This window comes from Listeria grandensis, from assembly GCF_014322885.1.
Lineage (GTDB): Bacteria > Bacillota > Bacilli > Lactobacillales > Listeriaceae > Listeria_A > Listeria_A grandensis.
This window is the reverse complement of sequence record NZ_JAASUG010000004.1, coordinates 173015-230685: the sequence shown is the minus strand read 5'-3', so window position 1 is coordinate 230685 and position 57671 is coordinate 173015. Positions and strand designations below refer to the sequence as shown.

Annotated in this window: 49 protein-coding genes and 1 other annotated feature (2 of these 50 running past the window's edge); of the genes, 42 read left to right on the top strand and 7 right to left on the bottom strand. The window is 42.3% G+C overall.

All coding sequences use genetic code 11. The features are described 5' to 3' along the window. From HCJ54_RS07635 to HCJ54_RS07610, 6 genes are all read left to right on the top strand, one after another. On the top strand, positions 1–1940 hold the 3' portion of the coding sequence (locus HCJ54_RS07635; RefSeq protein ID WP_187137208.1) for a putative mucin/carbohydrate-binding domain-containing protein. The gene continues 559 nt to the left of window position 1, outside the view; 1940 of the gene's 2499 nt are visible here — the last part of the coding sequence; its start codon lies beyond the left edge, outside the window; the stop codon is at positions 1938–1940. Positions 1941–2309: 369 nt separating this feature from the next. Next, positions 2310–4820 carry a putative mucin/carbohydrate-binding domain-containing protein gene (locus HCJ54_RS07630; RefSeq protein ID WP_187137207.1) on the top strand — a complete coding sequence of 837 codons (2511 nt, stop codon included), beginning with the start codon at positions 2310–2312 and terminating at the stop codon, positions 4818–4820. Between the two features lie 223 nt (positions 4821–5043). Further along, positions 5044–6129 carry a bifunctional 3-deoxy-7-phosphoheptulonate synthase/chorismate mutase gene (locus tag HCJ54_RS07625; protein WP_187137206.1) on the top strand — a complete coding sequence of 362 codons (1086 nt, stop codon included), beginning with the start codon at positions 5044–5046 and terminating at the stop codon, positions 6127–6129. A gap of 303 nt (positions 6130–6432) precedes the next feature. After that, positions 6433–7431, top strand: a complete 999-nt coding sequence (gene ccpA, locus HCJ54_RS07620) for a catabolite control protein A (protein WP_187137205.1) — start codon at positions 6433–6435, stop codon at positions 7429–7431. A gap of 104 nt (positions 7432–7535) precedes the next feature. Continuing rightward, positions 7536–7743, top strand: a binding site (T-box leader). A 50-nt stretch (positions 7744–7793) separates the two neighbouring features. Then, on the top strand, positions 7794–9053 hold the full coding sequence (gene tyrS / locus HCJ54_RS07615) for a tyrosine--tRNA ligase (RefSeq protein ID WP_187137204.1): 1260 nt from the start codon (positions 7794–7796) through the stop codon (positions 9051–9053). Beyond that, complete coding sequence (locus HCJ54_RS07610; protein WP_187137203.1) at positions 9046–9507, top strand: GNAT family N-acetyltransferase; 462 nt, start codon at positions 9046–9048, stop codon at positions 9505–9507. Before tyrS ends, HCJ54_RS07610 begins: the two co-directional genes overlap by 8 nt. A gap of 110 nt (positions 9508–9617) precedes the next feature. Here HCJ54_RS07610 and rpsD read toward each other — a convergent pair whose 3' ends face one another. Both rpsD and HCJ54_RS07600 read right to left on the bottom strand, forming a co-directional pair. Further along, positions 9618–10220, bottom strand: a complete 603-nt coding sequence (rpsD, locus tag HCJ54_RS07605; RefSeq protein WP_036066680.1) for a 30S ribosomal protein S4 — start codon at positions 10218–10220, stop codon at positions 9618–9620. A 218-nt stretch (positions 10221–10438) separates the two neighbouring features. After that, a complete protein-coding gene (locus HCJ54_RS07600) occupies positions 10439–10927 on the bottom strand; it encodes a GAF domain-containing protein (RefSeq protein ID WP_185525161.1) in 489 nt (162 codons plus the stop codon). Between the two features lie 170 nt (positions 10928–11097). Here HCJ54_RS07600 and HCJ54_RS07595 point away from each other — a divergent pair, with 170 nt between their 5' ends. The 13 genes from HCJ54_RS07595 to HCJ54_RS07535 all read left to right on the top strand — a co-directional run bounded on the left by HCJ54_RS07595 (position 11098) and on the right by HCJ54_RS07535 (position 25275). After that, a complete protein-coding gene (locus HCJ54_RS07595) occupies positions 11098–12819 on the top strand; it encodes a septation ring formation regulator EzrA (protein ID WP_187137202.1) in 1722 nt (573 codons plus the stop codon). A 141-nt stretch (positions 12820–12960) separates the two neighbouring features. Next, a complete protein-coding gene (locus HCJ54_RS07590) occupies positions 12961–14097 on the top strand; it encodes a cysteine desulfurase family protein (RefSeq protein WP_187137201.1) in 1137 nt (378 codons plus the stop codon). Then, positions 14097–15308, top strand: coding sequence for a tRNA uracil 4-sulfurtransferase ThiI (thiI, locus tag HCJ54_RS07585; protein WP_187137274.1), 1212 nt, complete (start codon positions 14097–14099; stop codon positions 15306–15308). The genes HCJ54_RS07590 and thiI overlap by 1 nt, the downstream gene beginning before the upstream one ends. A gap of 209 nt (positions 15309–15517) precedes the next feature. Further along, entirely contained in the window at positions 15518–17479 is a 1962-nt protein-coding gene (locus HCJ54_RS07580) for an Ig-like domain-containing protein (protein ID WP_187137200.1), read from the top strand. Between the two features lie 337 nt (positions 17480–17816). Further along, positions 17817–18845: an N-acetyl-gamma-glutamyl-phosphate reductase gene (gene argC / locus HCJ54_RS07575; RefSeq protein ID WP_187137199.1), complete on the top strand. Its 1029-nt coding sequence runs from the start codon at positions 17817–17819 to the stop codon at positions 18843–18845. A gap of 45 nt (positions 18846–18890) precedes the next feature. Further along, positions 18891–20084: a bifunctional ornithine acetyltransferase/N-acetylglutamate synthase gene (gene argJ / locus HCJ54_RS07570; RefSeq protein WP_187137273.1), complete on the top strand. Its 1194-nt coding sequence runs from the start codon at positions 18891–18893 to the stop codon at positions 20082–20084. 20 nt (positions 20085–20104) lie between these two features. Then, complete coding sequence (gene argB / locus HCJ54_RS07565; RefSeq protein WP_187137198.1) at positions 20105–20857, top strand: acetylglutamate kinase; 753 nt, start codon at positions 20105–20107, stop codon at positions 20855–20857. Then, a complete protein-coding gene (locus HCJ54_RS07560; protein WP_187137197.1) occupies positions 20854–22002 on the top strand; it encodes an acetylornithine transaminase in 1149 nt (382 codons plus the stop codon). Before argB ends, HCJ54_RS07560 begins: the two co-directional genes overlap by 4 nt. Then, positions 22002–22940, top strand: a complete 939-nt coding sequence (gene argF, locus HCJ54_RS07555; RefSeq protein ID WP_187137196.1) for an ornithine carbamoyltransferase — start codon at positions 22002–22004, stop codon at positions 22938–22940. Before HCJ54_RS07560 ends, argF begins: the two co-directional genes overlap by 1 nt. A gap of 120 nt (positions 22941–23060) precedes the next feature. Then, positions 23061–23783 (top strand): DUF1003 domain-containing protein, encoded by a 723-nt coding sequence (locus HCJ54_RS07550; RefSeq protein ID WP_187137195.1) that lies wholly within the window; start codon positions 23061–23063, stop codon positions 23781–23783. A 75-nt stretch (positions 23784–23858) separates the two neighbouring features. Then, positions 23859–24056, top strand: coding sequence for a hypothetical protein (locus HCJ54_RS07545; protein WP_187137194.1), 198 nt, complete (start codon positions 23859–23861; stop codon positions 24054–24056). A gap of 231 nt (positions 24057–24287) precedes the next feature. Then, the gene (locus HCJ54_RS07540) at positions 24288–24704 is read left to right on the top strand and encodes a hypothetical protein (protein ID WP_187137193.1); all 417 of its coding nucleotides are present in this window, start codon (positions 24288–24290) and stop codon (positions 24702–24704) included. 142 nt (positions 24705–24846) lie between these two features. Beyond that, positions 24847–25275: a dUTP diphosphatase gene (locus HCJ54_RS07535; protein WP_036066696.1), complete on the top strand. Its 429-nt coding sequence runs from the start codon at positions 24847–24849 to the stop codon at positions 25273–25275. Between the two features lie 96 nt (positions 25276–25371). On the opposite strand, the gene HCJ54_RS07530 is transcribed toward HCJ54_RS07535, so the two are convergent. After that, on the bottom strand, positions 25372–26172 hold the full coding sequence (locus HCJ54_RS07530; protein ID WP_187137192.1) for an NAD kinase: 801 nt from the start codon (positions 26170–26172) through the stop codon (positions 25372–25374). Positions 26173–26334: 162 nt separating this feature from the next. Here HCJ54_RS07530 and sppA point away from each other — a divergent pair, with 162 nt between their 5' ends. From sppA to HCJ54_RS07505, 5 genes are all read left to right on the top strand, one after another. Then, a complete protein-coding gene (gene sppA / locus HCJ54_RS07525; protein ID WP_187137191.1) occupies positions 26335–27357 on the top strand; it encodes a signal peptide peptidase SppA in 1023 nt (340 codons plus the stop codon). Between the two features lie 13 nt (positions 27358–27370). Then, complete coding sequence (locus tag HCJ54_RS07520; protein ID WP_036066701.1) at positions 27371–27889, top strand: RDD family protein; 519 nt, start codon at positions 27371–27373, stop codon at positions 27887–27889. Positions 27890–28019: 130 nt separating this feature from the next. Further along, on the top strand, positions 28020–28520 hold the full coding sequence (gene tpx / locus HCJ54_RS07515; protein WP_185525169.1) for a thiol peroxidase: 501 nt from the start codon (positions 28020–28022) through the stop codon (positions 28518–28520). 233 nt (positions 28521–28753) lie between these two features. Continuing rightward, positions 28754–29746 carry a class I SAM-dependent methyltransferase gene (locus HCJ54_RS07510; protein WP_342354448.1) on the top strand — a complete coding sequence of 331 codons (993 nt, stop codon included), beginning with the start codon at positions 28754–28756 and terminating at the stop codon, positions 29744–29746. 24 nt (positions 29747–29770) lie between these two features. Beyond that, a complete protein-coding gene (locus HCJ54_RS07505; RefSeq protein WP_185525170.1) occupies positions 29771–30964 on the top strand; it encodes an acetate kinase in 1194 nt (397 codons plus the stop codon). Positions 30965–31030: 66 nt separating this feature from the next. Here the strand turns inward: HCJ54_RS07505 and HCJ54_RS07500 are convergent, their stop codons facing one another. Beyond that, complete coding sequence (locus tag HCJ54_RS07500; protein WP_036066705.1) at positions 31031–31489, bottom strand: universal stress protein; 459 nt, start codon at positions 31487–31489, stop codon at positions 31031–31033. Positions 31490–31842: 353 nt separating this feature from the next. On the opposite strand from HCJ54_RS07500, the gene ald reads away from it, so the two are divergent. Beyond that, a complete protein-coding gene (ald, locus tag HCJ54_RS07495) occupies positions 31843–32958 on the top strand; it encodes an alanine dehydrogenase (protein ID WP_185409210.1) in 1116 nt (371 codons plus the stop codon). Between the two features lie 39 nt (positions 32959–32997). Here the strand turns inward: ald and HCJ54_RS07490 are convergent, their stop codons facing one another. Then, positions 32998–33354, bottom strand: a complete 357-nt coding sequence (locus tag HCJ54_RS07490) for an iron-sulfur cluster biosynthesis family protein (RefSeq protein WP_187137190.1) — start codon at positions 33352–33354, stop codon at positions 32998–33000. A gap of 132 nt (positions 33355–33486) precedes the next feature. Continuing rightward, positions 33487–34584, bottom strand: a complete 1098-nt coding sequence (locus HCJ54_RS07485; RefSeq protein ID WP_187137189.1) for a M24 family metallopeptidase — start codon at positions 34582–34584, stop codon at positions 33487–33489. Positions 34585–34714: 130 nt separating this feature from the next. Here HCJ54_RS07485 and HCJ54_RS07480 point away from each other — a divergent pair, with 130 nt between their 5' ends. From HCJ54_RS07480 to HCJ54_RS07460, 5 genes are all read left to right on the top strand, one after another. Then, the gene (locus HCJ54_RS07480; protein ID WP_185409207.1) at positions 34715–35398 is read left to right on the top strand and encodes a metal-dependent hydrolase; all 684 of its coding nucleotides are present in this window, start codon (positions 34715–34717) and stop codon (positions 35396–35398) included. 18 nt (positions 35399–35416) lie between these two features. Continuing rightward, complete coding sequence (ytoI, locus tag HCJ54_RS07475; RefSeq protein ID WP_187137188.1) at positions 35417–36733, top strand: CBS-HotDog domain-containing transcription factor YtoI; 1317 nt, start codon at positions 35417–35419, stop codon at positions 36731–36733. Between the two features lie 18 nt (positions 36734–36751). After that, positions 36752–37681, top strand: a complete 930-nt coding sequence (locus tag HCJ54_RS07470; RefSeq protein WP_187137187.1) for a DHH family phosphoesterase — start codon at positions 36752–36754, stop codon at positions 37679–37681. Positions 37682–37704: 23 nt separating this feature from the next. Next, complete coding sequence (locus tag HCJ54_RS07465) at positions 37705–37911, top strand: hypothetical protein (protein ID WP_187137186.1); 207 nt, start codon at positions 37705–37707, stop codon at positions 37909–37911. 89 nt (positions 37912–38000) lie between these two features. Continuing rightward, positions 38001–38372 carry a hypothetical protein gene (locus HCJ54_RS07460; RefSeq protein ID WP_187137185.1) on the top strand — a complete coding sequence of 124 codons (372 nt, stop codon included), beginning with the start codon at positions 38001–38003 and terminating at the stop codon, positions 38370–38372. 75 nt (positions 38373–38447) lie between these two features. Here the strand turns inward: HCJ54_RS07460 and HCJ54_RS07455 are convergent, their stop codons facing one another. Then, a complete protein-coding gene (locus tag HCJ54_RS07455) occupies positions 38448–39281 on the bottom strand; it encodes a helix-turn-helix domain-containing protein (protein ID WP_187137184.1) in 834 nt (277 codons plus the stop codon). Positions 39282–39513: 232 nt separating this feature from the next. Here HCJ54_RS07455 and HCJ54_RS07450 point away from each other — a divergent pair, with 232 nt between their 5' ends. The 12 genes from HCJ54_RS07450 to polA form a co-directional block, all read left to right on the top strand. Further along, a complete protein-coding gene (locus tag HCJ54_RS07450; protein WP_187137271.1) occupies positions 39514–41262 on the top strand; it encodes an ABC transporter transmembrane domain-containing protein in 1749 nt (582 codons plus the stop codon). Continuing rightward, positions 41249–43030, top strand: a complete 1782-nt coding sequence (locus HCJ54_RS07445; RefSeq protein WP_187137183.1) for an ABC transporter ATP-binding protein — start codon at positions 41249–41251, stop codon at positions 43028–43030. Before HCJ54_RS07450 ends, HCJ54_RS07445 begins: the two co-directional genes overlap by 14 nt. A gap of 84 nt (positions 43031–43114) precedes the next feature. Continuing rightward, positions 43115–46438 carry a DNA polymerase III subunit alpha gene (gene dnaE, locus HCJ54_RS07440; protein ID WP_187137182.1) on the top strand — a complete coding sequence of 1108 codons (3324 nt, stop codon included), beginning with the start codon at positions 43115–43117 and terminating at the stop codon, positions 46436–46438. Positions 46439–46649: 211 nt separating this feature from the next. Continuing rightward, positions 46650–47525, top strand: a complete 876-nt coding sequence (gene accD, locus HCJ54_RS07435; protein ID WP_187137181.1) for an acetyl-CoA carboxylase, carboxyltransferase subunit beta — start codon at positions 46650–46652, stop codon at positions 47523–47525. After that, positions 47515–48471 carry an acetyl-CoA carboxylase carboxyltransferase subunit alpha gene (locus tag HCJ54_RS07430; protein WP_185409199.1) on the top strand — a complete coding sequence of 319 codons (957 nt, stop codon included), beginning with the start codon at positions 47515–47517 and terminating at the stop codon, positions 48469–48471. Before accD ends, HCJ54_RS07430 begins: the two co-directional genes overlap by 11 nt. Before the next feature lie 298 nt (positions 48472–48769). Further along, the gene (gene pfkA, locus HCJ54_RS07425) at positions 48770–49729 is read left to right on the top strand and encodes a 6-phosphofructokinase (RefSeq protein ID WP_036066729.1); all 960 of its coding nucleotides are present in this window, start codon (positions 48770–48772) and stop codon (positions 49727–49729) included. Between the two features lie 238 nt (positions 49730–49967). After that, positions 49968–51725: a pyruvate kinase gene (gene pyk / locus HCJ54_RS07420; RefSeq protein ID WP_185409198.1), complete on the top strand. Its 1758-nt coding sequence runs from the start codon at positions 49968–49970 to the stop codon at positions 51723–51725. A 647-nt stretch (positions 51726–52372) separates the two neighbouring features. After that, positions 52373–52753 carry an FxsA family protein gene (locus HCJ54_RS07415; RefSeq protein ID WP_185409197.1) on the top strand — a complete coding sequence of 127 codons (381 nt, stop codon included), beginning with the start codon at positions 52373–52375 and terminating at the stop codon, positions 52751–52753. Between the two features lie 123 nt (positions 52754–52876). Beyond that, positions 52877–53338 (top strand): DUF441 domain-containing protein, encoded by a 462-nt coding sequence (locus HCJ54_RS07410; RefSeq protein WP_036066815.1) that lies wholly within the window; start codon positions 52877–52879, stop codon positions 53336–53338. Between the two features lie 64 nt (positions 53339–53402). Continuing rightward, on the top strand, positions 53403–54524 hold the full coding sequence (gene citZ, locus HCJ54_RS07405; protein WP_036066731.1) for a citrate synthase: 1122 nt from the start codon (positions 53403–53405) through the stop codon (positions 54522–54524). A gap of 22 nt (positions 54525–54546) precedes the next feature. Then, positions 54547–55815 carry an NADP-dependent isocitrate dehydrogenase gene (gene icd, locus HCJ54_RS07400; protein ID WP_185525180.1) on the top strand — a complete coding sequence of 423 codons (1269 nt, stop codon included), beginning with the start codon at positions 54547–54549 and terminating at the stop codon, positions 55813–55815. A 150-nt stretch (positions 55816–55965) separates the two neighbouring features. Further along, on the top strand, positions 55966–57671 hold the 5' portion of the coding sequence (gene polA, locus HCJ54_RS07395; RefSeq protein ID WP_187137180.1) for a DNA polymerase I. It continues 922 nt past the right edge of the window; only the first 1706 of its 2628 coding nucleotides appear in the window; it begins with the start codon at positions 55966–55968; its stop codon lies beyond the right edge, outside the window.

Genomic DNA, 57671 nt, shown 5'->3' with positions numbered 1-57671 from the left:
ACTTTAAATCGATAGATGCACTTTGTAATTATTACACAAGCATCTTTGAAACATATAATAAACTGGATGGGCTATCCTTTACGCCAGAGAATCCTACCGATAAAAATATTCCCAACAAGTACTTCATCAAGGCAAATGCACATGGTGGAGGCGCGGCTTATTATGGCGGAAGTCACACAGCTCAAACTGGTGATACTCTAGCAGCGTTTTACCTATCTACAGGGTGGGGCGGTTTACATGAAATTGGGCATGGTTACCAAGGTGCCTTTATGTCGGATCCTTCCTTTGGTGTAGGCGAAGTATGGAACAATATCTACGCTGCAACTTTTGAAAGAAATTATTTCGGTGCAGATCTTGCTACAAAGGGAACACTGTATGGAAATGGTAGCAAAGAAGCGCGAGAAAAACTGTTAAATGATGAGTGGAAAGTAAAAGGAATACCGATGAACAGTTGGAATGGAGCAAGTAAAGAGAGAATCTTACTTACGTTCCAAGCAAAGGCTGGAGACAAAGCGTTCACAACCTTCAACCAAGAATATCGCAAAATTGCAAACGAACCAGGATTTGTACCAGCTAATCATTATTTGCTAGATTTAATTTCCAAATATTACGGACAAGCAAGTGGTTTTGACTTTACGCCAGTAATTGAATCAGCGAGCGGAGTGATGTCGAAAGAGCAAAAAGAAGAAAATCGTCTAAATGGTTATCAAGCAGTTGCGCCACTTGTAGACGTTGTACCAGCATCTAAGGTGAAAGAAATTCAAGCTAAATTAGGATTAGAGTCGTACCTGTCATTAGTCGACACAACACAATTGCAAGTTAGTGGCTTGTCTGGAACAGCGAAAATCCACCTAAATATTGATGATATCACACAATTAAAAGATCAGTATTTAACAATTAAAAACGGCAAAGAAGAAGTGAAAAAAGTATTGATAACTGATCAAGATGTAGCGCTTGGAACTTTACCAAATGGTATCTACACAATCGATGCTCCAACAGGTAATACCGTAAAATACTCACTTGATACGCATTACTTAAATGTAAAAGAAGCAACAAATGAATGCACTATCAATTACACACCGAAAAAAGAAAGTTCTTTAGCAAGCCAGACAATCCGCTTTTTAGGAATAGCTGACTGGCAATTCTCTGCGGCTAAAGTAGATTTAGAGAAGGGTAAACTGTTTGTTAATACGAATTCTAATAAACCACACGATTATTTCGAGAGTAACGTTTATGCAAAATTAGAAGTATTAGATACAGATGGAACGATCGTTTATACGAAATCCATGACTGGGAAGAATACAGTTGTAGATAAAGCAGAGGTAGATATTAAAGAAGGCTACAAACTGCGTATTTATCATGCAGAGCCAGGGCGTTTAAAAGTAGATGATTCCAAAATTGTGGATACCAAAAACCAAACCAACGTATTTACAATCACAAGAACAGGATTAATCAATGATACGCTTAAAAATAATCCTGATGACTTTCTTATAACGAAAATCAAGGAAGAAGCATCAAAAATCGAAGCCAATTCATTACTGAAAAATGCGGTGAATTCAGAAGTTCGAGATGATATCTGGGTTGCAATCCAACTACTATCCGAACCAGCTAAGACACAATTATTGGAAGAGTACGCAGATTTATTTCCAGAAATGGTAGCAATGGAAGAGCCGTACCTTAGCATTTCAATCACAGCACCGTCTAAGCTAAGTTTGGCCAAAGATAGTTTTTCAGGGAAATATGGTGCAGATATTGTTGCTGTCAAACTTCTTGCGGAAGGAAGAATAGTACAAGTGGCTACTTTGAATCCGATCAATCATACGTATACGTTCAGTGACCTCATAAGCAAGCGAATTCGTTTTACGGATACAGTGAGTATCATTGGCTATGATGCAAGAGGTTCAGAAATGCATCAAGTAGAAATAGACATAACGAAGTAAGAATGTAAGAAGAGGATAGGACTTAAGTGGATATGAATATATTCCTAAATGTCCTATCTTTTTCATTGTATGTATAGGGGCGAAAGAAGAGCATAAGCGGAAACGGCTAATTGAAAGCGGAATACATTAATCAGGAATATAGGCTACACTCCCATTTGGGAAGAATTGAAACATCAGTGAACATTATGTCTCGCTGTTTTTCCATTTTTACATAAATAATTTATAAATGTCACAAAATGTTCACAAAAATAGTTTATTTATGAAACTTTTTGCCTTAAAAAGTATTTATTAATAACATTTAAAGTGATAAACTGGGTTTGTATGCGCTATCCAATAAATGCATACAAAAAAATTAAAAGGGGTTTTGAGATGAAAAAGTTAAAAATGGCGGTATTCCTAGTAATTCTACTAGCGATTACCTGTGTCAGCTTTTCAATGCAAGCGAATGCTGACGAAATCAAGACGATGAAGTTATACAAGCTAGAGAATCCAACATGGCTGAATAATGCGGGATTGGGGAAAGGGATTGGACACGATAAGCAAGATCTCGGAATTATTTTACCAGCCAATGTGGAGTTAGAGATTCGCCAAGTAAATCCAAAGTTTACAGAGAACCTAGGAATGGCACTCTTAAACGACGATTCAAGAACAGAAAAAAATGTTTCCATCACATCTTCTTGGACTAAAGTAAGCCATACGTTTACAACAGTTCCATTTATTTACACAACATTCGGGAGTGAAGCACCCATTATCGAATTTAAGCTAACGAATGCGATGAAAGCTTTGCCAAACTACATGCAAGGCGATGCTGAAGCAGACTTTTTTAAAGACTGGGATAGCACAGACGCGGAATTTGCTCTTATAAAATCAAGGTACTTCCAAATTTTGGTGCCTGAAAAAGATAAGGCCTATATGAAAAAGATGCCTCATTTTAAAACGATTTCTGAGTTATGCGATTATTACACTCATGCATTTGAGAAGTATAATGAATTAGCTGGCTTATCATTCACACCAGAAAATCCTACAGATAAAAATATTCCTAACAAGTATTTCATGAAAGCTGATAAAAGTAGTGTTGGTAGTAACTATGCTTATTATGGAGGAAGTCATACAGCCGCTTCTGGTGACACTGTAGAGCCATTTTTATCAACTAGTTTGCTTGCTTTACATGAAATAGGTCACGGATATCAAGGCGCTTTTAATGATGGGTCGTTCACTACTAATGAAGTCTGGAATATGCTATACGCATGGACTTATAATAATAGTGTTTGGAAAAAGGATACATCAGAAGCAGGGATAGCTGCTGCTAAAAGTGCGCAGAAATTTAAGGATGACACAATGGATGAATGGTGGCATACTACGGATAAGAAACCAGTGAACGATTGGGGCGACTATCCTAAGCAAGAATATTTATTGTTATTCCTTGAAAAATCTGGGGATAAAGGCTTAACAACGTTTAACCAAGAATATCGTAAACTAGCTAATACAAAGGGTTTTGTAGCTAACGAGCATTATTTGCTGGATTTAGTTTCCAAATATTTTGGACAGGCTAGCGGCTTTGATTTCACACCAGTTATTCAGACATCAGGGGGAGTCATGTCAAAAGTACAGCAAGAAGAAAACCGTGCGAAGGGCTATACCGCAGTTGCACCGTTGGTAGAACTTGTGCCTGCATCTAAACTTGAGACTATTCAAAATCTTTTAGGCTTGAAATCGTATCTTAACTTTGTAGATACAGAACAATTAGCAAAAAGTGGTCTATCAGGAACAGCTACAATTCATCTAGATATTGATGATTTAGCACAAGTAAAAGGTCAATACTTAACGATCAAGAACGGGAAAAAGGAAGTTAAGAAAGTAGAAATAACAGGGAAAGATATTTCGCTGGGGACATTACCTAATGGCATATACACAATCGATGCGCCAACAGGTAAAACGGCGAAATATAGCTTAGATAATTACTATCTACGTGTAAAAGAGACGACAAATGAATGTACGATCAAATATACACCGAAAACTATGGGATCTATAGTAAATCAAACAATTCAGTTCTTAGGAATAGGGGATGGGCAGTTTTCTTCTGCTACGGTAAAGTTAGATCAAGGTAAGTTAGCTGTCACTACTAACTCTACTACACCTCATGATTATTTTGCAGATGTTGTTTATGCTAAATTAGAAGTGTTAGATACGAATGGTGCAGTTGTGTATACGAAATCAATGACTGGTAAGAATAATGTTGTTGATAAAGCTGAAATAGATATCAAAGCAGGATATAAATTACGGATCTATCATGCAGAACCAGGTCGTTTAAAAGTAAATGGCGCAAACATTGTTGATACATCAAAACAAATAAATACATTTATCATAACAAACAAGGGCTTGGTAAATGAGTCACTTAAAAATAATCCTGAAGAGAATCTCATTACAAAAATCAATGAAGAAGCAGCAAAAATCCAAGCTAATACGTCCATAGCGAATGCTGCAAATTCAGAGATGAAAGATGATGTATGGCTTGCAATTCAACAGTTATCCGAACCAACTAAGACACAATTATTGGAAAAGTATGCCGAGTTAATCCCAGAAATAGAAGTAGCAGAAGAGATGGAAGAGCCATACCTTAGCATTTCAATCACAGCACCGTCTAAGCTAAGTTTGGCCAAAGATAGTTTTTCAGGGAAATATGGTGCAGATATTGTTGCTGTCAAACTTCTTGCGGAAGGAAGAATAGTACAAGTGGCTACTTTGAATCCAATCAATCATACGTATACATTCAGTGACCTCATAAGCAAGCGAATTCGTTTTACGGATACAGTGAGCATCATTGGCTACGATGCAAGAGGTTCAGAAATGCATCAGTTAGAACTAGAAATCACGCAATAAGAACGGGAAAACATGTAGTGGCAAATCTGCTACATGTTTTTTGTGCTGTATAAAAATAAGCTTGCAATTAGGGGGGAGTAATGTTAGTATTATATTATTAACTTTAACACTTAAAAGCGCTTAAGTGAGAAAGTGGCATGGTGACAAATTATTATTTTTCATCTATAATGAAAAGATATACATTACAAAGACATGCAGAGAAATTGGAGAGGTGGCAAAGAACATGGGAAACCCAAATTTAGAAGAATTACGCGCACAAGTCGATAGCTTAAATATTGAGGTGCTGGAGGCAATTAACAAACGAGCAAACCTAGTACAAGAAATCGGCAAAATCAAAGGTATGCAAGGCGTGATTCGCTTTGACCCAGTCCGTGAGCGTCAAATGCTAAATGCGATTACAGATGCGAATAAAGGTCCTTTTGAAGATGGCACGATTGAGAAATTATTTAAAGAAATTTTTAAAGCTGGTTTAGAGTTGCAAGAAGACGACAACTCGAAGGCTTTACTTGTTTCACGCAAAAATAAGAAAGAGGATACAATCGTGAATGTGAATGGCGTCCCAATCGGAAATGGCGTTCCAACATTCGTATTTGGCCCTTGTTCCGTAGAATCCTATGAGCAAGTTGCAACAGTGGCAGGTGCTGTGCGTGATAAGGGGTTGAAACTACTGCGCGGTGGTGCATTTAAACCGCGTACAAGTCCATACGATTTCCAAGGTCTTGGTCTGGAAGGTTTACAAATCCTAAAACGTGTAGCAGATGAGTTCGGTCTTGGCGTTATTAGCGAAATTGTAACACCTCGCGACATTGAAGCGGCTTTAGATCATATCGATGTGATCCAAATCGGTGCGCGTAACATGCAAAACTTCGAACTTTTAAAAGCGGTCGGTCAAGTAGATAAGCCAATCCTATTAAAGCGTGGACTATCAGCAACAATTGAAGAGTTTGTTGGCGCTGCGGAATATATCATGGCGCAAGGGAACGATCAGATCATTCTTTGTGAACGTGGCATCCGTACGTACGAAAAAGCAACACGTAATACATTAGATATTTCTGCTGTACCAATTCTAAAACAAGAAACGCATTTGCCAGTAATGGTTGACGTAACACATTCTACAGGTCGTAAAGATCTATTACTCCCATGTGCAAAAGCGGCGCTCGCAATTGGCGCAGATGGTGTGATGGCAGAGGTGCATCCAGATCCAGCGGTAGCGTTATCTGATTCGGCACAACAAATGGACTTGAAAGAATTTGATGCTTTCTGGGAAGCGATTTTGAAATCAAAATTAGTTCCTGAAAATATCCAATAATCCTATTTAAAAAGTGGCTAGGAAATCATTTCCTAGCCACTTTTTCATGTACATAAACTTAGCGAGGACAGCGGCTATTAAAGTGATTTGACGCCTGCTATCACGCGCTTTCATGTATCTTTAAACGTAGAAATTCAAATAAAACGCTTTCTTCTGAATTTTTAGTAATGTAAATAATAAGTGAAAACAATTGCATAACGAAAAAAACTATCGTATTATTAAGTGTAGGCAAGGTTGTTTCCGTTTACAATGGTTACATATGGCTAACCGTTAAAATAAATTAATTTTTGGAGAGTGAAATAAATGAATGTAACAATTTATGATGTGGCGCGTGAAGCGAATGTTTCAATGGCGACGGTTTCTCGTGTTGTCAATGGCAACCCGAATGTTAAGCCAATTACTAGAAAGAAAGTGTTAGATGTCATTAAACAGTTAGGGTATCGTCCAAATGCAGTGGCTAGAGGGCTAGCGAGCAAGAAAACGACGACAGTTGGTGTGATGATTCCGGATATTTCGAATGTATTTTATGCGGAGTTGGCGCGTGGGATTGAAGATATTGCGACGATGTACAAGTACAATATCATTTTGAGTAATTCAGATGAGAACGAAGATAAGGAACTGCAAGTGTTGAATACTTTGCTTGGTAAACAAGTAGATGGAATTATTTATATGGGTGAACGTATTTCAGAGCAGTTGCAAGAAGAATTCGATCGTTCGCCGGCCCCAGTTGTTTTGGCAGGTTCGGTTGATGCGGCGAATAAAATTGCATCGGTGAACATTGATTATAAACAAGCAAGCTATGAGGCTGTATCTCGTTTCACGAAGAATGGTCGCAAGAAAATCGCGTTTATTAGTGGTTCATTAGATGAGCCTGTGAATAGTGAATTGAAATTAGGCGGGTACCGTGAGGCGCTAAAAGAGGCGAAGATTAAATTTAACGAAGATTACGTGTTGGAAGCCTCTTACAATTATGAATCAGGTGTGAAAGCTTGGGCGCAGCTAAATTCGCTTAAAGCAACACCGGATGCGATTTATATAGCAGATGACGAGCTTGCGATGGGGGTTCTAAATGCGGCGCTTGATGCTGGTGTGAGAGTGCCAGAAGAGCTTGAAATCGTCACGTCGAACAATACGAAATTAACATTGATGGCGCGTCCACAGTTATCAACGGTTGTTCAGCCTCTGTACGATATTGGTGCGGTTGCTATGCGTTTATTAACGAAATTGATGGCTAATGAAGAAGTAGAAGAAAAAACAGTCATTTTACCACATAGCGAAAAAATGCGCGGAACAACGCGTTAAATTTCTTTAAGCTGGGCGGGTCTAGGTTTAGATGTGCTCGGTTTTTTATGTGTGCCTTGACATTTTTTTGAGGCTATGTTAAAAATAGAGATACAACAACATATCGAAAAGCTATGAACGGACGAAGTAGTCGCTTATCCCTGTTTTAAAAAGAGAGCTGGTGGGAGCTGTGAACCAGTACAAATAAGTGTGATGAATTACATCCCGGAGCGTATTTGCATTTGCAAACGGTTTTTTTGCCGTTATCTTAATGAAGCGAGGAAGAAGTTTTTCCTAAGTTGGGTGGTACCACGTATATTTTGCGTCCCTTCGTCTATAGACGAAGGGACTTTTTTAATTGAAAACGAGAAGGAGAGAATGATATGAACATTATTGATGAGCTAGAATGGCGCGGCGCGATTTATCAGCAAACAGATGAGGCGGGACTTCGTGAACTGACGGAGAAGGAATCGATTTCGCTTTATTGTGGCATTGATCCGACGGGAGATTCGATGCATATTGGGCATTTGATCCCATTTATGATTTTACGCCGTTTTCAAAATAAAGGACATCGCCCAATTATTTTAGTTGGTGGCGCGACGGGATCTATTGGTGATCCGAGTGGTAAGAAGGAAGAACGCCAACTGCAGTCTATTGAGCAAGTAAATAAAAACGTGGAAAGTTTGCGCGGGCAATTGGAGACAATTTTTGATTTTGCTGGTGATAATGGCGCGATTATGGTGAATAACTATGATTGGACGAAGGATCTGACGGTGCTTGATTTTTTGCGCGATTATGGGAAGAATTTCAATGTGAACACGATGTTGGCGAAGGATATCGTTGCGAATCGTTTGGAAGTCGGGATTTCGTTTACGGAGTTTGCGTACCAAATTTTGCAGGCGATGGATTACAATGAGTTATATGAGAAGCACAATTGTCGTTTGCAAATCGGTGGAAGCGACCAGTGGGGCAATATTACGGCGGGGCTGGATCTGATTCGTAAAAAACAAGGAGAAGGCTCGAAAGCATTTGGTTTGACGATTCCGTTGTTGACGAAAGCGGATGGGACGAAATTTGGGAAAACAGAAGGCGGTGCAATCTGGTTAAATAAAGAGAAAACGACGCCGTATGAATTCTACCAGTTCTGGATTAACACGGACGATCGTGATGTTGTGAAATACTTGAAATACTTCACGTTTTTGGATCAAGGGGAGATCAATGACCTGGAGTCAGCGGTGAAATTAGAGCCACATCGCCGGGCTGCACAGCGTTCATTGGCTGCTGAAATGACGCGATTTATTCATGGTCAAGCAGCACTGGATCAAGCGATTAAAATTTCAGAAGCGCTTTTTAGTGGGGATGTTAAGGCACTTACGGCTGATGAGATTGCACAAGGCTTTAAAGATGTACCAACATTTGTTGCAAGCGAGGAAGAGGCGTTGCTTGTGGATTGGCTTGTGGAACTCGGTATAGAGCCATCGAAACGCCAGTCGCGTGAAGATATTGGGAATGGCGCAATCTATATGAACGGGGAACGTGTACAAGATCTTGAAAAAATGGTGACAAGCGCAGATCGAGTGGAAGATCGCTTTACGATTGTTCGCCGTGGCAAGAAAAAGTATTTCTTGGTGCGCTATGAGTAAGTTGCGATTGGTGCCGATGAAGCAGGAGACTTTTCCTGTCTTTTCAGAGGCGCTCAGTGTGGATTATGCAAAAGATAAGGTTCAAGCCGGGATTTGGGATAAAGAAGATGCATTGGAACAAGCGAGATTTGAGATGGTGCATCTTTTATCTAATGGAGTCATGACGAAAGATCATTTTTTATGGGATATTCTTGATAGGAAGGATGAAAAAATAGGAACGTTATGGGTCTTTGAGGAGAAGAATACGTATTTTATATATGATATTATGATTTTCGAAGCGTTTCAAAATCAAGGATATGGCAGTGAATTGTTGCGTGTGCTCGAAGAAAAAGCGCGTCAGGCTGGTATTTCAGAGATTGGTCTACATGTTTTCGGGCATAATAAGCGAGCGTTTCATGTATACGAAAAAATGGGGTTTGAAACAGTAGATATTAATATGAGGAAAGTTTTATAAGATAGGAAAGGGCTGCTACGGGAATTTTGTAGTAGTCTTTTCCTTTTTTTAAACAGTCCAAACAAAAAAACACCGAATGCAACAAGTGCACTCGATGTTTTTAACGCGTATTAACGTGAATAGAATTCTACGATAAATGCTTCGTTGATTTCAGCATGAAGCTCTGAACGTTCTGGCAGGCGGTTTAATGTACCTGTCAATTTTTCAGCGTCGAAAGTTAGGTATTCAGGCACGAATGCCGCAACATCTAAGCTTTCAGCAATTGCTGATAATTTAAGAGATTTTTCGCGAACACTGATTACCTGACCAGCTGATACTTGGTAAGAAGGAATGTCTACGCGTTTTGAATCTACTAAAATGTGGCCGTGGTTTACTAATTGACGTGCTGCACGACGAGTGCGAGCAAGACCTAAACGGTATACCACGTTGTCAAGGCGTTGTTCAAGTAAGATCATGAAGTTCTCACCGTGTTTACCTTGTAGTTTGCCAGCTTTTACGAACGTGTTTTTGAATTGACGCTCTGTTAAGCCGTACATGTGACGTAATTTTTGTTTCTCTGCTTGTTGTAAACCGTACTCAGAGATTTTCTTGCGTTGTGTCGGACCGTGTTGCCCTGGAGCGTACGGACGACGTTCTAATTCTTTACCTGTTCCTGAAAGTGATAACCCTAAACGACGGGAAATCTTCCAGCTTGGACCTGTATAACGAGCCATGGATTGACTCCTCCTTTAAATTTGTTTTAGCATAAAACAAACAAGTGTGACCAACCAAATACGTGCAGTTTATCTTCATGTATCTTCGCCCTTGCAGCAGCAGGTTACAGGATACACCACGAAAAAATCGGGGATAAACAACGGTCATATTCATCATCACTCAAGCTGCATTTTACACGCTTTCTAGTATAGTATAGTTTCAGTGTACTTGTCAATCTTTATTGTAGGGATGCTTTCAAAATAGTAACTACTTGTTCTAAATAGTGTTGATCAACCGTGTCAAAGCGTGCTAAAGAGGGGCTATCGACATCGAGCACACCTAAGAGTTTGCCATTATGAACGATTGGGATGACAATCTCAGAGTTTGAGGCAGCGTCACACGCGATATGTCCAGGGAAATCGTGAACGTTTTGGACGAGATAGGTTCTTTGTTCAGCAGCAGCAGAACCGCAGACACCACGACCAAGAGGAATGCGAATGCAGGCCGGTAAACCCTGAAATGGTCCGAGAACAAGCTGATTACTCACTTCCTCATATAAATAAAAACCCACCCAGTTAATGTCGGTTAGCGCTTGATTTAGTAGAGCCGAGATATTGCTAATATTGGCAATGAAGTTTGGCTCCCCAGCGATCATGGCTTCAACCTGCTTGACGCATAATTGATAGTTTTCTGCTTTGGTTCCAGTGAATTTTGGAATTTCGATCATTTTTTTCACCACTTTTTCATTATTTTTGGTTTTAAATAAGGTAAATACAGAAGAATCGTGTTAGAATAGTTTATGTGTATAATGAGTTAGTATAGCACGGATTTTTCATTTTTACTTAATGATGTGATTAAAAAAAAATAGAGATAATGGAATAATTAGGAGGAAACGGCATGTTTGTTTGGTATTTGGTCGGCTTTGTAGTGATCGTGGTCGTGATTTTTGCAGCCGGGTACATAATGAAGAAAAAGCATTATCAGCGCATTAACGCGTTGGAGGAGCAAAAAATAGAATTGATGGAGCGTCCAGTGATCGACGAGCTTACGAAGGTGAAGAAGTTGAAGCTTACAGGACAAACGGAGGATCTATTTGAATCGTGGCGTGATTCGTGGGATGAGATTGCGACGAAATTATTTCCGAATTTAGAGGAATATATTTTAGGCGCGGAGCAACATACGGATCGGTATCAGTTCCGTCAAGCCACGCAGGTAGAAAATCAGGTGGAGCAGGTGATTCATGAAATCGATACGCAGATGAAGCAAATTTTGCGTGGATTGAAGGAATTAATTGCTAGTGAGGAACGCAATGCGCAAGATATCAGGTTGGCAAAAGATAAGTTTACGACGTTGCGACGCGATGTGCTTAGCAATGGTTATAAACTTGGTGATGCGCTGCATGGTGTCGAAGGCCAGCTTGATACAATTGCGGAGAACTTGAACCGCTTTGATATGCTGACCGATCAAGGGGATTACTTGGAAGCGCGTGAAACCGTCTTGAATGTCCAGCACGATTTGGAGAAGTTGGCAGTACAATTGGAGAAGATTCCCGGGTTGTTGCGGGAAAGTGATATTATTTTGCCGGATGAAATGGGGAAATTGCAAGCTGGCTATGATGAAATGGTGCAGCAAGGCTATTATTTAGAGCAATTGCAACTTGCGGCTGAGCTAGAACGGATGCGCGGTCGTGTCTCCGATTTGAAAGGGAAGATCGTTGCAGGAGAATTAGAAGCCGTCGAAAATGGCGTCGCGGAACTGCATACGGAGATTAACCTGTTTTATGATACACTGGAGCACGAGGTGGAGGCACGTCATTTTGTGAAGGAGAACCGCATTGTTGTGGAGGCGAAGTTAGAGAAGCAGATCGATGTTTCGGATGCGCTAGCGGAGCAAATCAAAGAAGTGAAGCAGACATATCACGTGTCTGAGGACGAGCTCGCAACTTATTTGAATGTGGCAAGTCAGCTGGAAACGCAAAAAGAGCAGTTGGCAACCTTAACAGAACGCCTATCAGAGGTTAAAATTGCGTATTCAGCAGCGGAAGATACGTTGAAGGAAATGGATGCGATCGTGTCCAGTGTGGCATTGGAGCAAGATACATTTGCAGAAGAATTACGTTCGCTCAGAAAAGATGAGTTAGAGGCGCGTGAAGATGCGGATCGGATGCGTCGGGCCATTCTAAACTTAAGCCGTAGATTAGATCGTGAGCGCCTTCCTGGTAAGCCAGAGGAGTATACTGCGTTATGTGACCATATGGAACAGTCGATTACGAAGCTGGAAGAAAAACTAGAAGAGAAGCCGCTGAACATGAAGGCTGTGAGTCATGAATGGCGTGTGGCACAGGAAGATTTAGATCATTTGACAGAGAAGGCGGATGAAATGATCGAGAATGTGCATTTAGTGGAACAGGTGATTCAGTATGCCAATCGCTACCGGTTACAGACACCCGACCTTGCGATAGCACTGCGCAAAGCAGAAGATCATTTCTATGATGATTATCAATATAAGAAAGCACTAGAAATCGCGGTGACAGCTTTGGAGAAAGTGGAACCAAGCGCTTTCAAAAAGATTGAAAAGGCGTATGAAATGAAGATAAATGTGGATGAAGTCGAGGGATAGGGAGGCTGTCCCAAGCTCGTAAGAATCTTCGGTTTGCCTGAGTTACGTCGGGAAGCCGAAGATTTTTTATTATTTATTGGGTGAAGTTTGTTTTTATATGATAAAATGTTTAAATGAGATTAGATTCATGGGGGCTTTGGAATGATTTATTTGGATAATAGTGCGACGACAAAGCCGCTAGATGCTTGTATGGAGACGTATACGAAAGTAGCGACGAATTATTTTGCGAATCCGTCTTCGCTGCATCGGTATGGGGTGAAAGTGAACGAATTGCATGAACAAGCACGGACGCTCGTGGCAGGAATGCTTGGCGTACTACCGGAAGAGGTTATTTTTACATCTAGTGGAACAGAAGGCAATAATATGGCGATTAAGGGCGTTGCGGGATTCTATTCTAATAGAGGAAAACATATTATTACGACGGCAATTGAGCATCCATCGGTTCAAAATACGATGGATTACTTGGAAACGCAAGGCTTTGAGGTGACCCGGCTTCCGGTGAATGCATCTGGGGTTATTTCTCTCGGGGACTTGAAAAATGCGTTACGGGAAGATACGATTTTAGTCTCAGTTATGCATGTCAACAACGAAGTAGGCTCGGTTCAACCCATTTCGGAAATTGCGGAAATACTCGAGGTGCGTCCGAAAACCTTTTTTCATGTGGATCATGTGCAAGGTTTGACGAAGGTAGCGCTTGATTTTACTGGTGTTGACTTGGTAACGATTTCTGGGCATAAAGTGCATGCTTTGAAGGGAACTGGGGTTTTAATTAAGAAAAAATCTGTTTCGTTAATGCCATTGCTTGACGGCGGTGGACAAGAGTTTGGGTTGCGTAGCGGGACGGAAAATACGGCGGGCGCGGTGGCTTTTGCGAAAGCGTTACGAATTGGATTGGAAGATCAAAAAGTACATGCTACCGATCTGTTGGCGATACGCAATTATTTGTTGAGGGCACTGGATGAGATGCCAGAAGTGTCCATTCATACAGATAAAAATCAGGCGGCGCCACATATTTGCTGTTTTTCAGTTGTTGGGCATCGAGGCGAAATTTTAGTGCATGCGCTCGCAGAGTATGAGATTTATGTATCGACGACGAGTGCGTGTTCATCGCGCGCCAAGCTTGCTAGCAGTACATTAAAGGCAATGCAAGTATCAGACGCAGAAGCTGTAGGTGCGGTTCGTGTGAGCCTGTCTTATCAGAATACGATGGCAGAGGCAGAGCGCTTTATAGAAGTAGTACAAGTGATAATTAAAAATTTGAATGAAGTGGTGAAATGATGAAATATGATCGTATAGTCGTTCGGTACGGCGAATTATCAACAAAAGGTCGAAATCGAAAACAATTTATTAGAAAATTAGCGCATAATGTGAAGCGTGCTATTGGTGATTTTCCAGAGGTAAAGGTGTTCGGCGAGCGAGATCGGATGCATTTACTTCTCAATGGTGCGGATGATCAGGTGGTCCTGGAGCGATTGCGTCCGATTTTCGGGATTCAGTCGTTTAGTCCAGCGGTTCGTGTGCCACAGGACTTGGAAGCGATGAAGCAAGCGGGGCTTTCTTTGGTGCGCGCTATGCATGAAGCAGGTGGAAGTTTCAAGGTGAATGCCAAACGTGCGGACCGATCGTTTGAACTGGATACGAATGGGATTAATCATGAGCTTGGTGGCTACATTTTGCAGAATATAGATGATCTGCATGTCAATGTGAAAAAACCAGACGTGAAGTTGCTTGTGGACGTTCGAAGTGAGGGCGTGTTCTTGTCGTGTCAGACAATTCAGGGTGCTGGTGGTCTGCCGGTAGGCTCTTCGGGTCGTGCGATGTTGATGCTTTCTGGCGGGATTGATAGCCCAGTTGCGGGTTATTTGGCGATGAAGCGAGGCGTAGAGATAGAGGCTGTGCATTTTCATAGCCCACCATATACGAGTGAACGCGCGCGTCAAAAAGCGGTAGATTTAGCTGGAAAACTGGCGAAGTATAGTGGACAGGTGAAGATGCATGTTGTGCCTTTTACTGCGATTCAAGAAATGATTAAAAAGCAGATTCCAGAGGGTGTCACAATGACCGTGACGCGTCGCATGATGTTGCGAGTTACAGATGAATTGCGCAAACGCCATGAGGGGTTAGCGATTGTGAATGGCGAGAGTTTAGGTCAGGTAGCAAGTCAGACGCTAGAGAGTATGCTCGCAATCAATGCGGTGACAGGGACACCGATTATTCGCCCAGTCGTTTCGATGGATAAAAATGAGATTATCGAGATTGCCCAAGCGATTGACACGTATGATATTTCTGTACAGCCGTTCGAAGATTGTTGCACGATTTTCACACCACCTTCTCCCAAAACGCGTCCCAAGCTCGAAAAAGTGGAGCGTTATGAAAGCTTTATTGATTTTGAGGCGATGGTACAAGAAGCGGTGAATATGACGGAAACATTCTCCGTGGAAGTCGCTGATTTGAATAAAGTACAAGATGAGTTTTCAGACCTATTTTAAAAGGGAGACGATACCAGTGATGGTGTCGTTTTTTTATTTGGTTTAGAGCAGGAATGTTTTGATATGCACCTATCAGGAGATCACTCTTATTTGAAAGCGTCCTCTTTATCTCTTTATTTTCCAAAAGTTCGGATTTCGTCTACATCAAATTTCTAAAAAAAGATATATAATGGTAAAGTAAGGAATTCAATAAAAAGGAGATGTAAAAAATGAAAATAGATAAACAATTAATGGCGTTATCACTCGTGGCTGTATTGACCGCCTCACCTGCTGAGAATGTGCTAGATATGTTCTCTCAAGAGACCTCAGGAAGTGTTTCAGCGGCTACAACGGGAGTGGGTGCATCCGGGGTAAGCATTTCATCAGGGACAACAGGAGTAGTGAGTGCATCCGGGGTAAGCATTTCATCAGGAACAAATAACACACAACAAGAGCAGCCACTTATTACATCACGACTCAAATATGCTGACAGATATATGTATGGTACAGCTTCCCCAGGGGCTAAGGTTGAGGTGTGGATAGATAATAAATTAGCTAAGACTGTGACAGCTAATGAGGGGGGATTATGGACAGTTACTGGAATCGATGTCTATGAACAACAAGTAGTAAAAGTAAAGTCAATACTTAATAATAGTGTTAAAGAATCACCTAACTATACGATCTGGCTGATAGAAACTCCTGTAGTAACATCTCTCGTGACAGATGGTGCAACTTCTGTGTTTGGTACAGCAGATTCGGGAATACAGATACAAGTCTGGGTAGATGGTGCCCTTGTTAAAACAGTTTACGCGAACGAAAGTGGGTATTGGACAGCATCTGTGCCAACGCTTACTACGGGACACAAAGTGCAGATTCGGGCAAGGCTCTTTGATTCAGATCCTTGGTATAAAGATAGTTCTGTATACACGGTAGCTCCCACAACAAATAAACAAATCCAACCGTTAATCACATCGGAAGTCATTGCTGGAGAGACATCTGTATCTGGCATTGCAACTCCAGGAGCTAAAGTAGATGTTTGGGTAAGTGATTCCTTTATTAAATCTGTAACAGCTAGCGCTACAGGTGCGTGGTCAGCCAAGGTTCCGGTCCTTCGTCATCAAGCACGCGTGCAAGTGAGGGCAACTTTTGGGGGACAATATAAAGATAGCCCTTCCTGTTTGGCTGCAACGAGAGTCGCGAAACCGACGATCACAGTAGCGACAGAAAAACAAACGACGATTTCAGGAACGGCTACACCTGGTTCAACTGTCGCTGTTTATGCATTTTACCAAGGGCTTATTGCTACAGTAATAGCAAAAGAAAATGGGCAATGGACAGCCACGGTTCCAGCACTACTTTCTCATGGGACAACCTTTGTAAGATCCACTATTCCTGGTATTTATGACCGTTATGTCGAAAGTGATGACTTCGGAATAAGAACTGTACCTACTGTTACTTCCACTTTAAACGCAGGGAATAACCGCGTAGGTGGAATGGCTACTGCTGGATCGCTAGTTGATATATGGCAGTCAGGGATTAAAATTGGGTCGACGCATGCCGATAACATGGGCAGGTGGGAGGCCACAACATCAGGGCTAATATCAGGAACTGTTGTATATGTCAGAGCGACAACGCCTGAGGACGGAGCCGTTTTAGAGAGCGGATTGTATAACGTATTTCTGAAATTTGTGGATCCTGTTGTAACGGGTGGTGCATCGGCAGGAAGTACAGCGGTCGTGGGAAGGGGAACACCTGGCGCGACGATCGAAGTACTCATTAATAACAAGTCTTATTCTACTACTGTAAATAATACAGGTGAATGGAGTGTACCGGTACCAGGGTTGAAAAAAGGGGATATTCTACAAATAAAAGCGAGGTTAGGAAATGATACGTATACTAGTTTGATATACCCGATTCCTGACGGTGGTAGGTATACTCTAGTAGCACCAGATATAAATGGCTACCATTTAGGTTCTGCCTACATTACAGGAACCATCGTTGATCCACGTGCCACTACTGTCAAGTTGTACAACGGAGCTGGCGTCTTGCTTCGTTCAGGAACTATAAATGAAAATCGAACGTATCAAATTTATGCCAGTGATAAGTTTGGCAAAGCAGGTGAGGAGTTTAAAGTAAGTGTATTTGATGGCAAAGAAGAAAGTTTATTAGTATCATCTAAAGTCTTACCATAATGAGAGCGATAGTGCTACTAAAAGGGAATATTATTTTTTGCAAATTGGAAAAGAGTTTTAAAATAAAAAATAACGATGAGAAATCTAAAATTGGGATTTCTCATCGTTATTTTTGTGAGTGGGGTTAAATTGTAGATAAGGATATTTATACCAAGTAAATGGGAGTATAAATTCTTCTTATTTAATGTATGTGAAAAAAGCAATGCATAAAAACCGCCTTTAATATACATTAATAGCTTATAAAATAGTTTTATAATTTATAAAAAACCATTTGACATTATAAATATACAAGTTTATAATAAGATTTATCATAAAAAATAAGAAGGGTGGGAAAATCATGAAAGTTTCGATTATTGGAGCAACAGGTTATGGAGGGCTCGAATTACTCCGATTGTTACATCAACATCCGCAAGTGGAGATCGCATCTTTGCATAGTTTCTCCGCCCAGACGGACGATATATCGCGATTTTATCCGCATTTACATACGGTGTATCATCACGAATTAGCCGAGATTGACGCGCTTAAAATTGCGGAGGAAAGTGAAGCTGTTTTTCTAGCAACGCCGAGTGGGGTCGCGAAGGAAGCTGCACAGCCGTTTATTGATGTTGGGATGAAGGTTATTGATCTGTCGGGGGACTTCCGTTTGTCGAAGGAAAAATATGAGAAGTGGTACAACAAAGATGCGGCGCCGATTGCTTACTTGAATCAGGCAGAATATGGATTAGCCGAATGGCGGGAGAATGTGGATACGACGTTTATTTCGAACCCAGGGTGTTATGCGACGGCGACATTGCTTGGTTTGGCGCCACTTGTGATCCATGGTTTGATCGAGCCGGATTCGATTATTGTGGATGCGAAATCTGGTATATCTGGGGCGGGCAAGACGCCGGGTGCGAATACGCATTTTCCGGAGACGAATGAGAACATGACGCTGTATCGAATGAATCAGCACCAGCACATTCCGGAGATTATTAGGCAGTTGCGTGTGTGGGATGCAAGCATTGATGCGATTACATTTTCGACGTCACTGATTCCGGTGACGCGAGGCATTTTTGCTACGATATATGTGAAGGCGAACGTGGAAACATCGACGGAGGAACTTTTGGCGTTGTACCGAGAGAGTTATGACGGGAAAGCGTTTGTGCGAGTGCAGGAAAAAGATGTGTATCCGACGCTGAAGCAAGTGACAGCATCGAATTTCTGCGATATTGGACTTTGTTATAATGCGCGAACAAATATGATTACGATTGTGGTTGTGATTGATAATTTGGTCAAAGGGGCCGCGGGACAAGCGATTCAAAATTTGAATTTGATGGCTGGTTTTGATGAAACGGCGGGGCTTGATTTTATACCGGTTTATCCTTAAGGGGGAAGAACGATGGAGAAGGTTTTGGAGAAAGAGGGCTGGATCATGATAGAAAATGGCACGATTGCGACACCGCTCGGTTTTTTTGCGGACGGTAAACATTGTGGTCTGAAGCGCAAAAAGAAGGATATTGGTGTGATTTTTTCGGAAGTTCCAGCTGCGGCTGCGGCGGTTTATACAATGAATCAAATGCAAGCTGCGCCGATTTTTGTAACGAAGGATAGCTTGGCGGTGGATCAAACGTTGCAGGCAATCGTTGTCAACAGCGGTGTTGCTAATGCGTGTACGGGGAAACAGGGCTTGGATGATGGCTTTGCAATGCGGGCAATCACGGCCAAACATTTAGGAATTGCGGAATCAAGTGTTGCTATTGCATCAACAGGCGTGATTGGCGATTACTTACCAATGGAAAAAGTGACAGCGGGGATTGAGTCGCTACAGGTGAATGCTGGCGAAAGCAGTGATTTCCATGAAGCAATTTTAACGACGGACACCGTGCAAAAAGAACTGACATTACAGAGTGAAATAGGCGGGAAAACGGTTACCATTTCGGGTGTAGCGAAAGGTTCAGGGATGATTCATCCAAACATGGCGACGATGCTCTCGTTCATTACGACAGACGCGGCAGTTCCAGCTGAACTATTGCAAAAATTGCTAAAACAAAAAGTAGATCAAACCTTCAATCAAATAACGGTGGATGGAGATACATCGACAAACGACATGGTTGTTGTGATGGCGAATGGTTGTGCCGGAAATGCATCATTTTCTGAAGGTACGCCAGAATTTGCTGTATTTACCAAGATGTTCTATGCTGTTTGTCAACATTTAGCAAAAAGCATTGCACGTGATGGCGAGGGTGCGACAAAGCTAATCGAAGCGCAAGTCAAGGGCGCCACTTCAAAAGAAGACGCTAGGATGATCGCTAAACAGATTGTGTCATCAAGCCTCGTGAAAACTGCGATGTTCGGTGAGGATGCCAACTGGGGCCGGATTATTTGCGCTATTGGCTACAGCGGTGGCCGTTTTTTACCAGATAATATTACGATTAAAATCGGCGAGATTGCTATTTTAGAAAAAAGTGAGACAGTGGCGTACGATCCAGAAATACTCGCCGCCTATCTGCAAAAAGAAACTATTTTAATCGAGGTTAATTTGCATAGCGGGATAGAAGAAGGAATCGCTTGGGGATGCGATTTGAGCTATGATTACGTCAAAATAAATGCATGTTATCGGACGTGAAATAAAGGGGTGTGAATGGGATGAATGAAACTGTTGTTGTGAAAATAGGTGGCGTCGCGGGAAGTCACCTTGATGAAAGTTTTTTCAAGCAAATCAAAACGTGGCAAGCGAACGGGAAACAAGTGGTTCTTGTGCATGGAGGCGGTGTTCAGATCAGTAAAATGATGGAGGCGCTAGACATCCCTGTGGAAACGAAGGACGGCTTGCGAGTTACAACGAAAGAAACGCTTGCTGTGACGAAGATGGTCTTAATCGGTCAAGTACAGCCAGAAATCGTAACTGCGCTAGAAAAAGAAGCAATTACGGCAGTAGGGTTGCATGCGGGGGATGCAGGTTTGATGCAGGCCAAACAATTGGCAGACGGGGAACTAGGTTTTGTCGGTGAGATCACACATGTTAAAACCAAGTTAATCAAAGGTCTGATAGAACAGCAAATTGTTCCAGTTATTGCACCGCTTGGCTTAACGACCACAGCAGAATGGTTGAATGTAAACGCTGATGTAGCAGCATGTGCAGTGGCTTCCGCTCTCCAAGCAGAAACGCTCATTTTGCTAACGGATGTTGCCGGTGTGCTTGATGCGGGCGAGGTTATGGCGCATATCGATACGGCGGAATTAGAAGGCTTATTCGCGAAAGAAATTATCACAGGCGGAATGATTCCAAAACTCGAAAGCGCCAAACACGCAGTTTCACAAGGTGTTGGTCAAGTCGTCATTACCAACGAAATCACAGCACAAGGAACAATAATAAAGGATGGAGTGAAAATAGGATGAGTGATTTATTCCCAACATACGCAAAATTTCCAATCGAAATCGTAGAAGGCAAAGGTACCGTTGTCAAAGATTCGAATGGCAAGGAATACCTGGATTTCACATCGGGCATTGCCGTTTGTAATTTAGGGCATTGTCATGAAACTGTAACAGCCGCTGCCCAGAAGCAACTTGGCCAGATTTGGCATACCTCTAATCTGTTTGAAAGCAGTATTCAAGAACAAGTCGCAACGAAATTAACGGCGGGTGAGGAGCGGGTCGTATTTTTCTGTAATAGTGGTGCTGAAGCTAACGAAGCTGCGCTAAAACTCGCTAAAAAACATACAGGATGCGATGAAATTATCACATTTAAACAGTCTTTTCATGGTCGAACCATCGCCACAATGACAGCAACCGGTCAAAGCAAAATTCACGATGGCTTCGGCACGCTCCTTCCAGGTTTTACATACTTACCATACAATGATTTGGAAGCACTCGAAAAGACGATTTCTGCACAAACGGCAGCTGTCATGCTTGAAGTTATTCAAGGGGAAGGCGGCGTTCTGCTAGCTACGAAGGAATTTTTAATTGGAGCCTCCAATCTGTGTCAGAAGTACGGTGCTTTGTTGATTATCGATGAAGTACAAACTGGGATGGGGCGCACCGGCACGCGCTTCGCTTTTGAACAGGTGGGAATCAAACCAGACATTTTCACACTGGCAAAAGGGCTAGGAAATGGTTTGCCGGTGGGTGCAATGATTGGAAAAGCAGAACTTGCAGCAACATTTGGACCAGGAAGCCATGGCTCCACATTTGGTGGTAATAAAATCGCGATGGCAGCAGCAGACGCAGTCATTGATATCATTTTTGATGAAGCGTTTCTGGAAGATGTGACTGAAAAAGGCGCTTATTTTCAACAATTACTCACGGAAAAACTAGCGGCAAATGTTGTCGCGATTCGCGGAGCGGGCTTGATGCTTGGAATAGAACTTGATATAGAGGCGAAGGGCGTAGTGAGCGCGCTACAAGAACTAGGACTGCTCACATTAACAGCTGGACCGAATGTATTACGAATAGTACCGCCACTGACTGTCACGAAACAAGAACTCAAGCAGGCGGCGAATTTGATTGAATCAGTGCTTATAAAACAGGAAATGGGGATGAAATAATGATAGAGTATAAAGAAACGACTAAAGGAAAAGATATGTTGAGTCTGTTGGAATGGAGTAATGAAGAAATCACAGAATTAGTGCAGTTAGCGCTTGCGATTAAGACAAATCCAACGCATTATAGCCACGCGTTGAGCGGTCAAATTTTAGGCATGATTTTTGATAAGTCCTCTACGCGGACGAGGGTTTCCTTTGAAGCAGGTATTTTACAGTTAGGTGGGCAGGCGATCGTGATGTCTTCCAAAGAGCTACAAATCGGGCGGGGCGAGCCAATAAAGGATACGGCGCATGTCCTTAGCGAATATATTAACGCCGTGATGATTCGGACGTTTAGCCATGAAGGTGTAGAGGAACTTGCCGAACACGCATCGATTCCAATCATTAATGGGCTGACAGATCTGCATCACCCTTGCCAAGCGCTAGCTGATTTATTAACGATTTTTGAAGTAAAAAATACATTTGAAGGCGTAAAACTTGCGTATATCGGAGATGGAAATAATGTTTGCCATTCTCTACTACTAGCTGCTGCAATGGTTGGCTTAGATATTTCTTGCGCGATGCCAGCGGGTTATGAGCCAGATGGAAACGTTTTGAAGGAAGCACAACAAATCGCCTTAAAAACGGGCGCTAAAATCGACATGACAACGGATCCAGTACTTGCGGTGACCAATGCTGATTTTGTATATACAGATGTCTGGACGAGTATGGGGCAAGAGGAAGAAAATGCAAAACGTCTTGCTGATTTCAACGGTTACGCTGTGACAAGTGAACTCGTAGCACACGCAAAATCTGATTATCATTTCCTACATTGTCTACCAGCACACCGCGAAGAAGAAGTGGCCACGGCGGTTATTGACGGTAAACAATCTCTTGTGTACCAACAAGCTGGCAACAGACTGCACGCACAAAAAGCATTATTAGTAATGATTTTAGGATAAATATTGAAATCCAATACATGATTGAAGCGTGTGTTGGATTTTTTAATATTTGACAGTGCTTACATAGAACGTTAGAATGGTATTATATGGAGATTATAAATAGGAAGCGAGGTAGATCAGATGAAGAATAGAGCGGTATCTTGCGCTGTTTGTGGAAAATCATTTACAGAAATTGAGGGACTATTCTTAAAAGCCATGGATGAGGAGCTACAAGGTATCATTTTAAAGCAAAATTTCCATTTATCAGCAAGCTCATTTATATGTTTTCGTGATTTGTTAGAATTTCGGCTCCATTTTATTAGTGATATTGCTCAGAATGACACACGAGAAAACGAAGCCATCAATAAAAAAATAATACAGAGCATTAAAGATGGTGAAATCTTATCAGAGGATGTGGATAATGCTTTCACGTCACATCTTTCTGTAGGTCAAAGAATAGCAGATACTATTGCCAAATTTGGTGGAAGTTGGGGATTTATCCTTTGCTTTATGGGAATCTTAGCCTTATGGATTATCATGAATTCGATTGCGCTGTTCACGAAACCCTTTGATCCCTATCCATTCATCCTGCTCAATTTAGTATTATCTTGTCTGGCTGCGATTCAAGCGCCGGTTATTATGATGAGCCAAAATCGTCAAGAAGCAAGAGACAGAGTCCAATCCGAAAGCGATTATAAAATTAACTTAAAGTCCGAAATTGAAATCCGTTTGCTTCATGAGAAATTAGATCATGTTTTAAATGAACAATGGCAACATCTTATTGAAGTTCAACGCTTGCAAATCGAGGCCCTCAATGAATTGCAAAAGCAGGTCGAAAATCTACATTTCAAAAAAATGAAATAATATTTTAATTCGGTACATAACTGTCTACTAACTGCTATTGAAATGTGAATAATTAGGAAGGGAGGATGGATTAAAATGGAGCGGATGACAGCAATTTTTAAACGCTTCCAAGTACACACAAATTATTCTACTATTTTAAATGAAATTGGAAGTATCAGACTCAAAGTACAAGATGACAAGGTACCTAGATTTATTCATACGATAAATACGGAAACAGACTGCCGGGCAGTGCTTAGCCCATCGGCAGAATATGTAGAAATAACAAAGATATAAGACGATAATCTCGGGAACTGCTAAATATACTAGCAGTCTCGAGATTATTTTTTGTTAGGCGCATCTGCTATTATTTTAGAAGCAACGTACGCAATTTATTTCTGTAATAAACTAATAATTATTTTTATTAACGTCATATTAATGTAACAATTAAGTGCTATGATATTACTGTAGTTAGGAGTAGTTAATCCTTCTATAAAAAATAAATAGAAAGTAGGAGATTTTATGCACATGAAAAAAAGAATTGTTGGGCTCTCCGTAACTGTAGTTTTTGGACTTTCTTCTATTATTGGTGTAAATTTGGTGAATACGGGACATATAAGTTTGGAAAATGCTTTAGGCGTAGTCCAAGCCAAAGCAGCGGGTATTAGTGGTGCTGTAAAAATAAATGGAACTAGTTACAAATGGAGTGAAACATCTTGGGGAAAGAACAGAGGAATGACTTTTAACCCTGGAAGCCACGTGTATCAATTTTCACCTAATCCCCATAATGATCCTTGGTATAATAAAAATCAAACCAAATTCTATAAATCAGCCGCGTCTCAGATCGAAGAACAAGGTAGTGAAGGTAAGTGGACTAAGGATTCGTGGTCAAGTCAGATAAAAGTTAACATTAACGGAATTGATTACACATTAGCACCTAGATGATTAAAATAAGGAGTTTAAATGTCCGGCGAGTGATTGGCGCGACATTTAAACTTCTTATTTTTTTAGAGAAAGTGATACCCGAAACGGCACATGTATGATAGGATTAGCAGTGAACGGAATTAGAATATTGGAGTGATGAAAAATGGAGATAAAAGTTAAATACGCAACAGATCAAGAGGCACGATTAAATAAGTTAGAACAAGGCGATTGGATTGATTTATATGCGAACGAAGAGGTTCACTTAGCGTCAGGCGAATATAAACTAATCGATTTAGGGCTCGCAATGGAATTACCTAAAGGATACGAAGCGCATGTTGTACCTCGTTCCAGTACATATAAACATTTTGGAATTATCCAGTCCAATAGCATGGGTGTTATCGACGAGAGCTATTGCGGCGAGAATGACTTCTGGAAGTTTCCAGCTATCGCGATGCGTGATACGGTGATTGAAAAAGGAGACCGCATTTGTCAATTTAGAATTATGGAGAAAATGCCAGAAGTAACGATTACCGAAGTAAGTAGTCTTGGCAATGCTGATCGCGGTGGGTTTGGTTCGACGGGTACAAAATAATATATCTAGGTTGCAGACCAAAATGTACGGTACTGTCTACCTTTAGTATATACTCAAAAAGGAGCCCGTCATGGACTCCTTTTTGAGTATGGAATTTTACAAGAAATTTCGTTTTACCTTATCCCAGAACGAATTATTATGCAATTTAATAATATTGACGAACCGATCGCCAACTTCAAGCTTGATTTCATCGACATGTTGAATGCTAAGCGCCTCAGAATCCATCCCCATGATTGGGAAATCATTCACGCCATTTGCGCGCATATCCAAACGCAATTTACGTTTCGGGCTCAAAATGAACGAAGAACCGAGCGTCCGGAAGCGGTTATTATTAATCGAAGCAAGCTCACTCACTTGCATCGACGGTAACAATGGATCGACAATCGAACCGTTAATGGATTTATTATACGCGGTACTTCCTGTTGGGGTTGAAATAACCATACCATCGCCACGGAAAGTTTCAAACAGGCTGTCATTAATATACACATCAATTTGTAGGGTACGGATAATCGATGAGCGAATGTTGAACTCATTTAGTACATAAAAGGCCTTGGAATTGTTGACTGTACCGTAAATGGTCGGGTAACGGCGAACAAGCCAGCGATCTTCTGCCGCGGCCTTAATAATTTCATCGATTTGGTGTACGTGAAAATCGCAATATTGTCCAAGTTGTTCGGTTAACGCGATGCCCGCATATAAACAATCGGAACGGAAACCAGTTTCACGCACGGATTTAAGGAACGCGCCGTCTCCACCAATACTAATAATTGCTGTTGCTACTTCAAAATCATCGGTTACTTCAAAACCGTATTCTTTCGTAACTTTTTTTAGTTCATTGGCGTGCTTTTGTAGCTCTTCTGTTTTACGATAGGAAAAGTAAAAAATTGTTTCAGCCATACTAAAACCTCCAGTGTTCTTAGTTAATTCAATCTACAACCCATTATAACACGAATGCTCACTACTAATCTTGTAAAAAATAAGAATTTTTCAGGTTTCACTGTAAAAAGCGCCAGTTTTCCGTTATGATAGTCCTATAGCTATTAAAAAGGGGGAAAAAGTGTGAATGCAAAAAGATGGATTGCGATTGGCATTGTCGCAGCATTATTAGTTGTGAGTGGAATTACGAAAATTACGAGTACGCTCTTGGCCAGTGATGATGAATATGAAACGTCTTGGATTGATTCGCTAACCGCGACGGATACAGGCGTGACAGAAATGGTGCTAGAGGATGGCAAAGCTGATAAACGGATTGCGGTGCTAAACATTGATGGTGCGATTCAAGATACAGGCTCAAATGGTTCGCTTCTCGGTGGCAGTGAAGGATACAGTCACAAAGACTTTATGGATCAGCTCGAATGGATTCGGGAGGATGATACGGTTGCTGGTGTTATGCTAAACGTGAACTCCCCAGGCGGTGGCGTTGTAGAATCGGCGCAAATTCGCGATAAAATTTTACAGATCAAAAAAGAGAAGAAGTTGCCGGTTTATGTTTCGTTCGGTAGCATGGCGGCATCAGGCGGTTACTATGTCTCTGCGCCAGCCGATAAAATTTTTGCAAGCCCAGAAACGCTGACAGGCTCGATCGGGGTCATCATGCAAGGCTATGATTTTAGCGAATTAATGAAGAAAGTGGGTATTTCGGATAATACGATTAAAAGTGGAGAATTCAAAGATATAATGAGCTCTACGCGCCCAATGACAGCAGAAGAAAAAGCGATCATGCAGTCGATGATTGACGATTCCTATGCGCAGTTCGTGAAAGTCGTGGCCGAGGGGCGTCATATGACGGAAGCCCAAGTTCGCAAAATTGCAGACGGCCGGATTTATGATGGTCGCCAAGCGAAGGCGAATGGTTTGATTGACGCATTTGGATACGAAGAAAATGCATTGGATGCCTTGAAAAAAGAGCAAGATTTGAAAGGTGCAGAAGTATTTGAGTACGATTCTAGCAGTATTGGTCTGGCTTCCATGTTCTCTTCATCGGTAAGTCAAATTGTCGGGCAAAAAAGCGAGGCCCATCAAGCGGTTCAGTTAATGAATATGATGGAAGCACCACGTCTTATGTACTTGTATGGAAAATAAAGGAGGGGTTCAAATGGAACAGGAAACGTTGCACCAAACCGAGCGTCCCGTGTTTAAATATGAGCCTCCAAAAGAGGAACAAGGCGGTTTTCCAACACAATATTACGCAGGGTTTTGGATTCGTTTTATGGCTTATTTAGTCGATTTACTCGTGACGACGGCGATTTCGGGAATACTGATCAGTCCGGTGTTTCGATTAGCAGATTGGAACATGGACGGTTCTTTTTTCGCCATGTATGGTGCACTCGTAATGCTTACTTTTTTGGCCTATTTCATCGTAATGACGAAGTTTTGGAGTCAAACACTTGGCAAAATGATTTTCGGGATTCGTGTCGTGTCGCTGAAAAAAGAGGCGTTGACATGGGGGACCGTATTATTTCGCGAAGGAGCGCTGCGATTTGTGACATCGGTCGTGTGGGGACTCTATGTAGTCTGTGCCTTTACACCGAAAAAACAAGGGATAGCGGATCTTTTAGAAAACACCGCAGTTGTCCACGAAGGATATTTGAAACTGGATAAAGAGTGGCATTAAATTTTAAAAAATGGAACGTATGGGTATTAGCCTATAGGTTCCTTTTCGTATACAGGCAAAAAAATAGTACATCGCAATGGACTTCGGTAGAATAGGGGATGTAGATAGAAATCAAAGGAGGCAATTCAAAATGGCAGAAGTTACATTTAAGGGAACCCCGATGACATTGATTGGGAAAGAAGTAAAAGTTGGTGACACAGCGCCTGATTTCACGGTTTTAAATCAAGGTTTAGAACCAGTAACACTAGGCGATTACGATGGTAAAGTAAAAATAATCAGTGTGATCCCATCTATTGATACAGGTGTGTGCTCGCAACAAACACGTAAGTTCAATGAGGACGCGTCTGGTTTAGACAATACAGCAATACTTACAATATCTGTAGATTTACCGTTTGCACAAAAGAAATGGTGTGCCGCAGAAGGTCTTCCAAACGTAATCACACTTTCTGATCACCGCGATCTATCATTTGGTGAAGCGTATGGCGTCGTTATGAAAGAGCTGCGTTTGCTAGCCCGTTCTGTTTTCGTGATAGATAGTAACAACAAGGTCGTTCACGCGGAATATGTTGGTGAAGGAACAAATCATCCGGACTACGAAGCCGCTATTACAAAGGCAAAAGCAGCTAAATAAGTATCCAAAGCTAGTAAATCAGATATTGGTTTGCTAGTTTTTTCTGTTATAGTGAAATCAAATATTTGACTGTAACAAGAAGTAACATCGGCCATATTTGAATCGAAATAAAGCGCTTGCTCAGAAAAATGCAACTATAACTTTGCGGAAGTGTAAAATGCTATCTTCTTGACTAGAAATGCTGTATAATATTTAATTGGTGTTAGAAATGAAGGAATTCGAGGTGTTCACTTTTGACAAATGCAACAGTTGAGGAATTATTCCGTGTTCTCGATGATACAGCTATTATTATTCAAAATGAGCTCGAGATGAGTTATTTGGAAGCTGTTTATGAGACAGGAGAGAATTTATTTCAGAAAGAGGTACTTCAAAAGGATGAACTTTCTGCTGAGGCCGCCAAAAATCTGGAAGAGCGGTATAGTTCAGTTCAGTTGGACGAGTTTGCAAAAGAAGATATCCGTAAGAGTTATCAACTTGCACTCTTAAAAGGTATGAAGCATGGTATTCAAGTCAATCACCAAATGACACCGGACTCGATTGGGTTCATTATTGGTTACTTGGTAGATAAGGCTTTTGCTGATAAATCGACCATTCGGTTGCTTGATCCTGCGTGCGGAACGGGTAACTTAATTGCGACGATCGTCAATCAATTGGAAAGCAAATTAGAGCTCGATGCGACAGGCGTTGACATCGATGATTTGCTGATTTCGCTTGCATACGTTGGAGCTGACTTGGAGCGTTTGCCGATCAATTTATTACATCAAGATGGTTTGGGCAACTTGCTGGTTGATCCGGTTGATGTTGTAGTGAGTGATCTGCCAATAGGTTACTATCCAGATGATGCGCGCGCCGCCGGTTTTGAGCTGAGTCGCGATGACGGTCATTCTTTTGCGCACTTTTTATTTATAGAACAAGGGATGCGGTACACAAAAGCGGGCGGATATTTATTCTTCTTAGTGCCAAGTGCGATGTTTGGAACGGCTGATTTTGCAAAAGTAGATCGTTTTATAAAAAAACATGGCCACATTCAAGGCATTATTCAATTGCCAGAGACACTTTTTGCATCCGAGGGAGCTCGGAAAAGTATTCTTGTTCTGCAAAAAGCGGCAGATAATGTAGCGCCACCAAAAGAAGTATTGCTTGCAAATTTGCCAAGTTTGACCGATCCAAGAGCGACGGCGAACGTATTGGCGAAGATTGAAAACTGGTTTAACGAAAACAAGTAGTTGAAGGGAATGGGTTAAATAAACATGGAAAAAACAATTGCAATTAATGCTGGGAGTTCATCACTAAAATTTCAATTATATGATATGCCATCAGAAACAGTAATTACGGCGGGAATCGTCGAGCGTATCGGCTTGAAGGATTCGATTTTCACAATCTCGGTAGGCGACGAAAAAATCAAAGAAGTAACAGACATTCCAGATCACGAAGTTGCGGTTCAAATGTTGCTAGATAAATTGATTTCACATAACATTATTAAATCTTATGATGAAATTACAGGCGTTGGACATCGAGTTGTTCACGGCGGTGAAAAATTCACAGAATCAGTACGTATAAATGATCAAGTTATTGCAGATATCGAGGCACTTTCTGAACTTGCGCCATTGCACAACCCGGCGAATGTGACTGGTATCCGCGCATTCCGTAAAGTTTTGCCAGACATCGTGTCAGTGGCTGTTTTTGATACAGCATTCCATCAAACAATGCCCCAATCAAGCTACCTATACAGCTTACCGTACAATTATTATAAAGATTATGGCATTCGTAAATACGGTTTCCACGGTACAAGTCATAAATATGTATCTGAACGCGCATCTGATTTACTTGGGCGCCCGGTGGAAGAATTGCGTTTAATTACATGTCACTTAGGAAACGGTGCGAGTATTGCTGCTATTGAAGGCGGTAAATCAATGGATACGTCCATGGGCTTCACACCACTTGCTGGTGTTTCTATGGGAACTCGTTCTGGTAACATCGATCCCGCGCTCGTACCATTTATTATGGAGAAAACAGGGAAATCTGCAGAGCAAGTACTTGACGTATTGAACAAAGAATCTGGTATGCTTGGCGTATCTGGCATTTCAAGTGATCTTCGTGATCTAGAAAGCGAAGCCGCAAAAGGAAATGATCGTGCAGAACTCGCACTTGATGTTTTTGTTGATGGTATTCATAAATATATCGGTTCGTATGCCGCTCGTATGAACGGTGTTGATGCGATTATCTTTACAGCTGGTATCGGTGAAAACAGTTCTTATATTCGTGAGCGTGTACTTCGTGGTCTTGAGTTCATGGGCGTTTATTGGGACCCAGCCCTAAACCAAGTTCGTGGTGTAGAGGCTTTCCTAAATTACCCGCATTCTCCTGTAAAAGTTATCATCATTCCGACCAATGAAGAATTGATGATTGCACGTGATGTAGAGGTTATAAGAAACGAAGGATAGTAACAGTACGTAAAAAAGTAGGTACTCCGCTCAAATGGGGGTACCTACTTTTCTTTGTTTATGAAACTAATCTTTGTAAACAGGATCTTCATTTCTTACGACAAGGACGTCGCAAGGTGAGTGGCGGATAATGTACTCTGAAACACTACCGATAAGTAAACGTTCTACTGCGTTTAGACCAGTGGCACCACACATGATAAGATCGGCTTTAAAGGCTTTGGCAGCTTCTTTTGTGATCGCCGTTTTTGGTGATCCGTATTCAATATACGTTTCTACATTCGTTACGCCTTGTTTTAAGGCATCGTCTTTGTATCCATTTAGCAATTCATCGGCATATTCCGTTGCTTTGTCAGCCATGGATGTGTCGTAGTTAGCAACTGATGAGAAGGCCCGTGTATCAATAACATGGACAAGTCCAAGTGAACCCTCATTTCTTTTAGCAACTTGAATTGCTTTTTGGAATGCGCTTTCTGCTTCTTTAGATCCGTCTACTGCAACCAAAACTCTACTGTATTGTTGTAACATACAAAATCCCTCCTGCCCAGTGTGCCGACAAATACGCATCTTCGTCGTTAAAGTCTGTTGTGCGCCGGTGCTCATGTACACAAGTGCACTCCGCTCCAGTGCTCGACTTTGCTTAAAAGTAAGCCTTTGTCGGCGCGTTGGAGTTCGGCGGGACTTTCACGAGAGGATAGGCTTTGCGACACTTTGGAAAATCTTTTTATACTGTTATTGTACCCTTTTTTCATGAAAACAACCATTAAAAGCATTGCAAATTTTTTTAACCCGGATATTTTTACAATTCGGGTAATATGTGTTATTCTTGTTATGTAAGCGTATACTCGTAGGTAATAATACGTAGTGAAGGGGAGATTTATGTGTTAATTGGAGTTCCGAAAGAGATTAAGAACAATGAAAATCGTGTCGCAATGACGCCAGCAAGTGTTTTATCTTATGTACAGGCAGGTCATACAGTACTGGTCGAAACAAATGCAGGTGTTGGCTCAGCTTTTCACGATGAGGATTATATTACGGCGGGAGCGACGATCGTGGATACGGCGGCAGAAGCATGGGCGGCGGACATGGTTGTGAAGGTGAAAGAACCGATCGCTTCTGAGTATGCTTATTTCCGTGAAGGATTATTGTTATTCACGTATCTGCATTTGGCAAACGAGCCAGAGCTTGCCAGAGCGTTGACAGAGAGCAAAGTGAATAGTGTTGCCTATGAGACGGTGGAATTGGATGATCGGACGTTACCATTACTTAGTCCGATGAGTGAGGTTGCGGGTCGTATGGCTGCGCAGATTGGGACGCAATTTTTGCAAAGAAATAATGGTGGTCGTGGTATTCTACTTAGCGGTGTGCCAGGCGTGGAACGTGGCGAAGTGGTGATTATTGGTGGCGGAATGGCAGGAACAAACGCGGCAAAAGTGGCGATTGGACTTGGTGCGAACGTAACGATTTTGGATTTGAACTTGCATCGTTTACGCGAATTAGATGATATTTTTGGCAATCAAATTACGACATTGATGAGTAATGCATTCAATATTGAAACCGCTGTGAAGAAGGCGGATCTAGTCGTGGGAGCGGTGTTGATTCCGGGTGCGCGTGCTCCAAAACTTGTGAGAGAGTCGCTTGTGAAGGAGATGAAACCGGGTGCAGTTATCGTGGACATTGCGATTGACCAAGGTGGTATTTTTGAAACGACGGATCGTGTGACGACGCATGATGATCCGACTTACGAAAAACATGGCGTTGTGCATTATGCTGTGGCGAATATGCCGGGTGCTGTGCCACGTACATCAACAATTGCGCTGACGAATGCGACCTTGCAATTCGGGTTAACACTGGCGAATAAAGGGCTTGCTGATGCGGTTCTTGGAAATCTATCGCTGTATAAAGGTGTGAATACGATTGGCGGTTATGTGACGTATAAAGCCGTTGCGGATGATTTGGGGTATGAATATAAAGCCGTTGAGGAAGCACTGGCTTAAACGGATATAAGGAAAACGAGCAGAAATCTCTTGTTGAGGTTACTGCTCGTTTTTTGGTGTATACACGAAGTTATTGTCAGCGTCCATGAGTAGGAGGTTCCGATTGTAAAATTGGCTGTCGCTTTTTAGAATGAGGGCGTTGGATTTGGAGTCATAGTCTATTTTTAGTTGTTCTTCTAGGAAAATAACCGTCCAACGTGCGATTAAAATGGGGCCGAGGTTGGATGAGAACTGGGTGTCTTCGGGGGTTGTCTGGGTGGCTAATTTTAATGTGAAAATTCCACTATTTTCGCATCCACAACCCTCTGTTAAATAGTAGAGATAGAGTTTGCCGGGAAGGTTTTGGCGGAGTGCATTAACACGGGAAATGGCTTCTGGTGTGAACGTTAGGTTCATTTTGGTGTCACCTCGTTTTTATTTAATTGTACAGCGATTATTTGGGGTTGGGAAGTTTATTGCTCTTTGTAGTGTAGAGGGGTAAAACATAAAGAGAAGTAGTTCGGACGGTGGCTGAACTACTTCTTTGGTTTATTTCACATACGTTAATTCTTTCGGAAACTCGGTTAGAATTTCATAACCATCTTTTGTCACAACGATATCGTCTTCAATTCTTACGCCTGCAACGCCTGGGACGTATATGCCGGGTTCGATGGTGAAGACCATGTTTTCTTGGAGTGCCATTTCGTTTGTCTCCGTGATCGATGGAAACTCATGGACGCTTGCGCCTAACCCATGGCCGAGTCGATGTGGAAAGTAGTCGCCGTAGCCTGCGTCTTTGATGATGTTTCGAGCTGTAAGGTCAACTTCTTTTGCGGGAACGCCTGCTTTTACTTTTTCGATGGCTGCGAGTTGGGCTTTTAGCACGGTGTTGTAGATTTTTTCTTGTTCTGCGCTGATTTCGCCATATGCGACGGTTCGCGTGATGTCGGAGCAGTAGCCTTTATGGACAACGCCTAGGTCAAAGAGGACAAGATCGCCTTTTTTGATTTGCGTATCGCCTGGTGTGCCGTGTGGTAGGGCGCCGTTCGTGCCGGTTAGAACCATCGTTGAAAAGGACATCGCGGTCACGCCTTTTTTCTTCATTTCATATTCGATTTTTGCTACGATTTCGGCCTCGGTTTTGCCTTCTGCAATTTCGTCAACGCCTACTTGGACGGCGTAATCAGCGAGGAGCGCGGCTTCTTTTAGGATAGCCAGTTCTTCTGGTGTTTTGATGAGGCGGATCATCTGGATTTTTTCTTCAATGGAGATGAACGTCGCGTCGGTTAAGTATTTGGATAGAATTTCGAAGCGATCGACACTCATATGGGATTTCTCGATGGCAAATTTTTTCACAGTTGGCACGCGTTTTGTGATTTCAGTTACGATGATTTCCCACGGGTTTTCGATGTCGCTATAACCGTAGGCATCGTGTTTCCAGTCGCTGTTTTTCACGTCTTCTACTTCAAGGCCTGGTGTGAATAGGAATGGCTCGGTTTCGGCAAATACGGCCAAGCCTAGCACGCGTTCATGTGGATCGCTATGATAGCCAGTGAAATAGGCGATGTTTTCGGGGTCGGTGATGAATGCAACCTCAGCTCCTTGCTCTTTTAGCCAATTTTGCAGAATATCGATATTTTTTTCCATCAGTCATCCTTCTTTCCTTGTTTCGTCCACTTTATCATAACACGAAAGCGCGCAGAAATTAAATGTTTTGAAATACTGTTATAGTATAGCGTATAATGAAACTAGTACAATACAGAAAGGAAGTCAAAATATGAAAATTTCATTTCATGGGCAATCTTGTATCAAAGTAGTAACAGAGGACGTGACAATTCTTGTTGATCCGTTTATTTCTGGGAATCCAAAGTGTGATCTTGTGGTAGCGGAGGAGAAGCCGGATTATATTATTGTCACGCACGGGCATGATGATCATGTTGGGGATACGGTTGCTATCGCGCAACAAACAGGCGCAACGGTGATTGCGAATGTGGAATTGGCAACGTTTTTAAGTATGGAAGGTGTGGAGAATTTGGCGCCGCTACATATTGGTGGAAAGCGCGTTTTTGATTTTGGAACGGTGAAGTTAACGCAAGCATTTCATGGTTCTTCCACCGTAAAGGACGGCAAAATTATTAATTTGGGCTTGCCGACAGGGTTTGTATTGTCGATCGATGGAAAGAATATTTATCATGCAGGCGATACGGGATTATTCTCAGATATGAAATTGATTGGGCAGTTAAGCGAGCTTGATGTGGCGTTTTTACCGATTGGAGACAATTTTACGATGGGGCCGGAGGATGCAGCGGTTGCCGCGGAATTTTTGCAGGCGAAAGTGGTTGTACCAATGCATTATAATACGTTTCCGCTCATTGCGCAGGACCCGCATGCATTTGTTGCGAGCTTGAACACGGAGTTGCGCGGGAAGGTGCTCGAGATTGGCGCATCGATGACAATTTAAAGGGAATGGGTGAGTGGCTTGGCGACAAAGCATGAGCAGATTTTGAAATATATTGAGGAGCTTGCGGTTGGCGAGAAAATTTCGGTTCGTAAAATCGCGAAAAACTTGCAAGTGAGTGAGGGGACTGCTTACCGGGCGATTAAGGACGCGGAAATTGTCGGGTTTGTGAGCACGATTAAGCGGGTTGGAACGATTCGGATTGAGCGGAAGCAAAAGGATAGTATTGAGAAACTGACGTATGCGGAGATTGTGAATATGATCGATGGACAAGTGCTTGGTGGTCGCGCCGGACTCCATAAATCGCTGAATAAGTTTGTGATTGGGGCGATGACGGTGGAGGCGATGGAGCGCTATACGGATGCGGGGAACTTGGTGATTGTTGGGAACCGGGTAGGTGCGCAGGAGCTGGCGCTAGAACGCGGTGCCGCGGTACTGATTACGGGTGGTTTTGATACGGTGGACTCCGTGAAGAAATTGGCGGACGAGAAGGAATTGCCGATTTTATCGACGACGTATGATACGTTTACGGTGGCGACGATGATTAACCGGGCGATTTTTGACCAGTTGATTAAGAAGGAAGTCGTGTTTGTGGAAGATATTTTGACGCCGATTGAGCATACGGCTTATTTGAGTACATCGGATCGGGTCGAGGATTGGTATAAGAAGGAAACCTCGACGGGACACAGCCGTTTTCCTGTGGTGAACAAGGCGATGCGGCTGCTTGGAATGATCACGAGCAAAGATGTGATTGATAAAAACTTATCGATCTCGATTGAGCGTGTGATGACAAAAAGTCCGCTGACAGTTGGGCCAAAAATGAGTGTTGCTTCGGTATCGCATATGATGATTTGGGAAGGTATCGAGGTTATTCCAGTCGTGAAGGATGATTTGACACTGATTGGGATTGTGAGTCGGCAGGATATTTTGAAGTCGTTGCAGATGATTCAGCGTCAACCACAGATTGGAGAAACGATCGATGACACGATTACGAATCAGCTGATTGAGAAGACGACGGATGATGCGTCGGAGCTTGATTTTCAGTTTACGGTGACGCCACAGATGACGAATAGTATCGGAACGCTTTCTTACGGTGTATTTACGCAAATCGTGTGCGATGTCGTGCAGCAAAAACTATTTTCTTTGAAAAAACGCAATGTGGCGATTGAAAATATTTCGATTTACTTTTTAAAACCGGTACAGATGGATGCGACAATCGTGATTAAACCGCGGATTCTTGAGATGGGACGCAAAGCGGGAAAAATAGATGTGGAGCTTTATTTGGAAGGTATTTTAGTTGGGAAGTCCATTGTGGCTTGTCAAATGATGGAACGTTAAGGATTGGTGGAGACGTAGATGAAAAGAGCCATTTTAGATGTTATAAAAAAATATGAGACGATTATTATACATCGTCATGTAAGGCCAGATCCAGATGCCTATGGTTCACAGATGGGTTTAGCAGCTATTTTGAAGGGGAATTTCCCAGAGAAGCAGGTGCTGTGCGCAGGAACTGGTGAGCCATCGCTTGATTTTTTAGGTAAGGTTGATGCGATCGCGGATGATGTGTACAAAGAGGCGCTTGTCATCGTTTGTGATACAGCGAATACGGAGCGGATTGATGATGCGCGGTACGCTTTCGGTAAGGAGCTTGTGAAAATCGACCATCATCCGAATGAGGATGCGTATGGCGATTACATCTGGGTAGACACGAATGCTTCCTCTTGTAGTGAGATGATAGTCGCGTTTGTGGAGGAATTCCCGAAAGAATTGGCGTTGAATGAGGCAGCAGCGAGATTATTTTATGCAGGGATTGTTGGTGATACGGGACGCTTTTTGTTCCCGAATACGACGCCGACAACATTGCGTTATGCGGCTGATTTAGTCACGTTTCCCTTTGACCGGACGGAAATATTCACAAAAATGTATGAAACGCCGATGAATGCGGTGAAATTGTCGGGGTACATTTTGCAACATTTTCAGATGTCAAAAAATGGTGCTGCTTACATGTATATTAATCAGGAGCTGTTGCAAAAATTCGATGTAACACCTCGTGACGCCTCCCAGTTAGTGAATCGAATCGATAGTGTGATTGGGATTAAGGCGTGGATTTTATTTATTGAAGATGGCGAAACGATTCGGGCTCGGTTGCGTTCGAAGGGACCGGTTATAAACGGCCTAGCGAAAGAATATCGCGGGGGTGGGCATCCATTGGCATCAGGCGCAACACTTGAATCCGAATCCGAAATTCCAGAAATGGTCGCGAAATTAGAAGCATTATGTGAATAATAAAAGGAGCAGTAAACCATTTTTTGGTATACTGCTTCTTCTTTATGCACGTATACCGATGTGAATTCGAATCGAGCCATCCGGAGAACGGTGATACTAGCGCTGAAAATGGCAATACATCTTATGCTTCATCATCCGTATACTACCGACTGTTGACGGTTTTTTCAGAAGAAATCAATGAGAATCAAGAGAAGGCGCTTACATTCGGTGTGGAAGCTTGCTATGTGTAGCCTTTGTATCTTTTTTATAGTGAAACAACACAATTTATCTACAGTAAACGGAAATCACTTTTGGTATAATTACGGGTGAGGTGATTTGGATGGTAGAGATGAAAGAAATGGGAATTCAAAAATACAGAATTAGACAATTGAATGCTTATTTATTGGATATTTTCGAGCGAACTGGAAAAATTTACGTTGATGTAATGAGGTACGGCATTGTATCTGATATGGAGTGTAGAATTTCTGATATTTTTAGTTTTTATCAATCTGTCATTCAATTAATTCAGAATAATAATGATCTACAATTTAAAGAAGTCTACCTGCTATTTGATTGTTGGGAAAAGGTTTGTTTGGGCCTTTTAGATGTAGATCATTGTGAAAATATAGAGAACCTTCGCTGTGAGTATCAATCGTTTTCGGAGCAATTTGAAGTGGTTAACGCTAAACTGTGCTCGATGTCAAAACTATAAAAAAGGCGAATATTAGTGAAAAATGGAACTGTGTTTTCGAGGCCTACGCGGACTTTGAAAAAGCAGTTCCATTTTTTAGTTTGTTTTTTTGAGGACGTCAGATGGGGGGAAGCCATAGTATTTTTTGAAAAGTTTGCTGAAATAAAAGGCATCATTGTACCCGACGAGTTTGGCGGCTTCTTTTACGGTAACGTCTTGTGATGCGAGTAAGTCATGGGCGCGTGATAAGCGAATTTTGATCAGGTAATTGATTGGAGAGTCGCCGGTTTCTTCTTTGAAAATTTTGGAGATGTAGGTCGGACTGATGTACATCGTTTGGGAGAGGCTGGATAGGGTTACGTCTTCCGTGTGATGTTTCTCCATATAATGAATGATTTCATTGACGAGTGTTTGTTTTTCTTGGGCTTCGGTCGAGAGTTTGAAGCCGTTATTTTCGAGTTGTTCTGGATCGGCATCACGCAAAATATAAATGATTAAGTGCATTACGAGCGCTTTTAGCATGAGGTCATAGCCAGGTTTTTCATGGTATTTTTCGGCGAGTAGTTGCGTACAGGTTTCCATGAATTGGGTTTTGTTTTCGCCTAGGCGGATGACCGATGTCTTGAATGGGAATGTGTCGCGCGGGTAACCTTCGAGTGAGAAATGGCGAAAACCAATGTGAATTTGCGTGTTTTCAGCACCTTCTTTGGAAAATTCGAAATGATCGATGCCCGGATTGAAAAGAAGAACGTCACCTGCTTGAAGATGGTAAATTTTATTGTCGATATTGTAGTCGACAGTTCCAGAATAGATGATGCTCATTTCAATAAAATCGTGATGATGCCGTGTCCCGGTACGCACTTCGTTCATGTAGCAATCGGCAACGTATAGGATTTGCGGATTGAAGGTCGTTGTGTTGATTTTTAGCATTTTTGTTCCTCCCTTGGTTTGTTGCATGAAATGAATGCGCTTACTAAAATAGTGTAAGTCTATTTCTGTTTAGTTGGATACTTGGCGTTTCTTATTTGTGATTCTTGAAAAGCGTCGTTTACTTTTCATTCATTATACAACATTCTCCATCCTTTTTCCTAACATAGACCATTCTTTTTTGCAGGGAGGGGAGTAAAATAGGGTGGATGAATAGTTGAAATGGGGTGGTTTTGTGGCTAGTTTGAAATGGATTTGGCACTATACGAAAGGGAAAAGAGGCTTTGTTTGGCTCTCAGTGGTTTTCATTGTCATTGCGTCGTTGCTTAGCCTAGTCTATCCGCTTGTCGGTGGGAAGGTTGTTGATGATGTGATTCAACAGGGAAAAATGAGCTGGTTGTTGCCGCTCCTTGGCATCATGATTGGGACGACGCTGTTGCGAACAATTCTGCGCTATACGTATCAGATTATGTTTGAACGTGTGGGACAAAATGCGCTTTTTCAAATTCGGGAGGACTTATATAAAAAATTGCAGTCTCTCGATTTTGCTTTTTTTAATAATACGCGGGTCGGGGATATTATGGCGCGCATGACGGGGGATACGGACGCCATTCGGCATTTTGTGTCGTGGGTTGTTTATAATATCTTGGAAAATGCGTTTTTGTTCTTATTTGCGATTATTGTGATGGCTTCACTTGATTGGAAATTGACGCTGATACTTGTTTTGGTGACGCCGTTTATTGCGATTTTGACGATGCGGATGTCTGCGAAGGCACAGCCAATTTTTTATGAGATTCGGGAAAGCTTTTCACGGCTTAATTCGATGGTGGAAGAGAATATTAGCGGGAACCGTGTGGTGAAGGCGTTTGCGCGTGAGGATTATGAAATCGAGAAGTTTAATGCGCACAATGAAGATTTTAAAAAGCGTAACATGGATTCGGCGGCTGTTTCGAAGCGGTATTTGCCAGTACTTGATTCGCTTGCAGGGACGCTTGTCATTATTACACTCATTTTTGGTGGCTTTCTAGTGATGAAAAATCAGATGACGCTCGGTGATTTGGTCGCGTTTAATGGGTTCTTGTGGATGCTGAATGGGCCGATGCGGATGAGTGGTTGGTTGATCAATGATGCGCAACGCTTCGTGGCTTCTTCGTTTAAAATTCGAGATATGCTGGAAACGGAGACGAAAATTCCGATTCATTCAGAAAAAGCCGCGCCAGAATTAAAGGGATTCGTGGAATTTCAGAATGTGTCGTTTCATTTTGAGGATGATCCAGATACGGACGTGTTGACGAATATTTCGCTCACGGCGGCTCCTGGTCAGACGATAGCTATTTTGGGTGAAACGGGGGCTGGGAAGTCGACGTTGGTGAATTTGATTTGTCGCTTTTATGATCCGACGGCAGGTATTATTTTGATTGACGGAATGGATGCAAGAAAATGGCATGTACGGGAGCTTCGGGATCATATTGCGACAGTGATGCAGGACATTTTCTTGTTCTCAGATACGATTGAGGGGAATATTGCTTTTGGTGCACCGGATGCAACGATGGAGGATGTGCAACGGATGGCGCGAATTGCGGATGCAGATCATTTTATTGAGCGGATGCCAGAGAGTTATGACACGATTGTCGGTGAGCGCGGTGTTGGCTTGTCGGGTGGCCAGAAACAGCGGATTTCGCTTGCCCGAGCGTTGTTAAAAGATCCGTCGATTCTGATTTTGGACGATACAACATCGGCTGTGGATATGGAAACAGAAGTGAAAATTCAAGGGGAACTTGGCAAGATTACGCAAGACAAGACGACGTTCATTATCGCGCACCGGATTTCGTCGGTGAAGGACGCGGATGAGATTTTAATTTTAGATCATGGAAAAATCGTAGAGCGGGGAACACATAGCTCGCTACTTGCGGAAAAAGGCTATTATTACGATATTTATCAGAAACAATTAGGGTTGGAGGTGGATGACAATGGCGCGCAATAAGTTTAATGTGGATGAGGAACTGGAATCAGAATTTAATATCGCGCATTTGAAACGCATTATGGTATTTGTGAAACCTTATCGAAAAGCGATTTATGTGACGCTCTTTGTCATCTTATTGGCGAATGTGGCGACGATGCTTGGCCCCTATTTAACTAAAGTAGTCATTGACAACGCGATTCCGAACAAAAATATGACGCTACTTGCTTGGATTGGTGTTGTGTTTGTGCTGTCTGTCATTGTGACAGGCATCTGTATGTGGTATCGGATTGGCTCGATCACGCGGATTGGTCAAGATATTTTAAAAGATATGCGAGCATCCATATTTGAACATTTGCAAAAACTACCATTTGCATATTTCGACAGTCGGCCGCATGGGAAAATTTTGATTCGGGTTGTTAATTACATCAACATGTTAAGTGATCTGCTTTCGAATGGCTTGATTAATCTGATTTCCGATGTTTTAAGCGTTGTTGTAACGCTGGCCTTTATGTTCGCAATCGATGTTAAAATGACGCTTTATAGCTTGATTCTGATTCCAGTACTGTTCGTGATGGTGATGTTCATTAAAAATGCCCAACGTCGTGCGTATCAACAACTGAGTAATAAGCAGTCCAATTTGAATGCGTATATCCACGAAAGCATCGCAGGCATTAAAGTGACGCAATCTTTCTCTCGTGAAAAGGAAAACCATGAAATTTTTACAGAAGTAAGCGATGCGTATCGCGATTCCTGGATGAAAGCCGTCAAAATTCAATTCTTGCTATGGCCAGGCGTGCAAAATATTGCAGTCATCACGACGTGCCTGATTTATTTCCTAGGTATAAAAGGATTCGGCGTCGAAGTCTCCACAGGAACGCTTGTTGCTTTTGTGGGTTATGTCGGGAACTTTTGGAATCCAGTTATTAATATTGGGAATTTCTACAATTCTTTGATTACAGCAACAGCTTACTTGGAGCGCATTTTTGAAACGATGGATGTAGAACCGGACATTAAAGACTTGCCAAATGCGCGCTCAATGCCACTTATTAAAGGAAATGTGCGTTTTGATGATGTTCGTTTTCGCTATGAAGAAGGCAAAGATATCTTAAAAGGCATTTCGTTCGATGTAAAAGCTGGTGAAAGCATTGCGCTTGTTGGACCAACTGGTGCGGGGAAGACAACGGTGATCAATTTACTGAGTCGTTTTTACGATATTAATGGCGGCGAGATTTCGATCGATGGGGAGAATATTGCGGAAGTGACATTGCGATCCTTACGTGAGCAGATGGGCGTGATGCTACAGGATACCTTCATTTTCTCAGGAACCATTTTAGAGAATATTCGTTACGGGAAACTTACTGCAACGGAAGAAGAAGTCATAGCAGCGGCTAAAATTGTTCGGGCACATGATTTCATAACGGAACTAAAAGGAGGCTATCATGCAGAGGTAAAGGAGCGCGGAAGTACGCTTTCTGCTGGGCAAAGACAGCTCATTTCTTTTGCTCGAGCACTACTTGCCGATCCAAAAATTCTCATTCTAGATGAGGCGACATCGAGTATCGATACGCAAACCGAGGTGCTTTTACAAGAAGGGCTAGAAAAATTGCTAGAAGGGCGGACCTCGTTCATTATCGCGCATCGGCTTTCCACGATTAAAAACAGTTCTCGGATTTTTTATATTGATAACGGTAGGGTGCAAGAAGCAGGTAGCCATGCGGAATTGATGGCGAAGAAAGGCTATTACTACCAGTTATATCAATCCCAATTCGACATGTTGCAAGCACTGTAGAAATAAATGCGAACGTATGGTTTCTTTTTATGCGCACAACCGATATAATAGAGAGGAGAGTATCTAGGAGAGGAGTGAAGGATAATGGAATTTGTTCATTTACAAGTAGCGAGCGCGTACGATTTGTTGTCTAGTACGGCTGCTATTGATGGGATTATTGAGAAAGCACAACAATTTCATTATCCAGCTGTTGCGATTACCGACCATAACGTGATGTATGGTGTCATCGAATTTTATCAAAAATGTCGTGCTGCAGGAATCAAGCCATTGATTGGCATGACGATCTCGGTGGAAGGTGTAACCCAGCCGCTTGAGACTTACGAGTTGCTCCTACTCGCTAAAACAACGCAGGGCTACCGCAATCTACTAAAAATTTCAAGCGCCATCGAAACACGAGACGAGCAGAAACTCCCCCTAAAATGGCTGGAGTCTTACCGGGAAGGTTTGTTGCTGTTCTCGCCTGGAGAAGCAGGAGAAATTGAACAACTGATTCGCCAAGGTTTACAGGAAGATGCTCGTTTCGTTGTTGCTAAATGGCGTGAAATCGCGGGTGAAGATAACTTTTACATGACTTTGCAAAAAGAGAACCCAGCTTACGAAACGATTCGTGATTTTTGTGAAGTAGCTCAGATTCCGGCTGTTGCGACTAAAAATGTTCATTATCTAGAACCAAAAGGGGTTCGTAGCGCAGAAATATTACGTGCGATCCGAGATAATGAAACGGTGTCGTGGCATCATTTACCGTTGTCTGGAGGCGCGTATTTCGCTGGACCTGGAGAAATGGAAAGCCTATTTATAACCCCATTTGAAAAAGAAGCACTCGCATTAACTAGCAAAATTGCAGAGATGTGTGAAGTAGATATTGCGATGGATCAACATTTACTGCCGAAATTCCCGCTAGCACAAGGTTTTGAAGCTGGTCCAGTTTTGAAAGATTTATGCTATGAAGCTTTGAAAAAAAGGGTGGATAGTCCGGACGCAACGTATTGGCAGCGCCTGGATTATGAATTGAAAGTGATTCAAGATATGGGCTTTTCTGATTATTTCCTGATCGTATGGGACGTTATGAAATATTCACGGGAAAATGGTATTTTAACCGGTCCAGGTCGTGGATCTGCCGCAGGATCTCTTGTTTCTTTCGTATTACAAATTACGGATGTTGATCCTATTCGATATCAGCTACTGTTTGAGCGATTCCTTAATCCCGAGCGAATTAGTATGCCTGATATTGACTTAGATTTTCCAGATAATCGTCGCGATGAGGTCATTTCTTACGTCGTCGCTAAATATGGAACACAACACGTCGCGCAAATCGGCACATTTGGAACGCTCGCTGCGAAGGCTGCGATAAGAGATACTGCGCGAACTTTTGGCTTAAATTCAGTGCAATTGTCCGATTGGTCGAAGCTCATTTCGCGAGAACTGGGCATGACGTTGACAAAAGCACACGAACAATCCACAGCACTGCAACGTCACATCGTCAGTTCCGAGCAGAACCAACTCATCTGGGAAATTGCTACCGAAATTGAAGGCTTACCGCGCCATATTTCCACGCATGCCGCGGGAGTAGTAATAAGCGATGAACCACTCGTTGACCAAATCGCCTTACAAAAAGGGAGTGGGGACGCGCTTCTAACACAATTTGCAATGGGCGAACTCGAACAAATAGGACTTCTAAAAATGGATTTTCTCGGACTTCGCAATTTAACCTTACTTGATCGCACCTTGAAAAATGTCAATTACATTCGTGAAACACCGTTAACTTTACAAGACATACCATTAGACGACCCCAAAACGCTACAAATTTTTCAAAAAGGGGATACGACAGGGATTTTTCAGTTTGAGTCAGATGGTATCAGGCGCGTGTTAAAGCATTTACAGCCGACTTCGTTTGAGGATATTGTTGCGACGAATGCGCTTTACCGACCGGGTCCAATGGAACAGATCGATACATTTATTGCCCGCAAACATGGCAAGCAAGAAATTGTCTACCCACATCCTGATTTAGAGCCAATTTTAGGTGTTACTTACGGTATTATCGTCTATCAAGAACAAATTATCCAAGTCGCCTCACAAATGGCTGGATTTTCATTAGGCGAGGCTGACTTATTGCGCCGTGCCGTCAGTAAAAAAAAGGCAGATGTCTTAGAGCAAGAACGGATTCACTTTGTTTCCGGTGCAGTCAACAAGGGCTATACGCAAGCGAGCGCTGACCAAGTCTACGATCTCATCGTCCGCTTTGCCAATTATGGTTTCAATAGAAGCCATGCTGTCGCCTATTCCAAAATCGCCTTCCAACTAGCATATCTAAAAGCGAATTATCCAGCCGCTTTCATGGCTTCACTCTTGAGTGCTGTCATCGGAAACGACGATAAAATTAGCCAGTACATCGCCGAAGCAAAAAATTACGGCATTCCAATGCAAGGCCCATCGATCAATCGTAGTTACTACCATTTTCAAGTCGAAAATGACGCGATTCGCTTTAGTCTGCGTGTTATTCGGAAGGTGCCAAGTAAATTCGCACTAGCAATTGTAAACGAACGAAAAGGCGCGCCGTTCAAGGATTTCTTTGATTTTTGCGAACGAATGCCTCAAAAACAATTGACGAAGCAAGTCCTAGAAGCGCTTATTTATGCAGGATGCTTTGATGAATTTGGTAAGGATCGTGCAACGTATATCGCCTCGATGGACGCGGCACTTCAATATGTTAGCTTGTTAGGCGACGATGAAAAGGGCATAAACCTGTTCACAACGGATGATGAGCTGTTCCACAAAATGAAGCCGAAATACCGCGAAGCAAGTCCACTCGCGCTAGATACCAAGCTCGAAAAAGAAAAAGAATATGTCGGACAATATGTTTCGGCCCATCCTGTCACTTTTTATCAAGATAAATTAAAGTTGCTCGAAATCACTGCCTTATCACAAGTGAAGTCAGGAAAAATTTACAAAGTGGCAGCGTATATTCATGATATCAAAACAATTCGCACCAAAAAAGGCGAAGCGATGTGTTTTCTCACCATTAGTGATGATAGCCGCGAAATGAGTGCTGTCATGTTCCCTGAAACGTACCGGAAATACACAGACTTAGCCGAAAAAGGACTTATCGTACTGTTCCAAGCAAAAGTAGACCAACGAAACGGTGACTTGCAACTCGTTATCAACCAAGCAGAGAACGTCAAAGATATCGAGGTGCCAAAAAGGGCCTTTTTACGAATCAAAGAAGCGAGCCAATTAGAAGCGCTAAAAGCTATTTTACTCGCCAATCACGGAGATATACACGTGATATTGCATGATGAAGTAACGAAGCAAACCACCCAGTTGCAACCTAAATTCAGCATTAACGGCAGTCCAGAAACTGCAAAAGCAATCACGGAACTTCTAGGAGAAGGAAATTTCATCGTTCGTTAGCCTTTTAAAAAATAAAAAAAATATGGTATAGTAGTGTGACGTAATGTAAGGTCAAAATAAAAAAAGACAAAAGGGTTAAAAAATGCTAATATGGACAGTGGACGATAAAGTTTGATAAATAAACTACCGTTAACAAAGCGCGAGAAAGAGCCATTCATGTGTCTTAGAAGCGTTGGTAGAAAAGAGATTGTGTGTTAAGGGGGTTCATCCTTTGTTAGGAGATTTGTTTACGAAACCGAAAAAAAGGAAATATGCAACAATTCCTTCAGATGGCTCTAAGCCTGATGTTCCAGAAGGTATTATGACGAAATGTCCTTCATGTAAGAAAATAATGTACTCGAAAGAACTACAAAAAAACTTGAAGGTTTGTAGCTATTGTGGCTATCACCACTCGCTTGGGGCGCAAGAAAGAGTAGCGTATTTAGTAGACGCAGACTCGTTCCAAGAATTAGATAGCAATTTAACAACGGCAAATCCACTTGGGTTTGAAGATTATATGGACCGTATTGTAAAAGACAAAAAGAAAACGGATCTAAATGAGGCTATTCTAACTGGGACAGCGACGATTGAGACATTACCATTTGTTGTGGCTGTCATGGATTCCAGATTCCGGATGGCAAGTATGGGTTCTGTTGTCGGCGAGAAAATATTACGCGCTGTCGAAAAAGCGGATGAATTAGGCGTTCCTTTTGTTATTTTCACAGCATCAGGTGGTGCTCGTATGCAAGAAGGAATGGTATCACTCATGCAAATGGCGAAAACGTCTGCAGCCTTCAAACGATTCAGCAATCATGGTGGTCTAGCGATTTCGATTATGACGCATCCTACAACAGGAGGCGTGTCAGCAAGTTTTGCGTCACTGGGCGATTATAATTTTGCAGAACCGGGGGCGATGATTGGTTTTGCCGGGCGTCGTGTGATTGAGCAAACGGTTCGCGAAGACTTACCAGAGGACTTCCAAACAGCGGAGTTCTTATTAAAGCACGGCCAGCTTGATGAAGTCGTTTCCCGCCTTGATATGCGCGAAACACTGCGTTTCCTTCTAGATATTCACACAAAAAAGGAGGATTCGGCAAATGGCAAATGAACTAGAATTTGAAAAACCAATTTTGGAATTGCAAACAAAAATTGCCGATCTCAAAGAATATAACGAGAAATCCGACGTTGATTTGTCGAAGGAAATCGTGAAATTGGAAATTCGTCTTGGCAAGTTAGAGGACGCGATTTATGGAAACATGTCCGCATGGGATAAATTCCAAGTGGCGCGCCATCCAGAACGCCCAACGACACTAGACTATATTCCATTTGTATTCGATCAGTTTATGGAACTACACGGCGATCGTTATTTTGGTGACGATGCAGCTATTGTTGGCGGAGTAGCAACATTTAATGGCACACCAGTCACCGTTATTGGTCATCAACGTGGGAAAGATACGAAAGATAATTTGCATCGTAATTTCGGGATGCCGCATCCAGAAGGCTTCCGTAAAGCATTACGATTAATGAAACAAGCCAATAAGTTCGGACGTCCTATTATTTGCTTCATTGATACAAAAGGTGCCTATCCAGGTCGTGCCGCAGAAGAACGTGGACAAAGCGAAGCGATTGCGCGTAATCTTTACGAAATGAGCGACATGACTGTGCCGATTATTTCGATTGTTATCGGGGAAGGCGGAAGTGGTGGAGCCTTAGCGCTTGGTGTTGGGAACGAAATCTACATGCTTGAAAACGCCGTATTTTCCGTCATTTCACCAGAGGGTGCGGCAGCAATCCTTTGGAAAGATGCTAGCCTCGCGAAACAAGCAGCCGAATCGATGAAAATCACGGCAACTGATCTATTCGATCTAGGTATTACAGATGGGATTATCCCAGAAATACGTGGTGGAGCTCATCGCAATGTCGAGGAGCAGGCCGCACTCATTTCTGCCGTTATTCGTAAGAGTTTGAATGCCTTATCCGTGTTAGAAGGCGAGCAATTAGCCGATCAGCGGTATGAGAAGTTTAAAAAAATTGGTGTTTACGAAGAACTATAATTAAGCAAAAAACCGGTTGCTACAACTGGTTTTTTCTTGATTCATTCTGTTGACCTAGAAGTTTTACGGTTTGCAAAAAAATAAACCATCATGTTTGGTCTACGCTAGCGAAGGGTAATAAACCAATACCAATTCCTACTCGAAAGCAATTGGTATGCACCATTTCGGTTCCGAATTAATGAAAAGTTTCACAAAACATGAAAAAAGGACTAGATTCCTGCTTTCATTTTTGAGAAAAGTGATGTAGAATGTAACCATGTGATGAAAAATAATATTCATTGTTTGAGGTGGGATTTTGATGAAACGTATTGCAGTTTTAACAAGTGGTGGAGATGCACCAGGAATGAACGCTGCGGCTCGTGCCGTTGTGCGTAAAGGTATTTATGAAGGACTAGAAGTTTATGGTATCGATTATGGATTTCTTGGTCTAGTAAACGGAGATATCCATAAACTTGATTTAGGCTCTGTTGGAGATTTATTGCACCGTGGAGGAACTTTCCTTTACTCGGCGCGTTATCCTGAATTCGCGACAGAAGAAGGTCAATTAAAAGGTATCGAGCAATTGAAGAAATTCGGTATTGAAGGCCTTGTTGTTATTGGTGGCGACGGTTCTTATCATGGAGCTGAAGCGCTAACGAAACGCGGATTCCCAACAGTTGGTATCCCTGGAACAATCGATAACGATATTTCAGGAACTGATTTTACAATTGGTTTTGACACAGCTTTAAATACAGTGCTTGACGCGCTCGACAAAATTCGTGACACGGCAACAAGTCATGAACGTACTTTTATTATCGAAGTTATGGGTCGTGATGCTGGTGATATCGCACTATGGTCAGGTCTTGCTGGAGGGGCAGAAGCTATCATCGTTCCAGAGCATAATTTTGTAATGGAAGACGTAGTGGAACGCCTAAATAAAGGTCTTGCTCGTGGTAAAAAACATAGTATCATCGTCGTGGCAGAAGGTGTTATTTCTGGTAATGAATTCGCGAATCAATTAGCTGAATTTGGAGACTACCATGCTCGTGTAACAGTTCTAGGACATGTTCAACGTGGCGGTAGCCCAACTGCTTTTGACCGCGTATTGGCAAGTCGTCTAGGCGCGCGTGCTGTCGATTTATTAATGGAGAACCGTGGCGGTCTTGCTGTCGGTATCCAAAATAATAAGATCGTCGAAAATGATATCACGGAAGTTTTGAAACAAAAACACGTGATTGATAAAGAAATGTTTGATTTAGCAACAATACTATCCATTTAATACAACGGTAGAGGTTTCTAGTTTTGCATAACTTAGAAGCCTCTTCCTACGGATTAAAATGAAAATAGGCATGAAAACGGGCTACATAAAAGCGTGCCTAAAAAATAATGAAAAGTTTGGTCAACATGCACATAAATTCACAAAACCCTTATACGCTAGTGAAGTTACTGGTAAAATGGGGCGGATGAGTTTATAATAAGTAATGAATGAATAGGTATTCTTAGGAGGAGTATAAAAGATGAAAAAAACTAAAATTGTTTGTACGATTGGACCTGCAAGTGAAACGGTAGAAACATTAGTACAATTAATCGAATCAGGTATGAACGTATGTCGCCTTAATTTTTCACATGGTGATTATGAAGAGCACGGCGCGCGTATCAAAAATATTCGTGAAGCTGTCAAAATTACGGGAACAGAAGTAGCGATTTTACTTGATACAAAAGGCCCTGAAATCCGTACAAACGATATGGAAAACGGGAAATTAGAATTTGCAAAAGGGGACACTGTTCGCGTAGCAATGGAAGAAGTCCTTGGAACAAAAGAAAAATTCTCCGTAACATACACAGAACTATTTGATGACGTTGAAATCGGTTCAACGATTCTTTTAGATGACGGCCTAATTGGTCTTGAAGTAATCGAAAAAGACGCTGCCAACCGTGAACTAATAACAAATGTTCAAAACCCAGGCGTACTTAAAAATAAAAAAGGCGTGAACGTGCCAAACGTATCGATCAACCTACCTGGTATCACAGAAAAAGATGCGAACGATATCCGTTTCGGTCTAGAGCAAGGCATCGACTTTATCGCGGCATCATTCGTTCGTCGCGCAACAGACGTTCTTGAAATCACAAAAATCTTGGAAGAAAACAATGCAACACACGTTCAAATCATTCCTAAAATCGAGAACCAAGAGGGCGTTGACAATATCGACGAAATCTTGCAAGTATCTCAAGGTTTAATGGTTGCTCGTGGTGATCTCGGCGTTGAAATTCCAGCTGAAGAAGTTCCGATTGTTCAAAAACAATTGATCAGAAAATGTAATAAACTTGCAAAACCAGTTATTACAGCAACTCAAATGTTAGATTCGATGCAACGCAACCCACGCCCAACTCGCGCAGAAGCAAGTGATGTAGCCAATGCCATTTTTGATGGTACAGATGCGATCATGCTTTCTGGTGAAACAGCGGCTGGGGATTATCCAGTAGAATCCGTACAAATGATGACTAAAATTGCGCTACGTGCGGAAGAAGCATTAGTAGCTCAAGATAAATTCGCGCTGAAAGCACATCAAAACTCTGATATGACAGAAGCGATCGGCCAAGCGGTTGGTCACACAGCGCGCAACTTGAACGTACACACGATTGTTGCCACAACGCAAAGTGGACACACAGCACGCATGATCTCGAAATACCGTCCGAAATCACATATTTTAGCAGTGACTTTCAACGAGCGCGTATGTCGTGGACTTTCTCTAGTATGGGGCGTATACCCACGTCTAGCAGCACCGATTGCTAATACAGATGACATGTTCGACCTTGCAGTAAAAGAATCCCTAGCGTCAGGACTTGCGAAACAAGGCGATCTAATCATCATCACAGCCGGTGTTCCAGTTACAGAATCTGGTACAACGAACTTAATGAAAATCCAATTAATCGGTGATAAAGCTGTATCAGGTCACGGAATTGGTTCCACTTCTGTTATCGGACAAGCCGTAGTAGCGAAGTCTAATAAAGAAGCGTTAGAAAAAGCAGTAGAAGGTGGCATTCTGGTCGTGAAAACAACAGACAAAGAAATGTTACCAGCATTCGAGAAGAGTGCAGCCGTAGTTGTAGAAGAAGGCGGCCTAACTAGCCACGCAGCCGTTGTTGGAATCACACTAGGAATTCCAGTAATCGTAGGCGCAACAAACGCAACAGACCTTGTAAAAGACGGTGAAACAATCACAGTCGATGCACGCCAAGGGAATGTGTATAATGGAAAAACAGCAACACATTAATTGAAAAGCTGAAACAGCCCGTTACCTCCGAAAAAAACTGGAGCGGCCGCAGTAAAAAGCTGCTCTTGCTTTTTATGGAGGGCGTGAAGTTTTCGAGGAGGCGGCTGTTGAAGCTAGATCCGGAGGCGCGGGACACGATGCAGTACATGGATTACATGCTCACTACGTTCCCATGCATATTGAGGCTCTAACTCAGCAAAGTACGCTTCATAAGAGCCACAACAAAGCTGAAACAGCCCGTTACCTCCGAAAAAACTGGAGCGGCCGCAATGAAAACCCGAACTTGGTTTTTGTGGAGGGCGTGAAAGTTTCGAGGGGCTGGCTGTTGAAGCTAGATCCGGAGGCGCGGGACACGCCCCAATATAAAACCTTTCCACACCACAGAATAAAGATCACCATACCTCTTTGAAAAACTAGTGACAAACGTCTCTGCGCCTTTATTTGCCCGACAGGTATTCACTGCTCGGCGTTAGCGCTACTGATGATTATATGCTCACTACGTACTCTAGCATACCTAGGCTCTAATCAAGCAAGAGATGCCTCAACAAAGAACCAGATCAACTTCCTTCATCGGATTGATCTGGTTTTTAAATTCTCCCAAATTACGTTATAATGAAAGAAGTCACAAATGAAGGAGGTCCCACAAAATGAAAAAACTAATCTATTATTGGGGCGCGTACGGTTTCATCGAATTGCTTACCTATATCCTACTATTCCAATGGGTCGGTTTTTGGCCATTGTTTTTCATCCAGATTGCTTCGACAGCATTCGGGGTTTTCATCGTCAAACGATTATGGCGAGGTATTACCCAAAATATGCGGGAAGGAAAGGTGATGACTCCCTATTTACTCGACACAATTTGTCTGTTTTTAGCGGGACTTTTACTTGTTATTCCAGGAGTTCTCACATCAATAGGCGGACTGCTCCTGTTCCTGCCATTCGTGCGATCATGGATTAAACCGCGCATTAATCGTTGGATAGAGCGGCGAATGAGTCAAGGCAACTTTACCTATTTTGACATGAGGTAGCAAGTCATTGGCTTTTCTTATCTATTTCTAGATATACGATAAGTATCGCTTTACATTGTAGGGTGTGGGTATGCTATAATACAATTAATCTGACATTTTCTCAGAAGGAAAGGTTTGTTCTTCTTGTTTACAGAAAGTATGCTTTTTTTACTACTATTTCTCGGGCTCGGTTTACTAGCGAAGAATAACTCGCTGATCATTGCTGTTGCTATTGTTATATTACTGAAGTTGTTTCATGTGGATAGCAAGGTGATGGAGATGATTCAATCGAGGGGGATTAATTGGGGTGTGACGGTGATCACAGTCGCTATCCTAATTCCAATTGCGACGGGTCAAATTGGCTTTAAAGATTTGATTGATTCCTTTAAATCGGCAGCTGGTTGGATAGGGCTTTTCGCAGGAATTGCTGTTTCTATTTTGGCGAAAAAAGGTGTTGGCTATATGGCGGTGGACCCACAAGTGACGGTTTCACTGGTTTTTGGTACGATTTTAGCAGTCGTGCTATTTCGTGGTGTTGCAGCTGGACCGGTGATTGCGGCTGGCATTGCGTACGTACTTATGCAAGGTGTCGCTCTATTCAAATAACTTGTGAAGCGAAAACTTTACATAGCTGATAGTGCTAAATTTTATACTGTTAGGGGGAAAAATAATGACGGTTTCAAAAGGCTTAGAAAATGTATATGTGGCGGAGACGTCGATTAGTTCTATTTTAGATGACATGCTGACATATGTTGGTTATGGTATTGATGATCTGATGGAGAGTAACGCAACATTTGAAGAGGTCATTTATTTGCTTTGGCATTTACGTTTGCCGAACGCGGAGGATTTAGCTAAATTCACAAGTGAAATACGTGAAAATATGGCAGTTTCGGAGACAATTATTACGAGTCTGCGTTTGCAACATCACCAAAAATTGCATCCGATGAGTGTGTTGCGGACAACCGTTTCGATGCTTGGTGTTTTTGATACGGAAGCGGAAATGGATGATGGGGAAGCGGTTTATCGTAAGGGGATTCGTCTGCAAGCGAAGATGCCGACGATTGTGGCGGCGTTCTCACGGATTCGCCGAGGTCTTGATCCGATTCCACCACGCGATGATTTGAGTATGGCGGCGAACTTTTTGTATATGCTGACTGGAGAAGAAGCTGGTTACTTGGCGGTCGAGGCCATGAACAAAGCGCTTGTCCTACATGCGGATCATGAATTTAATGCTTCTACGTTTACGGCTCGCGTTTGTGTTGCGACGCTTTCAGATGTCTATTCAGGCGTTACAGCAGCAATCGGCGCGCTAAAAGGACCGTTACATGGTGGCGCAAATGAGCGTGTGATTGATATGATTGAGGAGATTAAAGAAAAAGGTCATGCCCGCGAATACATTCAAAATAAAATTGACAATAAAGAGAAAATCATGGGCTTCGGTCATCGTGTCTACCAAGGTGGCGATCCGCGTGCGATGCATCTGAAAGAGATGGCGCGTAAATTGACGGAGAAAAAGGGTGAGCCGGAGTATTATGCTATTTCTGCTGAGGTGGAAGAGGCAGTTTGGGAGTTCAAACATTTAAAGCCGAATGTCGATTTTTACTCGGCGTCTGTTTACCATGCGCTTGATATCGATCATGACTTATTCACGCTTGTTTTTGCGATGAGTCGTGTTTCTGGTTGGTTGGCGCATATCTTTGAACAATACCGTGATAACCGCTTGATTCGTCCGCGTGCAATATACGTTGGACCGGATTCAAGAGAATATATTCCTGTCACAGAACGGGACTAAAAATTGCGAGGAGGAAATTAATTTGACACAAGGTGAAAAAATTCAAGTAGTAAACGGTGCCCTACAAACACCAAATAATCCAGTTATTCCATTTATCGAAGGAGACGGTACGGGACCTGATATTTGGCGTGCGGCTCAGCGCGTATTGGATGCTGCCGTTGAAAAAGCTTATAATGGTGAGAAAAAAATCGCTTGGAAAGAAGTTCTAGCTGGTGAAAAAGCGTTTAATCAAACAGGGGAATGGTTGCCAAAAGCGACTTTAGATACGATCGATGAATTTCTTATTGCGATTAAAGGTCCACTCACAACGCCGATTGGTGGCGGGATTCGTTCGTTAAACGTGGCACTACGCCAAGAACTGGATTTATACGTATGTTTGCGTCCCGTTCGTTATTTTACCGGAGTACCTTCTCCAGTGAAGCGTCCAGAGGATACGGATATGGTTATTTTCCGTGAAAATACGGAGGATATTTATGCGGGCATCGAGTTTAAAGAAGGTAGCGATGAAGCGAAAAAATTGATTGCTTTTCTAAAAGATGAATTTGGCGTGAATAAAATTCGTTTCCCTGAAACTTCTGGAATCGGTGTGAAGCCTGTTTCCAAAGAAGGCACGGAACGCTTGGTTCGCGCGGCAATGGAATATGCGATCAAGGAGGGCCGTCAATCATTGACGCTAGTCCATAAAGGAAATATCATGAAGTTCACGGAAGGCGCTTTTAAAACGTGGGGTTACGACCTGGCAGAGCGCGAATTTGGCGATAAAGTTTTCACGTGGGCGGAGTATGATCGGATCGTTGAAACAGATGGTGTGGACGCGGCAAATGCGAAACAAGATGCAGCGCTTGCGGCAGGCAAAATCTTAGTGAAAGATTCGATTGCTGACATTTTCTTGCAACAAATCCTGACTCGTCCTGCTGAATTTGATGTAGTAGCAACGATGAACTTGAATGGGGATTACATTTCTGATGCGCTTGCGGCTCAAGTGGGCGGTATCGGTATTGCACCAGGTGCGAACATCAATTACCAAACAGGGCATGCCATTTTTGAAGCGACGCATGGTACGGCTCCAAAATATGCCAATCTTGATAAAGTGAACCCTTCGTCGGTTATTCTATCAGGAACGTTATTACTCGAGCACATTGGCTGGAGTGAAGCCGCGGAATTAATCATTAAATCAATGGAGAAAACGATTGCTGACAAGACGGTAACCTATGACTTTGCACGTTTGATGGATGGCGCGACAGAAGTGAAATGCTCTGCGTTTGCCGATGCGTTGATTCGCAATTTCTAATGCTGAATGAAACCGTGTTTTAAAAGGGGAGGAAGAACGTGATCCTGCGCTTTTAAAACCGGTTTTTTTGTGCGTTTACAATACGGGCACATTCGGTTTTTCTATGGTAAAATGGACATAATGAGCGCTAAATTTTGAGGAGGAATCCCTGTGAATAAAATGGTACTAATTGATGGAAATAGTATTGCGAATCGCGCTTTTTACGCGTTACCACTTTTGAGTAATGAGAAAGGTGTTTACACGAACGCGGTGTATGGCTTTGCAATGATGATTATGAATGTGTTGGAAAAAGAGCAGCCAAATCATGTTTTGGTGGCTTTTGATGCTGGGAAAACGACTTTTCGACATAGTCAGTATAAAGAATATAAAGGTGGGCGCCAAAAAACGCCGAGCGAGCTTTCGGAGCAGTTTCCGTTTATTCGTGAATTGCTGGATGCTTACTCGATTCCGCGCTATGAGTTACCGAATTATGAGGCGGACGACATTATTGGGACGATCACGAAACAAGCCGAAAAAGATGGCTTAGAGGTCGTTATCATTACCGGAGATCGGGATTTGACGCAACTTGCCAGTGAGAAAACGACGGTGTACATTACGAAAAAAGGGATCACCGATATGGAGCAAAACACGCCGGCCAGTCTGAAAGAAAAATACGATCTCACACCAGAGCAAATCATTGATATGAAAGGCTTAATGGGCGATTCATCGGATAATATTCCGGGTATTCCAGGCGTTGGTGAAAAAACAGCTTTAAAACTGCTACACCAATTCGGTACAGTAGAAGAAGTATTAGCCAATGCGGATCAAATTTCCGGTAAGAAACTTCAAGAAAAAGTAGTCGACAATAAGGAATCCGCAATCATGAGTAAGGAACTTGCCACTATCAATACCGATTCGCCGATTGAAATGAAAGTGACGGATACCAAATATGCCGGTTATGATATTGAAAAAGTGGTACCGCTGTTGAAAGAGCTCGGTTTTGCGACGATTTTAAAAAATATCCAAGGCGAATCCAGCGAGCCAGAAAAAGAACTCGAGAATATCACATTTGAAATTGTGCATGAAGTAAAAGCATCCCATTTGAGCGATAAAACCGCGCTATATGTGGAACTCGACAATGACAATTATCATACCGCACCGTTTATCGGCATCGCTTTTCACTCAGAAGCAGGCACTTTTTTTGCAACGGAGGATACAGTAAGGAAATCACCTGAATTGAAGAAATGGCTAGAAGATTCAAGCAAAGAGAAAGTCGTATACGATGCGAAAAAAACAATTGTTGGGCTTTCCAAATTTGATATTGCCGTAGATGGAATCGAATTTGATATCATGTTGGCATCTTACTTGCTGAACCCGTCGGACACTATTGATGATTTTGCGAGCGTTGCGGTTAGTCATGATTTTGACGCGGTTAAAACCGACGAACTCGTCTATGGAAAAGGTGCAAAACGCGAAATTCCAGAAGAAGCCATTGTCGCTGAGCATTTGGCGCGAAAAGTGGTTGCTGTTTCTGAACTCGAAAAGAAGATGCATACCGAGCTCGAAAACAATGAGCAACTTGGCTTGTTTGAAGATCTGGAATTGCCGTTATCGAAAGTTTTAGCGAAGATGGAAATGTACGGCGTCAAAGTGGATATCGCGCGTTTGGAAGATATGAAAGTAGAGCTAGCCGGTCGATTGAGCGAACTCGAAAAAACGATTCACGAATATGCAGGCGTCGAATTCAACATCAATTCACCGAAGCAACTCGGCGTAATTCTATTTGAAAATCTAGGGCTACCAGCGGAAAAGAAAACGAAGACGGGGTACTCCACATCTGCGGACGTACTCGAGAAGTTAGCGGGCGCACACCCGAT

What these genes read in the sequence shown, in the direction of transcription:
- HCJ54_RS07630 (WP_187137207.1), top strand. Translation starts at nt 2,310, where the DNA reads ATGAAAAAGTTAAAAATGGCGGTATTCCTAGTAATTCTACTAGCGATT.
- HCJ54_RS07625 (WP_187137206.1), top strand. Translation starts at nt 5,044, where the DNA reads ATGGGAAACCCAAATTTAGAAGAATTACGCGCACAAGTCGATAGCTTA.
- ccpA (WP_187137205.1), top strand. Translation starts at nt 6,433, where the DNA reads ATGAATGTAACAATTTATGATGTGGCGCGTGAAGCGAATGTTTCAATG.
- tyrS (WP_187137204.1), top strand. Translation starts at nt 7,794, where the DNA reads ATGAACATTATTGATGAGCTAGAATGGCGCGGCGCGATTTATCAGCAA.
- HCJ54_RS07610 (WP_187137203.1), top strand. Translation starts at nt 9,046, where the DNA reads ATGAGTAAGTTGCGATTGGTGCCGATGAAGCAGGAGACTTTTCCTGTC.
- rpsD (WP_036066680.1), bottom strand. Translation starts at nt 10,220, where the DNA reads ATGGCTCGTTATACAGGTCCAAGCTGGAAGATTTCCCGTCGTTTAGGG.
- HCJ54_RS07600 (WP_185525161.1), bottom strand. Translation starts at nt 10,927, where the DNA reads ATGATCGAAATTCCAAAATTCACTGGAACCAAAGCAGAAAACTATCAA.
- HCJ54_RS07595 (WP_187137202.1), top strand. Translation starts at nt 11,098, where the DNA reads ATGTTTGTTTGGTATTTGGTCGGCTTTGTAGTGATCGTGGTCGTGATT.
- HCJ54_RS07590 (WP_187137201.1), top strand. Translation starts at nt 12,961, where the DNA reads ATGATTTATTTGGATAATAGTGCGACGACAAAGCCGCTAGATGCTTGT.
- thiI (WP_187137274.1), top strand. Translation starts at nt 14,097, where the DNA reads ATGAAATATGATCGTATAGTCGTTCGGTACGGCGAATTATCAACAAAA.
- HCJ54_RS07580 (WP_187137200.1), top strand. Translation starts at nt 15,518, where the DNA reads ATGAAAATAGATAAACAATTAATGGCGTTATCACTCGTGGCTGTATTG.
- argC (WP_187137199.1), top strand. Translation starts at nt 17,817, where the DNA reads ATGAAAGTTTCGATTATTGGAGCAACAGGTTATGGAGGGCTCGAATTA.
- argJ (WP_187137273.1), top strand. Translation starts at nt 18,891, where the DNA reads ATGATAGAAAATGGCACGATTGCGACACCGCTCGGTTTTTTTGCGGAC.
- argB (WP_187137198.1), top strand. Translation starts at nt 20,105, where the DNA reads ATGAATGAAACTGTTGTTGTGAAAATAGGTGGCGTCGCGGGAAGTCAC.
- HCJ54_RS07560 (WP_187137197.1), top strand. Translation starts at nt 20,854, where the DNA reads ATGAGTGATTTATTCCCAACATACGCAAAATTTCCAATCGAAATCGTA.
- argF (WP_187137196.1), top strand. Translation starts at nt 22,002, where the DNA reads ATGATAGAGTATAAAGAAACGACTAAAGGAAAAGATATGTTGAGTCTG.
- HCJ54_RS07550 (WP_187137195.1), top strand. Translation starts at nt 23,061, where the DNA reads ATGAAGAATAGAGCGGTATCTTGCGCTGTTTGTGGAAAATCATTTACA.
- HCJ54_RS07545 (WP_187137194.1), top strand. Translation starts at nt 23,859, where the DNA reads ATGGAGCGGATGACAGCAATTTTTAAACGCTTCCAAGTACACACAAAT.
- HCJ54_RS07540 (WP_187137193.1), top strand. Translation starts at nt 24,288, where the DNA reads ATGAAAAAAAGAATTGTTGGGCTCTCCGTAACTGTAGTTTTTGGACTT.
- HCJ54_RS07535 (WP_036066696.1), top strand. Translation starts at nt 24,847, where the DNA reads ATGGAGATAAAAGTTAAATACGCAACAGATCAAGAGGCACGATTAAAT.
- HCJ54_RS07530 (WP_187137192.1), bottom strand. Translation starts at nt 26,172, where the DNA reads ATGGCTGAAACAATTTTTTACTTTTCCTATCGTAAAACAGAAGAGCTA.
- HCJ54_RS07520 (WP_036066701.1), top strand. Translation starts at nt 27,371, where the DNA reads ATGGAACAGGAAACGTTGCACCAAACCGAGCGTCCCGTGTTTAAATAT.
- tpx (WP_185525169.1), top strand. Translation starts at nt 28,020, where the DNA reads ATGGCAGAAGTTACATTTAAGGGAACCCCGATGACATTGATTGGGAAA.
- HCJ54_RS07505 (WP_185525170.1), top strand. Translation starts at nt 29,771, where the DNA reads ATGGAAAAAACAATTGCAATTAATGCTGGGAGTTCATCACTAAAATTT.
- HCJ54_RS07500 (WP_036066705.1), bottom strand. Translation starts at nt 31,489, where the DNA reads ATGTTACAACAATACAGTAGAGTTTTGGTTGCAGTAGACGGATCTAAA.
- HCJ54_RS07490 (WP_187137190.1), bottom strand. Translation starts at nt 33,354, where the DNA reads ATGAACCTAACGTTCACACCAGAAGCCATTTCCCGTGTTAATGCACTC.
- HCJ54_RS07485 (WP_187137189.1), bottom strand. Translation starts at nt 34,584, where the DNA reads ATGGAAAAAAATATCGATATTCTGCAAAATTGGCTAAAAGAGCAAGGA.
- HCJ54_RS07480 (WP_185409207.1), top strand. Translation starts at nt 34,715, where the DNA reads ATGAAAATTTCATTTCATGGGCAATCTTGTATCAAAGTAGTAACAGAG.
- HCJ54_RS07470 (WP_187137187.1), top strand. Translation starts at nt 36,752, where the DNA reads ATGAAAAGAGCCATTTTAGATGTTATAAAAAAATATGAGACGATTATT.
- HCJ54_RS07460 (WP_187137185.1), top strand. Translation starts at nt 38,001, where the DNA reads ATGGTAGAGATGAAAGAAATGGGAATTCAAAAATACAGAATTAGACAA.
- HCJ54_RS07455 (WP_187137184.1), bottom strand. Translation starts at nt 39,281, where the DNA reads ATGCTAAAAATCAACACAACGACCTTCAATCCGCAAATCCTATACGTT.
- HCJ54_RS07445 (WP_187137183.1), top strand. Translation starts at nt 41,249, where the DNA reads ATGGCGCGCAATAAGTTTAATGTGGATGAGGAACTGGAATCAGAATTT.
- dnaE (WP_187137182.1), top strand. Translation starts at nt 43,115, where the DNA reads ATGGAATTTGTTCATTTACAAGTAGCGAGCGCGTACGATTTGTTGTCT.
- HCJ54_RS07430 (WP_185409199.1), top strand. Translation starts at nt 47,515, where the DNA reads ATGGCAAATGAACTAGAATTTGAAAAACCAATTTTGGAATTGCAAACA.
- pfkA (WP_036066729.1), top strand. Translation starts at nt 48,770, where the DNA reads ATGAAACGTATTGCAGTTTTAACAAGTGGTGGAGATGCACCAGGAATG.
- pyk (WP_185409198.1), top strand. Translation starts at nt 49,968, where the DNA reads ATGAAAAAAACTAAAATTGTTTGTACGATTGGACCTGCAAGTGAAACG.
- HCJ54_RS07415 (WP_185409197.1), top strand. Translation starts at nt 52,373, where the DNA reads ATGAAAAAACTAATCTATTATTGGGGCGCGTACGGTTTCATCGAATTG.
- citZ (WP_036066731.1), top strand. Translation starts at nt 53,403, where the DNA reads ATGACGGTTTCAAAAGGCTTAGAAAATGTATATGTGGCGGAGACGTCG.